Raw genomic sequence first — 57,671 nt, 5'->3', positions numbered from 1 at the left:
GTCCGCAATGGAAGTATCATCCAAAACCACTGCGTCAAACAGGTATCCAGGCTCAAAGCTTCCTGCATTTCCCCAAAAACTGCCTCCTCCCTTTGTGGCCAGATAGAATGCTTCCGACCAGGAAAGTCCCTTCATGGGGGCGTCCGGGTCTCCTTCACGCTCTTCCGCTCCCCATCTTACACGGGACGCCAGGATTGCGTGTTTGATTACCTGGAACATCTCAAGGCGCCCCACGCCTGCCATATCCGTGCCAAGTCCCACGGCAATGCCATTATTGAGATACTCCCGGATTGGAGCGGTATTGGCTGCAAACATATTACATTCCGGGCAATGGGCAACCATTACATTTCTCTCTGACATCAGCTTCATCTCCGCCTGGTTCGGGAACACGCAGTGGGCCATGACTGCCGGAACCTCTGACCCCAGAAGCCCATACCGGTCGTATGCCTCTCCATAACATTGAAGGCCCGGCTCCAGTTCGTTCACCCACTTGATTTCATCCAGCCCCTCAGACAGATGGGACTGGACCGGAACCTTGTACCGGGCCGCCAGACTGCCAAGTCCCTCTAAAAGACTGCCGGAGCAGGTAGGTACATACCTCGGAGTAATGATCGGCTTCACCGAGCCATATAATCCATGGCAATCCAACAGCCACTGCTCTGTCTCATGAATACTTTCCCGGGCAGTCTCAATCAGGCCATCCATGGAATTGCGGTCCATATTCACTTTTCCTACATATGCTGCAAACCCTTTTTGATACAGAAGGGACATAAGCAGTTCCGTGGCCGGCCTGTGGATGGTGGCAAACATCACCGCCCGCGTGGTAGTGGTCTTCATCAGGTCCCCTGTAAAACGGTCGTATGCCCTGTATGCATAGTCCAGATCCCTGTAGTGGCTTTCCTCAGGAAATGCATATATATCAAACCAGGTTCCCCATCCATCCGCGTCAATATTGCGTCCTAACCCCCGGAATCCATACTGCGGCGCATGGAGGTGCATGTCGCAGAGTCCCGGGATTATGACATGGCTGCCGTAATCCTTCACCGGAATATCCCTGTACTGCCCTGGAAGTTCCGGGAAAACCCCGGCTGACAGCCCATTTTCACATACAATGTATGCCTGTTCAAAGCAGATGAAACTTTCTTTTTCCTCTGTATATACAACCGTCCCTTTCAGGGCAAATGTCCGTTCATCCATCATGCCGCCCTGCCTTCCTTTTTATTCTTTCCTTCCCAGAAATAATAGGCCGGAAGTCCGGTGGCCACTACTACAAAAGCGCTGAACAGACTTTTATAAGGAGCCCACAGGAAGGTGGAAACCAGAAGGATGACATTTGCGCCCACGGAAAGAATTGTCATGAGCAGCCAGGATGGACATTTCCAGGATGGGTCATAGCCCGGTTTTTTATGCAGGCTGAACATGGTTGCAAATGAAAGGGCATTCTTACACAGGGCAACAAAGGAGAAGAACCCCATCAGCGCGCCGATATCAGCTGCAAACACAAGTATGATGGAAACCGCGCAGGAATACATGATGGAGTTAGCCGGTGTCTCCCATTTTGGATGGATTTCTGCAAATTTCCGGAAGAACAGGCCGTCCTTGGCCATGGCGTACTCAATCCTTGGCTGGCACATGATGGTTCCGTGCAATGATGCTATGATAACCACGATTGCAATAAACGCGGTAATGACCCCGGCGGCTGAGCCGATAACCGGTATCTGCGCGGCTGCCTCTGCCACAGGTGCGGATGAGCTGAACAGCTGTTTCATCGGAAGAAGCCCGGTGACAGCAGCAGCCAGACTGGTATAGATGGCAATGATCACAAACACAGTGATGATCAGTGCCTTTGGTATGGTCTTCTCAGGATCCTTCACCTCACCTGCCATGGAACACGCGGTTGCCATTCCCGCATAGGACCAGGTGGTAGCGGAAACGCCTGCCAGCAGGGCCTTGAATCCGGTTGCCGCACCTTCAACGGCCGGCGCACTGATCATGGTCTTATTCATGGAAAACAGGCCCACCCCAATAAGAAGTGCAAAGAGGAGCATTTTGAAGCTGGTCATAAATGTAAGGAACCTTCCTCCCACTTCCACGGAACGCATATTGATGGCCATAAATACCACAATCAGTGCGGTTGCCAGCAGCTTAATACCGATGCCGGCAATGCCCGGAATGAAAAATGCAATATAATCCGCCAGCGCCAGTGCCATGATGGAATAGGAGGGCGGGTCCCCTCCCCAGAACGTAGTCCATCCACACAGGAATGCCAGCGGCCTGCTCCCTGCTTCCCTGAACCAAACATAAAATCCCCCGTCATCCGGACAGGCAGCCGTGATTTCAGCAGCCACCATGTTCTGAGGTATCATGATGATGCCTCCTATAATGAATGCCAGGATTGTTATGGCTGCGCAGCCAGATGCGGCAGCTACCTCACCAACCGAAGAAAATATACCTGATCCGATTACCGTGCCGACTCCCAGGGAAACCACTGCCCCTAACCCAAGCTTCCTCTTCAGTTCCCCCGGTTGTCCATTCCCCTGTTCCTTCCCCTTATCCATAAAAGGACCTCCTTGTCATGTGCTTTTATTTTGACTGAATCCAGGGATGCGCGCTTCCTGTTTCTGAATCTAATTAAACACCATGACATAGACATACTGTCAACATGAAATTTCAAGTCTTTTTATTAAAAATCTAAAGTTGACTGTAAAAGTCCTCATTTGTACTCTGCCAAAAAACAATACTCCCCCAGCAGATCCCCCTCTCCGTAGGATTCAATCACTGAGTAGGTCAGGACATTTTCATCCAATTCCCTGATTATCCCAAGGCCGCATGACCGGAATTCATCCTTAAGCGCCTTCAGTATGAACCTGTCTTTATAAGAATCAGGAAACATGCGTCTGTTATTGGCCAGTGTCCTGCTGCCTTTTTTTATATAAGTAAAAATACCTGCGGCGCGGGTTCCTTTATGGACAAATGGCAGCATGGCACGCTCAAGGGATGGCAGGTTAAAGCCCTGGACAACCTCCGTATGGAAATAATCCAGCACAATATCCACCACTCCTTTCCTTAAAGGATAGGACAGGGTGCTGTCCACAAGATAAAGGATTTTGTGGTTTTTGTCCATGGCTTCTATCATGTCCTTAATATCCCGTATCACTGACAGATCCGAATCCGCGATGATATATAATGCATCCGGATCCAGGTATAGGATTCCCGTGCTCAGGAAGCAGATTGTGTTTACAAAATTTTCCAATACTACTTTATTTTTCAGGGGCTGGTCCTGAATCTGTTTCAGGATCCAGTAAAAATTCTTCTGCAGCTGGCTGACCCCATCCGGTTTCAGACGCCCGTAGGTTTCCCTGTTCCTGTCTATTGGTACAATCCTCAGTCCGTCTTCCTGTTCCCCGCCAATGTAAATGCCGCCGCATATCCCGGCATGATAACCGCAGCTGCATGATACATGGGCGCTTTCCAGCTCCAGTTCCGCAATCCTGGCATCTTCATATGTAAACGTCCCACCACACCGCGGGCAGCAGAGCAGGGACAGCATTTCCAGGGGGATTCCCCTTTTTCTATGCCCCATCCCCTGTTCCAGCTCATCGAACTGCTGTTTCAGCGCATGGCACGCCTGGGCAATGCGCTGTTCCTCCTGGCAGATGCGCCTGTGCACCTGCCTGAGAAGAGTCAGTTTACGATGTTTTTTCTCCTGCAGCTCCATACCGTCATCCCGTTCCCATGCAAGCCACTCCCCAACCTCCTGCAGAAGGAATCCATCTCCTTTAAGTTCCAGGATTTCCTTAAGCTCCAGGCTGGATGCCTGGTCAAAATACAGCTGTCCGTCCTTTTTACCGGGATGCAGAAGGCCCAGCTGGATATAATAACGCACGGTCCTCACTGAAATCCGGTTCTCCCTGGCAAATTCATGAATTTTCATGCCCATACCTCCATAGGTTCAGGGTTCCGGGGCTGAAGATGTCTCCAACTCCCCTATCCGCCGCTCAATCCGCAGTCTTCTGGTTTCCCAAACCTTCCTCTCATCCTCCAGCTCCCCAAGACGGTTCTGTACGTACCGCTGCAACAGCCGGCTGTCCTCTGGGCTTGCAAAATTAGACAGCCGGCGCAGGGATAATATCTGGTGTATTTCTTTTAATGAAAATCCGGCTGATTTTGACTTTTCAATCAGCCGCATATCGGCTTCGCAATCCTCATTAAAATAATATTGCCGGTTCCTTACTTCGGGAACCAGAAGGCCCAGCTCTGCATAGTACCGTACCGTGTGCTGCGGCAATTGGAACTTACGCGAAAATTCTCCTATTTTCATATAATCCTTCCCCCATTAAGAAAAACCGATGACCTCTTAAAGATCACCGGTTCCGCTTCCCTTCTATGTATAATCATCGTATCAACATACAATCATCATACCAAAGCGCTTTCCTGGCTGCGAAGCTTGACCACCGCGGACAGGTCTGTCTTTTTATGTTCCTTCTCTCCCTGGTCCAGGCAATTCTTGGCCTGTTCCTTTACCGTCTCACACTTCTGATAAAAATATTTGATGATATCTTTCCTGGTAATGATTCCTATAAAACACTTCTGATCGTCCAGAACCGGTACAAAGTTCTGGTTCAGGGCCTTTCCGATCAGATCCTCCATATCTGCGTCCGCCTTGACCGGACGGTTGTCACACCGGCGGCGGATTGCGGTCACTGGTATCCGCTCTGCCCCTTTCAAATCCAGATTGAACTGGTTCTTAATCCCCCATAACAGGTCCCCCTCGGTCAGCGTGCCCACATAACGTCCTGTCCTGCTGACAATTGGTACGGCGGAATACTTATGGTGTTCCATCTTCTCCAAAGCCTGTCTTAACGTATCATCTTCACTTATATACGCCACGTCACTTTTAGGAGTCAGGAAAAATAATATATTCATATTTTCACTCCTTCTTCCTGTATTCTCTTTCCAGTATAATGGGTGCCTCTGAACCGAATATGAACAAATTATTATAAAACTCTGAAATTTCTTAAGAAGCACCAAAACTATATCTGGTATTTTTGGCATATTATGTGAAGGGCAAGTGATACAAAGCTAAAACCTTGATTTCTCATAATTATATGGAATGCTTGTCCCCACCACCACATCCTCGATTTTTTCAAGTATAAGCCAGTCATCCATATTCCCCTGGTGGTCAAAGGCAAGAGGAGTGATTTCCCCTGCATCTTTTAACTCAACCAGGCATAGACATTTCTTGTGCCATCGTGTTTTCTGTTTCTCAGTCAGGTTCAATTTGGGCTGATTCTCCTCAAGGATTTCCGTGATTTCCTCTTCAGATAATTTTACATGGTTCTGTACAGCCTTCACTACCGCGGACGCCGTAATCCAGGAACTTCCCTTCTCAATGAAATAAAGGCGTTCCCCCTCAAAAACCCGGCTGTGGGGTATTTTCCTTCCCGCTGCCCCGCGCACAATCATTGTCTTTGTACCGGACAATATCTTATCCAATACCCTTTCACCCTTCTTGCCTGCATTATCACAATAAACCAAATGTACCATTTTCATTTCCTCCTGTCACCGGTATCCATATCTGACTCAGGTAATCCTCACCATACGGATTCCCGTCACTGTACCATTCCAGTTCCGGGCATGGCGCGTGGCGGAAGGGATATCTTACCAGCCATTCCCCGTTAAGGTATTTCCAGCCCTCCTGGATTGCCTGGGGCACCGGGCCCCTGCAGTCAAAAACAGCCCATGTCTGTTCCGGCAGTTCCAGTCCGGTCAGTCCCGGGGGAAGGATTTTGTCTGATATGACCATAATCGAATATTCCATTTCATCCATGTCCCCACCGCAAAGGCTGAACAGGCCGAACATCCCCTTTTGCGCGCCCGTGTCCAGGGAACGCAGGACCGGATAGGTACCGTCCTTTTGGCATTCACTCCAGAACCCGGGTATCTTTTCATAATGTTCCCCATCCGCACAGGAAACCCGTATGGTTTTCCCAATGAGCCGGAACCCGGCCTTCCTCTGGACCTGCCATGAAAACTGCCGTCTCTGCGCAATCTGCAATTTAGGCATCACGCGCAGCTTCACCTCATTTTCCCGTGCTTCCTTTGGGGGGATGCCATGAAACTGCTGGAATGCTTTTGTAAATGACGTGGGCGAGTTATATCCGTACTTATAGCTTATATCCACGATTTTCATGTCGGTGCTTTTCAGATCGTATCCTGCCAGCGTAAGTTTCCGGAAGCGGATATATTCAGCAAACCCCATCCCATTCATATAAGAAAATACTTTTTGAAAAAAGTCAAAGGAACAGCCTGCTATCCTTGATATCTCTTCCCTGTCAACCGGCTCTTCCCTGGCCTGCAGATTGTGTTCCACATGGTCTATGATGAGCTGCAGTTTTTTATTCCATTCCATGGCCTGCCCTCCTTTCGTTTGGACGATAGATATTTTACCATGTATCCCGGCTTCTTTCATCTCATTTTAAGTACCGGATGGATAGCATGGAACGGAAAAATAAAAACCGGCTGGTTTCCCTGCCGGTTTCCTGCTCACACATTGTCCGCTTTACTGCATATAATCCAGTGGGTCCACTGTCTTATCCTGATGCTTCATCTCAAAGAATACATTGACGCCTTCCACGGAATAATACTTGGTAGGCTCTGACACATAGCCAAGGGTCTGTCCCTCTTTCAGGTACTCTCCCTGGGCCACGCATACTTCCTTAAGCTGTCCGCAGGTTGCGGTGTACTCATTGCCCAGGTCCATGACAACATAGTTGCCGATTTCCTCATTGCTTCCCACTTCCAGGATCCTTGCATTGGCTGGCGCTGCCACCGGCGTGCTCACATCTGACTGGATAACGATTCCAGGGTTGCATTTGTACTGGTCAAGGGTGGGGAAATAAATGGTCTGGTCCATGCTGTAATCCAGAAGCACATTGCCTCTTACCGGCCACTGCATCCTGCTGGCGTCTGAAAAGTTAAGCACCAGCGCGTCTGCCGCATCCTTGCCGGCGCCTGCTTCTGCTGCCAGGTCATTGCCCTGGTTCTCGTTCTTTGCCACAGCTGCCTTGGTAGGAGCCGGGGTAACCTTCTGTGAATCCTTGACTGCATCGGATGCGCCTGCCACCTGGGCGGTTTCCGGCGTGGTTTCCTGGGCAATCATTTCTGGCTGGGGCATTTCAAGGTATGGATTTGTCTCAGTACCTTTTCCTCTTTGTACGGTAATGACACCTGCTGCGGCTACAATAGTCAGCAGGCCTAACACTAGCATGACAAGAAATAACTTATCCTTGAGCATCTGGTTTACTTTCTCTTTCACGTTTATCACCTCGGTACTATTCTTACCAAACCAGGGCGACTTATTCAGAAATGTAAGTAATATTTTTATAAAAATAACTCAGGATATCTTCTGCCTTCCAGCCGGCCTTTGCCTTCTCATTGGCAGCTGCCTGGCTTAAGCCGTAACCATGTCCGATGCCCTTTGCCACCGCCCGGATCTGGTCCTCATAGCTTTCCATTGTAAAGCAGGCGGACTGGAGTCCCAGGGCATACTGCACCTCTTCGCCGGAATAGCCGGCATTTCCAATCTGTATCTGGTCCACATAGCCCGCCGTGTCCCTGGACACAATCTGTATGGAATCCGGGATCTGTGACGCGTCCACTGAGCGGGCGCCTGTTTCCCCTTCCGGAATCCCGTTGATACGGGACACGAATTCATCTTTGGAAAATGTGGCAATCTGCATGTATCCCTCCGCTTCCACATCCCCCGGACAATCCACGTTTTCCAGGTAAGGGTGGGTAAAATCCCCCTTCCTCGTCATGCCTGCCGTGGCCCGGCAGAACATGGGGTCAATGCAGCGGTTCTCGTAGGTCATCACAATGCCGGAAGTGGCCTTTACCGCATCTTCCAGTTTCCTGTAATACTCAGGGAAACGGCTGGTGCCCCACAGGCTTTTTAACTGGTCCGCCTCCACATAGTCCATGTCCAGGGCCGACTCCGCTATCTCATCCATTTCCCCGGCCGCCTCCATCTGGCGGCAGATGTAGGTGCGCGCAATGATTGCCTGGGCCTTTAACGCCTCCGGCTCATAATCAACCGGCATCTGCCTGGCAATGACCCCGGGAAGATACTCCTCTATGTCCATATAATAAGAACCGCTGCTCCGGTCCAGCAGGATCCTGCGTTTTCCCGATACTTCCTTTTGCTGTTCATAGTGCAGCTCCTCCCCCCGGATGGTGCCTGTCCATGCAAGTGTGCCCACATAGGGGACCATTAGCCCGGTCAGGGCTGCCCATAGGATGCGTCTGTTCATGCACTCCCTCCCTCCTTTCCCTGAATGCGGCTGAAAAATCCCTCTGTCATCAATATATGTCCGGGACGGGCGCCCTATGTGCCGCCTTTTGGCGCATAAAAAAATATCGCCGCACCGGGCCGGGCCGGCGGGCGATATTTAGGATATTATATGATTTCCTGGGCGCCATGGGGCCGGGTCACTTCAAATCATAAATCCTGGTATATTTTTCCTTCAGATACCGCACATAATATTCCGGGTTAAAGTCCTCCCCTGTCACATCCTTTAATATCTGGCGGCTGGTCTTTAATTTTCCATACTGGTGGATATTTTCCTTCAGGTACTCACGGATGGCGTCAATGCCGCCGTCCGCCAGAAGTCCCTCAAAGTCCATGGTCTTCTTCATATGATAATACAGCTGTGCCCCAAAGGCGCTGCCCAGGGCATAGGACGGGAAATACCCGAAGGACCCCTGGGACCAGTGGATGTCCTGGAGCACGCCCTCTGCCGGGTTCTCAGGGCGTATGCCCAGATATTCCTCATATTTATCCGCCCAGATACCGGGCAGCTTCTCCACATCCAGGTCCTCCTCAATGAGCATTTTCTCAATCTCATACCGGATCAGCACATGAAGGCTGTAGCTCAGTTCATCCGCCTCGGTGCGGATAAGGCCCGGGGTTACTTTGTTGATGGCCTCCACGAACCGGTCCAGGTCCACCTGCCCCAGCTGGCTGGGGAACATTTCCTGCACCTTTTTATAGATGGGCACCCAGAATGCACGGTTGCGGCCAATGATATTCTCAAAGAACCGGGACTGTGACTCATGCATTCCCATGCTGGCCCCCTGTCCGGCCGGGGTAAGGGTTAAATCATCCCGGATTCCCAGCTCATAGATGCCGTGCCCGGCTTCATGGATGACGGAAAACAGGGAACTGTTCACGCAGTCCGTGTAGTGGGTGGTGATACGCACATCCTTATTGTGCAGGTTAGTTGTAAAGGGATGGGCGCTGACCGCCATGACACCGCGGTCAAAATCAAAGCCCACATACCCTGCCAGGAAACGTCCCAGTTCCTCCTGCTTTTCCTCAGGATAATCCCCTTTCAGGAAACCGTCCTCAATCTTTTTGCCTTCCTCCATTACCTTCTTGAGGAATGGCACCAGTTCCTTTTTCAGGACTCCGAAGAATTCATCCAGGTTCTCCATGGAGAATCCCTTCTCATAATCATCCAGCATGACATCATAGAGCTTTTTCCCATCCTTGGCCCGGTAGCCCGCAAACTTTTTCTGGAACCCGATGACCTTTTCAAGGGTTGGGGCAAATGCCTCAAAGTCCTGGTCTTTCTTAGCCTTGGCCCACACGCTGGTGGCCCTGGCGGTCAGGCGGGCAAATTCCTGATACTCCTCCTGGGGGATGCACATGGTCTGCTCCAGCTCCTCTGTCAGTTCCCTCACATTGGCTGCCTCTGCCTCTGACAGTCCGCCCTGCTCACGGCACTCCTTTAAAAGCTTCCTTATCCCATCGCAGGTCACTGCCTCAAAATATTCGCCTGACAGCACACCGATGACCTGGCTTGTCAGTTCCCCTGCCTCCTTTGGGGCAAGCGTCTCGTTGTCCCACTCAAATAAGGTCATGGCTGTCTTGATGGCCATGGCTTTGTCCATGTATGGTTTTAATTCTTCGTACGGCTTTGACATTTTCTCTCCTTCCTGCCCGACTGTCCATGATACAGAAACAGTAACAGGTCCTGGAAACGTGGCTGAAACGCGCTCCCATCCATATGATTCCCTGTCATTATACATCAATATACATGCGCACCGCAAATTTTATCTGTAAAAAAATACCGCTATGATTCTTACTTTTTTTCATATCAACGCATTAAAGTGCTTGCGCCATTGCTTTCAATATAGTACTATATATTCTATAGAATATAAAATAAACCGGAGACCCATCCATGATAGAAGATTTAAAAGCAGTCGGCAAGACCCCGCTCAGTGAAAAAGTATACAGCACCCTGGTGGAATCCATTGTAAAAGGCACCCTTCCACCTGGAACCAAGCTCCAGGAACAGCACGTGGCCAAACAGCTGGCTGTCAGCGCCACGCCGGTACGTGAGGCATTCCGGCGCATGGAGCGGGATGGTTTCATTGAAAGCATCCCCTACTGCGGCGTCGTGGTGAAGGAGCTGGACTATGAGGAAATCATGGATGCCTATGCATGCCGGGCCAACCTGGAGCTTATGGCGGTCCGGGAAGCCGTACATAAGATTACGGACCAGCAGTTAGACCTTCTGGTCCATCTGTCCCACAGCGCTGCCAGCGAAGATGATTTCATGAAGACCTCGGAAAACAGCAGCCGTTTCCACCAGACCATCTACCAGGCAGCGGGCAACAAGGTCCTGATCCATCTGATGGATTCCCTCAGCACCGTCATCCTGCGGGATATGAAGTATTCGGCCATGGATCCCAAGCGCGAACAGGAGATACTGTCCGAACACAAGCGCATCGTCCAGGCATTCCTTGACTGCGATGAGGAAAAGGCGGTCAGGGCCATGTCCGTCCATCTGGACAACGGGCTTGCCTATATGAAAAAGAGAAGGTAACCCTTCTTTTTTTGCCCCGATATATTCTATAGAATATTTAATATTGAATATCTGTCCTGAAATCAACATCAGGCAGGAACATATATAATACCATTGGAATGGAGGTAACAGAATGAAGAAAATACTGATGGCCCGAGGGGCCGACAAGGTGGTATCCACCTGTGTCAAAGTAAAACCGGGCGAGAAGGTGCTGATCATCACGGAAGCTTCCCGCCTGTCCATTGCGGAGGCCATTGCCGCAGCCGTATACCGGGTCCAGGCAGAGCCTATCCTGCAGGTCATGGTCCCCCGTGACACGGACGGACAGGAGCCGCCGGCTCCCATTGCAGCTGCCATGAAGGCCAGCGACGCGTTTATTTCCGTGGTGGGCAGGTCCATCACCCACACCCACGCGGTAAAGGACGCCATTGCAGCCGGTTCCCGCGGCGTGGTGCTGACCCAGTTCACCGAGGACATGATGATACACGGAGGAATTGAAGCTGATTTCGAAGCAGCCAAAACAGAATGCAAAGCCGTGGCAGCCGCGCTGGCAGGCTCAGAGGAAATCCATCTGACCACCGCCATGGGAACCGACCTTTACTACAGTGCCGCAGGAAGGCGCGGCAACGCCCTTTACTGCATGGTGGACAAGGGTGAGTTCTCAACCATACCCACGGTGGAGGCCAATGTCTCGCCTCTGGAAGGCACTGCCAACGGCGTCATCGTGGCGGACGGAAGCATTCCATACATAGGAATCGGCGTCCTGGACGAGCCGGTGCGCTGCATCGTTGAAAACGGAATGATTGTCTCCATCGAAGGCGGCCGCCAGGCCAGGATGTTAAAGGCGGACCTGGACAGCAAACAGGACCCCAATGTCTATAATGTGGCTGAGATGGGCCTTGGGCTGAACCCAAACTGCCGCTTCATGGGCTTCATGCTGGAGGATGAAGGCGTCTACGGCACCGCCCACATCGGCATCGGCACCAGCATCACACTGGGCGGCACGGTCAAGGCTGCCTGCCACTATGACCTGATCATGAAGGACGCAACCGTAACTGCTGACGGAAAAACCATTTTAAAAGACGGAAAAGTCGTACTGTAAGGAGGATATGATATATGACAAAAGAAAAAACCAGGAATAAGTCCCTGTTCAACCGTTTCTTGGACGTAGTGGAACGGGCAGGCAACAAGCTCCCCCATCCAATCGTTCTGTTCGGCCTCTTCGCCCTGGGCGTGGTGGTCATCTCCGGGCTGCTTCACGCCATGGGCGTTTCCGCGGAAGGCGAATTAATCAACAGCAAAACCGGGGAAGTGGAACACACCATCGTCACGATCAAAAGCCTGTTCAACACCAGCGGCATTGTCTACATGATGACCAATGCGGTTAAGAACTTCACCGGCTTCGCGCCGCTGGGCACCGTGCTGGTGGCCATGCTGGGCGTGGGCGTGGCGGAACAGAGCGGCTGGATATCCTCCCTGTTGCGAAAGACCGTGGAAATCACACCGGCAGCCCTTATCACACCGGTGGTGGTATTCTTAGGATGTATGTCCAATGTGGCGGGGGACGCGGGCTATGTGGTGCTGATTCCCATCGGCGCCCTGATGTTCATGGCTTACGGCCGTCACCCCATGGCCGGGCTGGCAGCCGCCTTTGCAGGTGTTTCCGGCGGATTCTCGGCCAACCTGCTGGTAGGCACCCTGGATCCCCTGCTCTCAGGAATCACCAATGAGGCCATCCGTATCGTGGACGCCAATTACACGGTACAGCCCACAGGCAACTGGTTCTTCATGTGCGCCTCCACCTTTGTCATCACCATACTTGGCACCATCATAACAGATAAAATCGTGGAACCACGCCTAGGGAAATTTGAAGGCGGGACAGATACCGCCGGTTTCACCTCCAGCTCCATGTCACAGGAAGAGAGCAAGGCCCTCAAGACAGCCAACATCGTCCTGGTGGTCATGGTCGTCGGAATGATTGCGCTGCTCATCCCCCAGTCCTCCTTCCTGCGCAACCCCGAGACAGGAAGCCTGGTGGACGGCTCTCCCTTCATGGACAGCATCATCATACTGATCGCGCTCTACTTTTTCGTTCCCGCCGTTGTTTACGGCAGGAAGGCCGGGACCTTTAAGGACCACCGGGACGTATGCGGCTCCATGAGCAAGAGCATGGCTTCCATGAGCACCTATATCTCACTGGTATTCGTGTCATCCCAGTTCATCAACTATTTTAAATACACCAACATCGGCACCATCATCGCACTGAAGGGCGCCAACTTCTTCGGCGCATCGGGAATCGGGCCAATACCGCTGATCATCCTGTTTGTCATCTTCTCCGCATTTGCCAACCTGTTCATGGGTTCTGCCTCTGCGAAGTGGACCATCCTGGCGCCAGTGTTCATTCCCATGTTCATGCTCCTTGGCTTCTCACCGGAGCTGACCCAGGTGGCGTACCGTATCGGCGATTCATGTACCAACGTCATCACCCCGCTTATGTCCCAGTTCGCAACCATCATCATTTTCGCAAAACGCTACGATGACAATGCGGGAATCGGAACCCTGGTGGCAACCATGCTTCCATACAGCCTGATCTTCCTCATCGGATGGACCATCCTCCTGGCATTATGGATGGCCTTCGGCCTTCCGCTCGGCCCCGGCGTTTCACTGATGCTGTAGGAAAGAGGAATACATATGGTCAACCGGAATCGATTACTGGAAACATTCATGGAATATGTCAGGATTGACAGTGAATCAGGAGATGAAAGGGAAATGTGCCTGATGGTGGAACAGGACCTGAAGGCCCTGGGCGCGGACGTGATACGGCAGGGAAATGCACAGGACACCCATTCCAATGGCTGGAACCTGCTGTGCACCCTGAAGGGCAGTCCCGGCCATCCTCCCCTTATCCTCTCAGCGCACCTGGATACCGTATCTCCCGGAAAGGGAATCGAACCAGTCCTTGGACAGGACGGCGTCCTGCGCAGCAAAGGCCCCACCATCCTTGGCGGGGACGACAAATGCGGGGTAGTGGCCATGGTGGAACTGGCCCGGTCCTTAAAGGACCATCCGGTTCCCCACCGCACGGTCCAGCTTATCTTCACGGTGGGGGAGGAAAGCGGACAGTACGGGGCAAAGGCCCTGGAAAAAGACCGTTCCCTCCTGGAAACGGGTAATGCCCTGGTGCTGGACTCCAGCGGTCCCCCAGGGCGCATGGTCATCTCCGCCCCAGGCCACGCCGTAATCCGGGCCGTCATCACAGGCAAGGCTTCCCATGCAGGCAACCGCCCCCTGGAAGGAATCAGCGCCATCACCACGGCTGTCCGGGCCGTGGCTGCCATGAAGCTGGGGAAGGTGGATGAGGAGACCACTGCCAACATCGGAACACTCAGCGCCGTGGGAGCCACCAATGTGGTAAACCCCCGCACGGAATTCATTGCCGAGGCCAGAAGCCGGAACAAGGAAAAGCTCAAGGCCCAGACAGACCATATGACGGACTGCCTGAAGGCTGCCTGCCATGAATCCGGCGCGGCGCTGGATTATGAAATTGAACATTTATATGAAGGGTTCGATATCCCGGAGGACCATCCCTTCTTATTGGAGCTGTCAGGGATATTCCGCTCCATGGGCATTTCCCCCTTCACCGCCTCCTCCGGCGGGGGCAGTGATGCCAACGCACTGAACGCCATGGGAATCATGGCCGTGAACCTGGGCGTGGGGATGACCAGGGGGCATTCAACGGAGGAGGAGCTGGCAGAGACAGACCTGTATGATACGGCGCGGTTTCTGTGGGAGGCAGCCATATTTCACGGGCACGACTCTTGCCGGGGCTGAGCCACATTTCCCAGACACTCCCGCGCCCGGGCTGAGCCACATTCCCAGGCAAGCCCCGCCCTGCCAGTCCGGCCATCACGCGGCGCTGTAAGCCGCAATCCCGATAAAGAACACCACGGTCATCAGCGTACCCACGGAGAGGGTGGTGGATATATAGGCCCCATCCTCCCCCGTGTCCGCAAACAGCGGTATGATAAAGGGCGCGGGCAGGGCGTACATCAGCAGCATTGCCATGAAAAGCTCCTTATCAAAGGGAGTTACCGTGAATATGACGGCGCTGCCCGCTGCCAATACCGCTGCCAGCACTGTCAGGCGGAGCAAGACCGTCTTCACCACCGGGGCCATCAGCTCCCGTCTAAGTTCCAGCTCATATCCCACCACAATCAGGATCACGCCCGCGGTGGGCGCCGTGATGAAGTCAATGAGACTTGTCACGATTCCTCCCATCTGCGAGCCAAGGATCATTCTTCCAGCTCCCGACACCCCCAGTATGATACCTGCCGCCATGCCCAGGCACGCCTTATTGGACACAAGGCTGGCAACCACGTCCCGGGCCCCTGTCTTCTGCCCGTCCGTAATCTTAAGGGCCGACAGGTACACCGTGTACGCAAACACGGTCTGGCCGATATCAACCGTCGCAAACACGGAGGTTGCGCCGCTGCCCCCAATCAGGGCAAAGAGCGCGTATCCCAGCATCCCGCCCTCTGCCGAACTGAGCAGGAAGGGCATGAAACGGTCATATGGCTTCACAAACCGCCTGGTCAGGAAACCAAATCCCAAGGCAATGCCAAATCCCGCATAGACCACCGCAAACACAAGCAGCACCCTCATACTGTAGGAGGCTGTCAGAAATGCGTTGAAAAGCACCACCGGCAGGGTGATGTTCCCAATCAGGCCCTTCAGTCCGGCCAGCCCCTTGTCGTCAATATACTGTTTTTTCCTGCACAGGCATCCCAGGCCAATCATGGCAATCACGGGCGCCACCATCTGGGCTATTTTTAAAGCCAGTTCCATTTTCCATCCCCCATTTTCCTAAAATCCTGAAACAAAAGGCAGGCCAACAACGCAGCCTGCCTTTTTTAACCAGTTGATCCGAATCCTTTTCATGTCTCAGGGCATCTTCCAACCGCGCCCCAGCCATCCTTTAGTGGATTGCATCCTCAAAGAATTCATATGCTTCCTTATCCGTAAATCCTTCATGCACAATCTTGCCGATGGCTGCCGCCATCTCCAGGGAATGGGTGCTCTGGAAGATGTTCCTTCCCATATCCACACCGCGCGCCCCTCCGCTGATTGCGTTGTAGGCCAGGGTCAGGGCTTCCTTCTCCGGAAGCTTCTTGCCGCCTGCCACTACAATGGGTACCGGGCAGGCCGCCACTATCTCTTCAAAGTTCTCACAGTAATAGGTCTTGATGATATTGGCGCCCATCTCTGCAACAATACGGGTAGCCAGCTTAAAGAACCGGTCCGTGCGCTCCATCTGTTTGCCAACAGCCACAACGCCCATGGTCGGGATGCTGTATCTCATTCCCAGGTTGATTGCCTTAGAAAGGTTCTCAATGCTGGACAGCTGTCCGTCCGCGCCGATAAAGGTCTGGATGGCCATACAGTCTGCATTCATGCGGATTGCGTCTTCGATGTCAACAGCCAGGATCTCATGGGATAAATCATCGTTGAGCATGGAGGAACCGGAAGTGGAACGCAGGGCAATGCCCTTGCCGCAGTCCGGTGACACGCAGGAACGCAGTGCCCCCCTGGTGCCCATCAGCACATCCACGTAAGGAACCAGCTTGGGAATCACCAGATCCAGACGCTCCAGGCCCGCGGTCGATCCCATGAAATATCCATGGTCAAATGCAAACATTACCGTATTGCCGCTTTTGGGGTTAAAAATGTTGGACAGATGTTTCTTCATGCCCCAGTCCAGATGATTGGCCCCCTTCACATAGAATCCTTCATTATTGGCAAAAGGAACGTTCACGTGATAATCCTTTGCAACCTTTACGCCTTCCAAATCAGCCATAATCAAAAATCTCCTTCCAAGTCTTTTCTTACAGTTTAATCAATTTTGTCCTATTTTTCAACTTAGAAGTTATAATCGTTCATGTTGTCTGCGTTGAATACGGTACGCTCAGGCAGCAACACAACGCCGTTGTTGACTTCTGCTGTGGATGCGCCTTCAACCAGGCAGTCATTTGGCATAACTTCTACTTCACCGATGCTGGGGATATCAATCTTGTCGCCTACATGTACTTCGTTGCCTGCTGCAAGGTAAGCTGCAAGGTAGCATCCCATTGCGCCCTGTACGCCGCAGTCCCAAAGGCCCCACTGCTCAATTACGCCAGCTGCGCAGTAATCCTTGATGGACATTGGGGAAGCAAAACCGGTAATTGTAACGTCATCCTTTGTAAGGCCCTTGTTCTGGGCAGCTTTACACTGTCCGGGAAGCGCGGTGGAGTCGTTACAGATGATCAGGTCAATATCAGAGTGTGCTTCCAGGATGGATGCGCCGATGGAAACAGCCTTCTCTGCATCCTGCTCTGAGTAATAGTTATCAGGAGCTACATTTTCCCAGTTGGGGAAGTTTTCCTTGATGTAGGCTTCGCCTGCAACCTGCCAGGAGTTCTGGTCAGCAACCGTTGCCTGTGAATAATGCCAGCAGTACTTAATTGTATCAGCCTTTACGTCCTTGCCGCGGTTGGTTAAGGAATCAGCGCCCATGTCAACCAGCATCTTTCCTAACAGGTCCGGTGTTCCCTGGCTTACCATCAGGGTACGGGCCGTATCGGAAACGTCTGAATCCCATGTAACAACGGTTACGCCTGCATCCTTTGCCTCTGTCAGGGCTGAATCCAGTCCGGTGGCATCCACGGAAGATACACAGATTGCATCCACGCCGCTGGCAATTGCGTTGTTGATTACATTTACCTGGTCTGCAACCGCCGCGTTGGCGCTGCCCTGGTAATCAACGGTAAAGCCCCACTCCTTGGAGTATTCCTGGGCGCCGTTATTAGCGGACTCGAAGAATGCATTGCCGGTCAGCTTGGGGATGAATGCAACGGTCAGGCCGGATACGTCCGCGCCTGCTGCCGGAGCCTCAGCTGCAGTCTCTTCCTTTTTCTCTTCCGCCTTTGTCTCAGCTGCCTCTGCCTTTGTCTCAGCCGCTGTTGTGGGCGCTGCCGTTGTAGGGGTGCTTCCACCGCCGCCGCAGCCTGCCAGTGAAACGGTCATTGCTCCTGCGAGAACCACTGATAACAATTTTTTCTTCATAATCTTGTTCCTCCTTAATAAATTATTATAGTTTTTTTGCATGTTCGTATTTACAGGGAAATCCTGTTCCCATAATACCTTTTTATTTTTTCTTTTTATGGACCAGCGCGATGATCTTCTGGTTATTCACCAGGGATCGTCCGATGACCACCACAAGCAGGATCAGGCCCACCGGGATATCCAGATACTGCTGGCTTACCTTAAAGCAGAGGGGAAGCCCGAACCTTAAGACGCCGATGACCACCGCTGCCAGGGCTGTTCCAAGGACACTTCCCTTGCCGCCCGTGCTCAGGGTTCCTCCCAGCACCACCGCCGTGATGATGGGCATGGTCAGGGTTGCGCCGATGTCGCTCTTGGCAGTTCCCAGATAGGAGGTCAGAACAATGCCTGCAACCGCCGCGCTCATGGCGGACAGCACATAGGTGCTGAGGATGACCAGCCTGCTGTTGATGCCTGAATACTCGGCCGCATTCTGGTTCACGCCGATGAGGAAGATCTGCCGTCCATACTTGGTCCTATGAAGCAATATGTAAGCAATGACGGCCAGGGCCAGGAAAATGAGCACCTGGTTGGGTATGACGCCGAACAGCTTAAACTTGGTAATCCTTATAAAGCTGTCAGGAAACCCGTTAATGCCTTTGTAGCTTTCCGTGGCCGACAGGTTGGATACCAGCAGCGCAAGGCCGGAGAACAGGAAGCTGCCACCCAGCGTTACCACCATGGGCTGGACCCCGCAGTAGGCCACGAAGTATCCGGAAAGGGCGCCGCACAGCGCTGCCACCACGATTCCAAGAAGGGCTGCCGCCCAGATGTTAAGTCCCCAGTCCTGCCAGGACACGCCCAGGACAATGGAGGTCAGGCCCACAATGGAACCGGCCTGTATATCGATTCCTCCTGTAATCATTACAAAGGTAACGAACAGGGAAATGATACAGATGGAAATCATATCATTGATGCTCCCGAACAACACCCGGGGCATCAGGAACTTGCTGTTAGCTGTTGCGAATATGATGAACTCAAGGACCAGGATACAGAGCAGGACGGTCTCCCAGCTTTTAAATGCCTTTTTCATGACTGAACCCCTCCTTTTTTATCAGCATCCGCCGCTGTCCTTGCTGACAGTATGTGGTGCCGGTTCTTCAGGATGGCCCTGTTCTGCGTTACGGTATTGATGACCACGATGGTAATCAGCAGGATGCCTGTAATGGTATTGTCGTAATCAGAGGAGAAGCCCAGGAATACAAGAATCCTGCTGATACTGGACATGATGATGGCGCCGATGGACGCGCCAATCAGGCTTCCCTGTCCTCCTGTCAGTGCAATGCCTCCCAGGACACAGGCCGCGATTGCCTTCATCTCATAGCTGTTGCCCGCGGTGGGCGTTATGAAGCCGATCCGGGAGGTGTAAATCATGCCTGCCGCGGCAGCAAATATACCGCTCAGTATGTAAGCCATGATTTTGGTCTGGGTTGCGGGTATGCCTACAAGGGTGGCGCCTGCCGCGTTGTCCCCCACGGCAATGAAGTATTTGCCCTTCTTGGTCTGTGTCAGTATCAGATGGCCTGCAACCACAATCAGGATGGTCACCGCGTAAAAGGTGGTGAGCTGCCCGGCTATCAGGGTATTGGACATCCTTGTATACTCGGCGGGAAGGTTCTCCACCCACGCCCCCTTTGTATACACATAAATCAGTCCGCGCACCACACCGTTGACGCCAAGGGTAAATATAAGGGATGGGATCTGAAGCACGGAAACCCCAAATCCATTGACAAACCCTATCACTGCCCCGATGGCCAGCGCTGCCAGTATGGCTACCAGCCAGTTGGATCCGTCCCTCAGCAGGGTTGCCCCCACTGCGGCGGACATGCCCAGGGTGGCGCCCACCGATACATCAATCTCACCCGTAAGGATGACAAAGGCGCTGCCCACTGCCAGCAATGTAAACACCACGCTGTCGTTAAAGCAGTTTAAGATGGATGTGGGCTGCCAGAAAGCCGGGTTTACACATCCCACAATGAATATCAATGCTGCCAGAAATAGAAAACTGCTCATTTCATGGGATTTGATTATCTTTTTCATTTGATTCATGTCTCTCCACCTGCTTTCATTCTTCTGCCACACCAAAGGATGCTGCCATCAGGCTGGCCTGGCTGATTTCCGCCTTGGACAGTTCTCCCTTGATACGCCCGGAAAATACCACCACTGCCCGGTCGGAAAGCTCCACGATTTCTTCCATATCAGAAGATATCAGCATGATTGCCACGCCCTGGGCCTTCAGTTTATGAATAATGGAATACACATCGCCCCTGGCCGCGGCGTCAATGCCACGGGTAGGCTCATCCAGGATGACCAGCTTGGGGTTGGTGGAAAGTGACCTTCCGATAACGATTTTCTGCTGGTTTCCTCCGGAAAGGCTTCCGGCCGTCTGGTCCTGGCCCGTTACCTTGATACGGAAATCATCGATGTAGCGCTGGGCAACTTCCCTTTCCGCTTTCCGGTCCAGGAAAAACCCGCCCATCTTCTTATCCATTAATAAGGAAGACGTTGTGTTGGCTGCCACGTCGCTGATGCCGAACAGGCCGTTCAGCCGCCTGTCCTCAGGCACGTAATTGATGCCTGCCTTCAGCACCTCTGCCGTGGAAAGACCGGTTACATCCTTACCGTCCAGGATTGCCTTTCCTTTTAAGACCTTATCCCTTCCGAATATGGTGGTGGCCAGCTCCGTACGTCCGGCGCCCACCACTCCGGCCACTCCCAGTACCTCGCCGGGGTATACCTTCAGGTTCACGTCCTCGAATCCGTATCCGGAATAATGCTGCAGTTCAAACACCGGCTTCAGGCCTTCGTAGTGAATGGACCCAGCCGTGTCCTTGCCGTCCTTTAATTCAGATTCATCCATATTGGGAGGAAGGAGTCCCTTTACCAGCATCTCCCTGGAAAAATCAGCAACGCGTCCTTTTAATGTAATGATACCGTCCCTCATGATTGCCACATGGGTGGCTATCTGGAACACCTCCGCCAGACGGTGGGTTATGTAGATGATCCCAATGCCCTTCTGCTTTAAATCCTCCACTATCTTAAAAAGGCTTTCCACTTCGTCAAATGTCAGGGCGCTGGTAGGTTCATCCAGAATCAATACCCTTGCGTTCCTTAAAAGCCCCCTCAGCAGCTCAACCAGCTGCTGCTCTGCAATGGAAAGGCTCATGGCCTTCCTGGTCAGGTCCAGGTGCCAGCCAATGTCATCCATGATCTGGATCAGCCGCTTCCTTAAGGGACCTGTCTTTTCCTTGAAACCGATCAGCACGTTCTCCTCAACCGTCATGTTGGGAAAAAGCATGGGTTCCTGGGGTACCATGTAGACCCCTTTTGCAAGTATGACCGAAGGTTTGAAGGTACTTATCTTCCCGCCTGCAATCACAAGCTCCCCTTCGTCAGGCTGGTAGATACCCATGATGATCTTCATCAGGGTGCTTTTTCCAGCACCGTTCCCACCTATCAAAGCCAGCACCTCGCCCTTACCAACATCCAGGTCAATTCCTTTTAAAACTGCGTTTAAGCCAAATGTCTTAAAGACGCCGCGGGCAGAAAGCAGCATGTCTTTTGAATCACATGTTCCTGCTTGACTCATGTTTACCCTCCTTAGCGCATCTGTATTTATCGTTTTTGATATTTTTGTTTGTTGATAAAACATTTGTAACACTTGTAAGTATACGGGAATGACATAAGTTTGTCAAGGGGTTTTCAGCATTTTAACATGATTTACGCGAATCCGCCCGGACCATTTTTAGTGGTTTGTACCTTTTACTTTTCTGTTTTGCCTTATTTTTTCACGAATTAGTGCGCATTTATTAAGGTTCATTCCCCTATTTCATGTGTATTTCCCCCAATTTTGCATATTGACATTAATGTTGCCCTTTGATATACTAATGTCAAAGTAAACATTTTATTTGAATCAAAACATTTGTTTCACTTCTTTTCTATTGTTTGGCTTCATATGTTTTGCTTCATAATATAAATCATGTTACAAATCGTGATACAGGAGGTGTTAGGGCCGGTATGGATTATGAAGATTCCTTAATCGTTAAAACAGCCTGGTACTATTATATAGAAAACATGACCCAGCAGAAGATTTCCGAGAAGCTGGGGATATCCCGCATGAAGGTCATCAAGCTGCTGGAAAAGGCCAGACAGACAGGGGTGATTCAGTTTAAGATTTCTCCTGAGCGGAGCCAGCAGCTGATGCTCGAACAGAAACTCACCACCCAGTGGAACTTAAAGGATGTCTTCGTGGTACCCACCCCGCCGAACGGCTCCAACCTTAACGAGACCATTGCCCAGGCAGCCGCCATGTATATCGGCGACAGGCTGACGGAGAACATGTTCATCAACATGGGATACGGGGACACCCCCAGCAGGGTGCTGAACCATCTGGCCACCATAGCCGAATCCCCCATCTCCGTGGTTTCCCTCACAGGCGGGGTCAGCTATTACCTGCCCAATATCCGTTCCAACATCTTCAATGCCAAGCTTTACCTGTACCCCGCCCCCCTTCTTGTATCCTCCAAGGAGATGTGCAAGGCCATGCGTGACGAGCCGCCCATCCAGGAGATTGCAAGGATGGTCCGCCTGGCCACCATGACCGTGGTGGGAATCGGGGCCATGAACGAGGATGCAACCATTATCTCCAACGGTATCTTGAATCCCAATGACTTCCTGTACCTTTCCATGCAGGGAGCGGTCGGCGATATACTGACCCACTTTTTTGACAAGGATGGCAGCCCTATCCACAGCGACATCGAGGAACGGCTGTTCAGCACCTCGTTGAATACATTGAAGAGCCTGAATAATGTAATCGGCATATCCGGCGGTCCCCAGAAGGTGGATGCCATACGCGCCGCCCTCAGAGGCAGTTATCTGGATGTTTTAATCACGGATGAGGACACTGCGATGCAGCTGATTGATTTAGATTAAAGGAGAAATCAAAAAGGAGGAGTTACATATGTCAAAGAAATACTTTCTTGCTGTTGATGCCGGTACAGGCAGCGTCCGGGCGGTCCTGTTCGATCTGGACGGCAACCAGGCCGCATGTGTGCAACAGGAATGGGAGCACAAGGAAGACCCCAGATATCCGGGCAGCATGGATTTTGACTGGACATACAACTGGGAACTGACCTGCGGATGCATCCGGGGCGTACTGAAGGAATCAGGAATCGCGCCGGAAGAGATTGCAGCCGTCTCCACCACCTGTATGAGGGAGGGGATTGTACTCTACGACGGATCAGGCAGGGAAATCTGGGCCTGTGCCAACGTGGATGCCAGAAGCGATGATGAAGTGGGCCGCCTGCGCCAGGCCTATCCCGGCCAGGAAAAGGAACTGTATCTGGAGTCCGGACAGACCTATGCCCTGGACGCCCTGCCACGTCTTCTGTGGGTCAAGGACAAGATGCCGGAAGTATACGAAAAGCTGGCCTATGTGGGCATGTTTAATGACTGGCTCATCTATAAGATGACCGGGGTCCTGGCCGTGGAACCCAGCAACGGTTCCACCACCGGCCTGTTCAGCCTCAAGAAGAGGGACTGGGATCCTACCATTGCAGAGCGCTGCGGACTGCGCACCGACATTTTCCCCGAGGTACGCGAGTGCGGCTCCACCGCCGGGACCGTGACAGCCCAGTGTGAGGCCCAGACAGGACTGGCCCAGGGCACGCCCGTGATTGTGGGCGGCGGCGACGCCCAGTTAGGCTGCATCGGCGTAGGGGTGGTGAAGCCAAACCAGGCAGCTGTCTTTGGCGGCAGCTTCTGGCAGTATGAGTACAACACAGGGGACGGCCAGACCGACCAGGACTGCCGTGTCCGCGTCAACTGCCACGCCGTACCGGGCGTATGGCAGTACGAGGCCCTTGCATTTAAACCCGGCCTTGTGATGCGATGGTTCCGGGACGGCTTCTGCCAGGCCGAGAAGGAGCTGGCAAAGCTTGAGGGTACGGACCCTTACGATGTGATGAACCGGTATGCCAAGGATATACCGGCCGGATGCTACGGCATGATGTGTACATTTTCCGATGTCATGAACTTCATCAGCTGGAAGCATGCTTCGCCCACCTTTACCAACTTTGAACTGGACCCGGTGCGATTCTCTAAGTACACGTTCTACCGCGCCATCCTTGAGAACACAGCCCTGGTCACCAGGGGCCATCTGGACCTGGTCCGGGAGGCCACTGGCAACCAGCCTGAGGAAATCATTTTCGCAGGAGGCGCTTCCAAAAGCCCGCTGTGGTGCCAGATACTGTCCGATGTGCTGGGACTTCCCGTGAAGGTCCCGGTTGTCAAAGAGGCAACAGCCCTGGGCGCCGCCATCCTGGCAGGCTATGGGGTAGGGATATACGACGACATGTCAGAGGCAGCCGGGAAGCTGGTGAAATGGGACACCACCTATGTCCCTGATATGGAGAACCATAAGATTTACTGTGAAATGTATGAACAATGGCGCAAGGTTTACAAGGCTCAGCTGGATATCTGCAACCAGGATCTGACCAAGAGCATGTGGGCTGCCCCAGGATTATAGAATAGGAGGACATATTAAGATGTTTATTGTAAATGAGAGTGAGAAAGAATACCGCTTCGGCAATAGCGGCCCCAAATACCTGATGAAAGGCCCGAGGATGAATTTTGCAGTGGTGCAGTTCCAGCCAGGGGAGGATTTTAAGGCGCATTACCACAATATCATGGAGGAGAACTTCTTTGTCCTGGAAGGAGAAATCGACATTGTGGTCGACGGGACCGTGCATCATTTAAAACAAGGGGATCTGATTCATATAGAACCTTCTGAAATCCACTACTGCGTCAACTCTTATGATAAGACAGTGAAGATGATATCCACATTGGCTCCTTATCAGGAAGTGGATAAGGTGGAGATTGAGGATTATACTTATTGATGGGATACCGTTTGGGGAAGGGTCCGGCTGTGGATATGGCCGGGCCCTTTTTTCATTCCTTTATTGAAAGACTATAGATAATCTGGTAGAATAGTTATCAGGAAAGCACTCATGACAGGAGTGGCAACCTCCTAGACTTGTAAAACCGGTTCGCCGGAATACATAAGAAAGGAGGTAGCGCCTATGACAGCATATGAGATTATTTCAATCTTCATAGGGATATTGGCTTTGTTAATATCCTTTGGTAGTCTGATCGTAGCGATTATCGCCTTTCTCGACAAGAGAAAAAAGCGTAAATAAAATGCCCACCCTGTCTGGTCCACAGGGTGGGCGGTGTCCGTAAGGACATTTAGAATCCCCATCTAGGAGCATCCACTTTTGGAGTGGGTGCTTTCTTTTACACTTCTATTATAGTCAATCCTCATCTTGATTTCAAGTGATTCTTAGAAATTCCTTCTTAATTTTCACCTCCTGTATACACGATACGCTGATTGGACATGCCAAAATACACAGTCTAAATACCGATACCCTTTTTATATAGAAGAAAATCCTTTGTTTTCAAGCCATTTCAAGTGATAAATATGATTCTGCTTTTCTTGTTGTATAGGCTGCACAGGCTCTTAAAAAATCAATGTTCTTTCTATCCGGGCTTACTAATAATAAAAATTCCTGCTCTTTCATTCACCTGCCTGACTGCCTGCCAAAAGCCGAAAGCCTTGATTTTCTTTATTTTTAGTAAATGTCCTTATTGCGCCCTCGCTGAAGCGGGTGTTCCGGCCTTGGCTGCCCTGAAATGCTCACCTGTAAAATCATCTTTTGCAGTTTCCAAATCTTCCTTTGCAACTATAAGACGATGCATGGCAAGGTCCCTAGGATTTCCACTATTAGGTAGCATACAATTCGACCCCCTCATTTTTTACATTCTTATAAAAAGGGTCCGCCGGAAGCCAGTATTGGAAATGATTTATATTTTTAACAATCGGCATAATCAGAATGTCATGGTCCAGATTAAAATCAAAGGTTATGTCAGAAACCATACGCCCTTTTTGTTTTATGGTATCCTCCGATGAATCCACAAGAATCATAATATCTATATCTGAGGATTCGGTATAATCTCCCCTTGCATAGGAACCATATAAAATAACAGCCTTTAATTCACGCCCATATATCTCATGTATTCTATTCACGTACTGAAAAAGTACATCTTGGGTCTGATTTTGCAAAATACCACTTCCTCTCTGTTTTACGTTTTGGCATATATCAGCTGTATCTCTTTTCATTATATCCGATTGATGAATGCCTTACAACATTTTCCGGAATCTAAACCAGAAAAAATCAGCTAAGAAGGATTTTCTGCAGATATTATTTGAACATTTCTGAATTACAGGGGTTACTTCATCTCTTTGGAGTCAAATCGGAGTCAAAAGGGCGCCCTGCCCTCGCAGAACGCCCTTAATTACGTCACTATTCACTTAAAAATACTTCTTGCTTCCCCAAAGATTACTCTTCTTCAAATCCAGATACTCATTATATGCTTTTTCCAGTATCTGCTTCTCATTCGAAAACTTCAGCAGATGGTATGCTTCATAGAACTTATAATATCCGGAATCCAGAAAGTACTCTTCCCGCTGTGGTTTGCTGTAATAGCTGTCGGCCATCATCAGATACCAGTGTACGTCCTTTTCCACCACGTCCTGTGGGGTGTTGAATGAATATTGGCTCTTGCCGATATACTTGATAATGGATGCACTGACACCGGTCTCCTCCTTTACCTCGCGGAGCGCCGTTTCCTTATACTCTTCGCCAGCTTCTACTGTTCCCTTAGGCAATACCCATCCTTCATACTTATTCTTATAGTTCTTGTAAAGGACGAGAATCTTCCCTCGAAATATAACCACACCGCCGCAGCTCGTTGCCTCAATCATTGCAATTCCTCCTGGTGTTGGTGTGAACCTGGCCGTGCTGTCGCCATACCCGAAAGTACGGCGGCACTGACCATAACTGGTCTTAGTATACAACTTTTGGAAAGGATATGCAAGGTTTATCTGTGTTTTGGGGCTGGGAGGTAACTGGTAATTCATTTGGTAATTCATCATGTTCACACTTTTAGTAATTTATTTTAATCCGCCAAGGCAGAATAAACCAAAACAGATTGCCGGCACAGCCTTCCATCCGAAAAAAAGGATACCCCCGCATATTACACAAGGTATCCTTTCTGCCAATCTCCTATCTATCCCGCCTGTCCTATCCAGATATCATTCCAGGCCACGCGGGCTTTTCCAAATCCCCACAGGTCTTTCCAAATTCCCGCAGGCTTTCCAGACCGATGCAGGCCTCTCCAAGCCTTCTCAGGCTATTCCAGACCCACGCAGGTTTTTCAGATTCCCGCAGACTTTCCCAGGCCCACGCAGGCCTTTCCCAGCCTCTCACAGGCTTTTCCACCCACGCAGGCTTCCTCAATACTGCCTCAACCCCCTGATACTGAGTTCAGCGCTCTCAAGCACATCAATCTTACTGTTATCCTGTTCTACAACGACCCATGAAAGCCCCAGCGCCTTTGCGCAGGAGAGAATCCGCAGGTTATTCATGTTCCCGGTGCCGATGGCGCAGAATGTAGGCGCTTCCTCCCCATCATCCGAAACCGTGCCGCCAAGGCTCTCATAATCCTTGACGTGGATCATTTCAAGCCGGGATTTCTTCCCTTCCATGTAATCCACGGGATCCACCCCTGCGAAATAGGCCCAGAACGTATCCAGCTCCAACCCCACCGAATCATCCGCAGATAAAATGGAGTCCAGGACATAGCCGTTCCCGCCTGCATCCTCCTTGAATTCAAAATCATGGTTGTGGTACAGCAGGCGCACGCCGTATTTCCTGCCGAGGGCAATCAGATCCGGAATCATGTCCTTTATCTTCTGATAGCCTTCCCCGGTACGAAGCCCGGGCGCCAGCCAGGGAATCGTCAGGCAGGGGATTCCGGCCTCCTTGGCATAGATGAATTCCCCCTCTGCATTCGCTTCCCACCGTTCCAGCTGGACATGGGAGTTGCACGCTTCAAGGTTGCAGCCGGCAAGCAGTTCCCTCATCTCGCCTGCAGTTATCCCCTGATAGCTGCAGAATTCCACACCGTCATATCCCATGGCTGCAATATTTTTAATTGTATCAATCAGTCCTTCTTTGGTTTTACATAAAGACTGGGCAGAGTATAACTGATATCCCATTTTCATGAGCCGGTTCCCCCTAAATCAATCGTAGTCGTTTGCAACCTGAAGGCTGTTTTCCGTGTACTGCATTATCTCAATTTCATTCCCTTCGGGATCCTGGACATAGAAGCCGTAGGAATTACACTGGCCAATGGTTCCCTCCTCGGCAAATGGCTTGGTAAAGGGTTCTTCCATCCACTCAGGACCGTGCCAGAGCGTAAGGCCCTTGTCCTCCAGTTCCTTTGCCGCCTGGAAAATATCCTCTACCAGCAGGCATACATGGTGGAATTCCTGGTTTTTGGTGTCGTTCCTGCCGATATAGGGCACGTTAAACAGCTCGATGAATTCCTTCGGGGCGATTTTCATATAGCTGATCCACTCATCCCCCGGCTTTGCTTCTAACGGATATCCCTTCTCCAGGTAGCCGTCGATGATGTCCTGCTCAAAATTGATGGTGAACAGCTTCTCAAGCCCCATTACCTCCTCATAAAACTTTACCATTTTAGGGTAATCATTGCAGCAGAATGTGCAGTGGCTCAATCGATTGATATATTTTCCCATTTTCTTTTCCTCCCGTTTTATAATTCCTTGTCATTTACAATCTGCAGGCTGTCAGGTGTGAATTCCATTAATTCCCACTCCCCGCCCTCAGGGTCAAACACGAACATACAGTGGCTCTTGCAGAGTCCCACGGAATCATCCGGCGTACGTCCCACCGGAAGGCCTTTTCCTTCCTCCAGGTCCTTTACCGCTGCAAAACGGTCATTCACCTCAAAGCATACATGATAGTGGGAGCGCTCACAGCGCTTCTTTGTGCCGTCGTAATAGTCCAGACGGTCAGACGGGATTTCCGGGATTATCTCTATGTACTGTCCCGGCGCCACACGGAAATAGGAAATCCATGTCTCCCCGTGTTCATTAATTAAATCAAATGCCTTCCTGAATCCCATTGTCTCCGTAAAAAATTCTTCCAGCTTTTCCAGATTGTTCTCCCTGCAGCGAAGCGCCACATGACCAAGTCCCTTGTATTTGATTGCCATAATCTCTCTCCTTTTCTTTTATGCCCACCACATTTGTGCAGGTTCTTCTTCTATAATTATATCCTGTAAGAATTGAACTGCCTTTTCCAAGCCTTCCTTTACCGACATAAGGCTGTCCTCATGTTCAATGGATACCACCCCGTCATATCCCGTCATCCGGAGCGCGGATATGATATCCTTCCAGGTCTGGCTGTCATGTCCGTAACCAACGGTCCTGAAAAGCCAGCTCCTGTTAATCTCGTCCCCATATGGTTTCGTGTCCAGGACTCCTGTCCTGGCCGTATTCCCCTTGTCAATCCGGCAGTCCTTGGCATGCACGTAATGGATGGCATCGCCCAGTTCCCGGATGGCGGATACCGCATCCATCCCCTGCCAGAACAGATGGCTGGGGTCAAAGTTGGCCCCTATCACATCGTCGGTGGCCTCCCTCAGGCGCAGCATGGTTTCCGTATTGTAAACGCAGAAGCCGGGATGCATTTCAATGGCAACCTTTACCCCTGCGCGCTTTGCAATGGCCGCCGCTTCCTTCCAGTAAGGTACCAGCTTTTCATTCCACTGGTAGTCCAGCACTTTCATGAAATCCTCCGGCCAGGGGCAGGTAACCCAGTTAGGGTAGTGGGACCCGTCCGAATCGCCCGGGCAGCCGGAAAATGTCACGATGGTGTCCACCCCCAGCTCCTGTGCCAGGGCCACGGTATCAACAAATGCCTTATGGTCCGCTGCCGCTATCTTCTTATCCGGATGAATGGGATTGCCATGACAGGATAAAGCAGATATCACCATGTCGTTCTCTTCCAGAAGCTGTTTTAATTCCTTGATTTTATCCGGGTTTCCCAGAAATACATCCGGATTGCAGTGCGCGCTGTTCGTCACCCTGCTGGTTCCCAGTTCCACCGCCTTCACGCCCAGGCCGTGCAGATAAGGAAGCACGTCCTTTAATGGCTGGGATGCAAATGGTACTGTTAATGTTCCGATTTTCATACTAAAACTCCTCTCTCACGGAGCCTCCGCTGCAGAAGGCTGCTCCGAATACTCCTATTACCGTCTTGGGCAGATAACGGTGAGGACAGGGCCTGATATCTGCCCGAGGCCATATCAGGCGGTCCGCCCGTGATTTACAGCGTTACCCAGCCGCCGTTTTTTGCGCTTTCCATGCAGGCGTCCACCAGCTTCATGATCTGCACCCCGTCTGCAAAGGTTGCATAGGTCTGTTCGGTCTGGGAGAATGTCCCCCGTTCAATTGAAGTATAGAACTCCCGGATTCCATTTCTCAGCGCATCGCTCCATGCAACCGGATGTCCGCCCGGAAGGGTGGCATACCTTACCGCGTCCCCGGAAAGCGCTGCCGGTGATGACCGGATGATCTGCACTCCGTTTTCCCTGGTGCCGATGGACAGTACATCCGGGCTTTGCTGCTGCCATTCCATGGAACACCGTTCCCCGGAAACTTCCAGACGCAGGTCATTGAGATGACCGCCGCTTACCTGGGACAGGTTCAGGTTCCCCAGCGTCCCATCCTCAAACCTTACCAGGATGAACGCCGCGTCCTCTGACGTGACAGGGACCAGTTCATACCCATCTTCCTCCACGCTGGCAAATGTCTCTACCTGCCTGTCAGGCTTCTTCCTAAAGGGGTGCACGGTCATAAGCTCCGCCCGCACCGCCGTGATTTTCTTACCCAAGGCATACTGGGCCGTGTCGAACCAATGGCTTCCGATATCGGCCACGGTCCTGGAGTTTCCGCCCATGTCAGACGTAAGCCTCCAGTTATAATCCGTATCAAGCATCATCCAGTCCTGGGTATACTGTCCTGTCACATGGAAGATACGTCCAACGGAACCATTGTTCACCCGTTCCTTCATCTCCTGGACAATGGCATTGTTCCTGTAATTAAAGTTCACGCCTGCGGCCACATGGTTCTTTTCGGCAACCGCCACAAGCTCCTGGCCCTGTTCCACCGTGATTGCCAGGGGTTTCTCACAGTATATGTGGATTCCCTTCTCCATCACATATTTATTAATTTCGTAGTGCAGGCCGTTGGGCGTGCAGTTATGTACCACATCCGGATGGATTTCGTCTATCATCTGTCTGTAATCCGTGTAAATGCGCCCTACCCCTAATTCCGCCGCCTTTGCTTTAAGCGCTTCCTCATTGGAGTCCACCAGGGCCGCCACTTCATTGCCCGGTATCCTGCGGACCGCCTCCACATGCTGCTGTCCGGTGAATCCGGTTGCAATTACCGCTACTTTCCGTTTATCCATATTGATTTCCTTTCCCTATTACTTAGGAATTTACGCAATGCCGTACTAATTACGCCATCTTCGCCTTACTCATCCTGTCTGCCAGTTTTGTGGACATCACATCAAGGATAATTGCAAGAAGGATCATCACGCCTTTTGCTACCAGCTGCCAGTTTGAATCCACTCCCAGCAGGTTCAGGCCGTTGTTGATGACGCCTACAATCATACATCCGAAGATAGTCCCCACCACGTTGGCGCTTCCGCCTGAAAGAGGGGTTCCGCCGATGACAACAGCGGCAATGGCGTCCAATTCCGTGTTCTGTCCTGCCGCTACCTGGGCAGAGGCGGAACGTGCCGTCAGCACAGTGGCTGCAATGGCGATATATACCCCCATTACGGCGTACACGCCCCAGCGCACCCTTGCGATATTAATGCCGGAAAGCCTTGCCGCCTCCGGGTTTCCTCCCATTGCCAGCGCATAGCGGCCGAACTTAGTCTTATTCAGGATGAATACCATGATGAATACCATTCCCAGCATGATATATACCGGAATGGGGATTCCCAGCCAGTAGCCCTGTCCGATTACAATGAACTCCTGAGGCAGGTTGGAAACCGGAACCATTTTCGTCACCAGATAGGTGGCGCCTTTGAATGCGGACATGGTCGCCAGGGTCACGATGAACGGAGGCAGGTCAAATGCAGTGATGATTGTGGCACTGATCGTGCCGCAGGCAACGCCTGCCACGCAGGCCCCCAGCACAGCCACCGGAATCGGAACGCCCGCCACCAGGAATTTTCCAAGGATTACGCCTACCAGACCTACCATACAGCCAACCGCCAGGTCGATGTGGCCGGAGCTTAAAAGCAGCGTATAGCCGGCTGATAAAATAACGCTGTATGCCACCTGACGGATCAGGTTCCTCAAGTTGCCTCCGCTGGTGAAGATTCCGTTTGTGCCAATTGCCATCAATATAAACAGGATGATCAGAATGACCAGCGCCTTATTATCCATTACGAATTTCCCGATGGGGGTATCCAGCAAAGTGTCTTTTTTCTTTGTCTTATCCATTTTTCCAATCCTTTCTCCGTATATAATTAAGCCTGGGATGCTCCGAATGCATGGGTTATCAGGCTTTCCTGGGTCGCCTCCGCCCGGTCGCATTCACAGACCACCCGTCCGTGGCGGATTACCAGGATCCGGTCGCTCATCCCCAGGATTTCCGGAAGCTCCGAGGAAATCATGATGATGGCCATGCCTTTTCCTGCCAGCGTGCTGAGAAGCTTATGGATTTCCGACTTGGAACCCACATCGATGCCCCTGGTAGGCTCATCCACGATCAGTACCTTAGGCTCTGTCAACAGCCATCTGCCAATCAGGACCTTCTGCTGGTTGCCGCCGGAGAGCTGGCTGATCAGCTGTTTTTCAGAGGAACATTTGACCGCCATCATATCCCGGTTTTCCTCAAACACTTCCCGTTCCTTTTTGCTGTCAATCACACCCATTTTATTGCAAAGCCTGCCCAGCACCGCAATGGTGGTGTTAGCCTTGACGGAAAGGGCATATATGGATCCCGACCGCATACGGTCTTCCGTCAGCATGGCCAGGCCGTTGTCCAGGGCGTCCTTTGGATTCCTTATACGCACCTGTCTTCCGTCTATAAAGACCTCGCCGGAATCCTTTGGGTCGCTGCCGAACACGGCGCGCATGATTTCTGACCGCCCGGCTCCCACCAGACCGCTGATTCCCAGGATTTCCCCCCTGCGGACAGAGAAATTAATGTCCTTAAACACACCGATACGGTTAAAGTTCTTCACTTCCAGGACAACATCGCCAATCTCTGCCGTCTGCTTCGGGAACAGGTTGGTGATATCGCGTCCCGCAATCATATTGACCAGTTCAGGCTGCGTGATGTCCGTACAGTCCCTGGTAGCTATGTACTGACCGTCCCGGTATACGGATACACGGTCGCATATGTCGAATATTTCTTCCAGTTTATGGGATATGAAAATAATGGATACGCCCTTTCTGGATAAATCCGCTACAATCCGGTAAAGCGTCTTAACCTCGTCATCCGCCAAAGCCGAAGTGGGTTCATCCATGATAATCACATCTGCGCCATAGGAGGTTGCACGGATCAGCTCTACCATCTGCATCTGCGCCACCGACAGATTCTTCACCAGGGCCTTGATATCCAGCTTGATATCCAGTTGTTTCAACAGTTCTTCCGTCTTTTCATACCTGGCCTTTTTGTGGATCATGCCCGCCTTCATGAACTGGTTTTCCCGGCCCAGCCAGATATTCTCCGTTACATCCATGGTGGGGATCAGGCTTATCTCCTGGTGAATCATTGCAATTCCGGAATGCAGCGCATCCAGGGGACTGGTAAAATTCACCTTTTTCCCTTTATAAGTCACCGTGCCCTCCTCCGGGGTGTAGATTCCCAGGAGAACCTTCATAAGAGTAGACTTTCCGGCTCCATTTTCGCCAATGACCGCATGCACCTCCCCTTTCCGAAGCTCCAGGTCCACTTTATCCAGTGCCCTGACGCCGGGAAACAGCTTGGTGATTCCTTCCATTTTTAAAATTATCTCTTGACTCATATATCTACCTCATCTCAAGCGCCGATTATCAGTAAAGAAAGGGCGGGCTGTAACCGCCCTCTTGACATCCTTAATTCATATTCATGTATTCGTCAATGTTTTCGCTGGTCAGTACCACCAGGCCGTCCTCGCCTGCCGTGGCAAAAGAATCCGTAAATGTACCGTCAATCGCGCCTATGCAGATATCCAGGCGTACGCCCTCAATCTTTTCCTGGTCCGCCAGGACAGTCATTGTCTGGTTGCCAAGCTTAATCTGTTCACGTCCGATTTTTGTCCCGTCAACGCCCATTGTAAGGAAACCGCTCTTGCCCTGTGCGATAAGCGCATTGCACACCCCAAGGGTCATATCATCGGATGCAGTGGAAACAGCGTTCATCTCCGGATATCTCATGAGCCAGTCTTCCGTGATGTTAGTGGCCTTGTCCGTGCTCCAGTCCGCGTACTGGGAATCCAGGACCTTCACACGGTCTGGCATTTCCTCTGCCAGCTCCAGCACATCCTGATTCCTCTTAAGCTGCTCTGTCTGGGATGCAATTCCATAAATCAGGCCGAAGTTAAGGACCGTATCCGGGTTCTCATCCAGATAATTAAGGATGAACTTCTTTTTCATCTCCTTAATGGAATCCTCATCCATGCCGCGGAAGGAAATATCCACGCTTTCATCTTCCGTGCCGCGCTCTCCCATGGTTATGATGCCGGCTGCCTTTGCTGCCTGGAATGCCGGGATTGCGCCGCTGGTGTCAACTTCACTTATAATAAGGATGTCCGGGTTCTGTACAATCAGAGATTCCACATCGGCAAGCTGCTTATCCTGGCTGGCCTGCGCGTCGGTGGTAATGATCTCAATGGCAACATCGGGATGTTCCGCCATATAGGCGTCCGCCTCAGCCTGAAACGCAATCATGCTCCGTTTATTATTTTCATCCAGGTTTGAAAATGATTTTGCTATCTTATAAACCTTCTTCCCATCATCCGCAGCCTGTTCCCCGCTGGCAGTGCTGCTCTTGCCTGTTGTACCGGCAACCGCGTTTCCTTTGTCTCCTCCGCACCCTGCAAGGGATACCACCATTGCTGCTGTCAATAACATTGCTGCTGCTTTCTTCATTACTAAATCCTCCTCATAATTATATAAGTTTTATAACAGCCTTGCCGCCAACCATGTGATTGCGGTTTGTTTCATTCGTTTCATCGCTGTTTCTGAAATAATCATAATCCTTTCAGGAAAACTTGTCAACGCTTTTGTACTTTTTTGTGATTATGCATAATTTAACATTTTTTTATTGTGCAATATGCACATTTTATTCCCGCTGAAAATATTTTTCACTGAAATATATTGATTTTTTTCAGAAAACCGATTATAGTTGAACTAGAAACATAAATAATATTGTTTTTTTCTGAAAATCATTTGGAATTGGAGCAGTGCCATGAATACGAATTTAGATATGAATAAGAAAGTCAAAGTATCAGAAATAGCTGCTGTGGCAGGGGTTTCGCCTGCTACGGTATCACGGGTGATTAATCAGAGGGAAATCGTCAAGGGGGAGACTTATGAAAAAGTCATCCAGGCCATGAAACAGCTGGGATGCAGCATCAACGAATCCCCCATCCCCCAGCCCGCCTCCACAGGCCTTATCCTCATTAATATCCCTTCCCTTAACAACCCCTTTTACGGCGCCATCATAAAGGGGGCGCGTGCGTCGATTTCACGCCATGGTTATTCCATGTTGATTAATGAAGGCCATATTAACCCAGGCACCATTGACCTGCTTGTGAAAACACTCAAGCAGAACAAGGTAATCGGCCTGATTACCATGAACTGTATTGAAACGTCATTGATTAAGAAATTGTCGGATACCACCTGCGTGGTACAGTGCTGCGAATACAATGAGGATACTGACCTTCCATATGTCAGCATAAACGATATCGCTTCCGCCAAGATGGCGGTGGAACATCTGCTGGCCCAGGGAAAGAAGCGGATAGCCTTCATCAACGGCCCCTTCCGGTATAAATACGCCAAGCACCGTCTGCAGGGATATATGCAGGCGTTGGAAGAAGCCGGGGTCCCGGTGGACCAGGAATATATCGTACAGCTGCCTGAGATAGACTCCGACCTGGCCACCTCCGCCGCCCTGCAGTTACTTAACCTGAGCGAACCCCCGGATGCATTTTTCACCGTATCCGATGTTTACGGTGCGGCGGTCCTGCGCGCCTGTTACCTCTCCAAGCGCAGGGTGCCGGAACAGGTGGCCGTGGTGGGCTTTGATAATCTGGAAATATCAAAAAGCCTGGTCCCCGCCCTGAGCACGGTCAACCAGCCCAAGTCGCAGCTGGGATTCATGGCCGCTGAAACACTTTTTGAGAAAATCACCAATCCCGCCATACCCAACAAAAAAATATTGCTGGATACCGAACTCATTGTACGCGAGTCCTCATCCCTGTAAAACAAACGAAAGGATTACTTATATTATGGAACACATGCTCCGCGAACCAGCGAAAGATTCAAATGAAATCACAAGGGAATATTTTGATGAAATACTTGTAGAAATGCGCCACATCGATGCGGTTACCCCCGATACCACCTTAAACCTCTATGGGAAGACATTTTCCACCCCCATAATGATGGCCGCGCTCTCCCATCTGAAAGGCATGGACGGCAAAGGGGACGGGATGGTTGAAATGGCCCAGGGCGCCAGGATGGCAGGAACCGTCAACTGGGCCGGGATGGGGACGGAGGAACAGTTTTCCGCCATTGCCGCCACCGGCGCCCCCACCATCCGGATCATCAAGCCTTACGAGGACGAATCCCTTGTGTTAAGGAAAATAGCGCAGGCCGAAGAGCTGGGCGCCCTGGCGGTGGGGATGGACCTTGACCATGCATTTAACGCCAGGGGCAGGGCTGACAATGTCCTTGGACACCCCATGCGGCCCAGGACCTTAAAGGAGATTGAAAGTTACTGCCGCAGGACAAAGCTTCCCTTTATCCTCAAAGGGATACTCAGCGCGGCGGACGCAGGAAAATGCCTGGAGGCAGGAGCCGGGGGGATTGTAGTCTCCCACCACCACGGAATCATCCCCACAGCGGCTGCACCCCTTATGGTCCTTCCTGAGATTGCAGACGTAATCAACAAGAGGATCCCCATCTTTGTTGACTGCGGCATCATGAATGGAGCCGACGCCTTCAAGGCCCTGGCCCTTGGCGCCACAGCCGTCAGCGTGGGCCGACCTGTGATGAAGGCCATATCAAAAAGCGGCGCCCAGGGCGCCGCTGATACCATCGCTGAAATTACTGCGGAACTGGCCGGGATGATGGCCAGGACCTGTTCCCCTGATGTGGGGCATATTGACCCGTCCCTGCTTTGGAGGCGGGGAGGCGGGAAGCTTACTTCCCTTTAATCCGCCCCATTCATCCCCATGAACACCTTCTCAGCCGTAATGGGCAGTTCCCTGACCCTCACGCCCACTGCATTATACACCGCATTGGCAATGGCAGGTGACGGCGTATTGATTACGATTTCCCCAATGGACTTAGCTCCGTAAGGGCCGGTAGGTTCATAGCTGCACTCAAATTCCACCTGCACGTTTCCCACGTCCTGGCGGCTGGGCACCTTGTACTGCATGAAGGAATTCTCGTACACCCGGCCTGTATCGGAATACGTCACATCCTCGTACAGGGCCATGCCGATTCCCTGGGCCAGGCCGCCCTCGGTCTGCACCCTTGCCAGATTGATGTTAAGGGGCGTGCCGCAGTCCACTGCTGCAACAAACCGCAGCAATTCCACATTTCCTGTCTCTGTATCCACTTCCACCTCCGCGGCTCCCGCCATGAAGGGAGGAGGTGATACAGGCGAGGAATGGGACTCCGTTGCCTGAAGCGCATCCTCGTTGCTGCACATGACACGGTTGCCGATGTCCTTAATGGTAATCTCTTTCCTGCTCCCATCTTCCTCGCAGGTAAGCCGGTACACCCGCTTGCCGTCAAATTCCAGCTCATCCTCACTGCACTCCAGATATTTGGCAGCCTTATGCAGAATTTTCTTCTTTAAAGTCTCACACGTCTTTACCACCGCCATACCGGTCAGGTACGCCGTACTGGAAGCATACGAACCGGAATCATATGGTGAGATATCCGTATCCGTCCCGTATACCACAATATCATCCAGCTCACAGCCAAGGCATTCTGCCGCAACCTGCGCCAGGGTTGTATCGCAGCCCGTCCCCATATCCGAAGCGCCGATCATCAGGCTGTAAAACCCGTCATCATTCACTTTCATGCAGACGCTGGCCACATCCACGCCTGAGATAGCGGATCCCTGCATGGCCATTGCAAGGCCAACACCCCGCACCTTTGAACCGCTTACCTGCTTCCTGGGGTATTTTTCATCCCAGCCGATCATTTCCTTTACCCTTGCCACGCAGCGGTCCAGGGCGCAGCTGTTCGCCGGCTCGCCGTAATAGGCAGGCATGATGTCGCCTTCCTTTACCATGTTAAGCTCCCGCATTTTCACCGGGTCCATCCCTATCTCAGCCGCCAGTTCACTGATAGCGGATTCCACGGCGAAAATACCCTGGGTAGCCCCATATCCCCTGTATGCCCCAGCTGACATGCGGTTGGTATAGACCACGTCATATCCGAACCGGAACGCCTTTGGGGTGCGGTACAGCGGGATGGACTTGTGTCCGGAAAGCCCCACGGTCGTAGGGCCATGTTCGCCGTAAGCTCCCGTATTGGACAATGTATACACGTCCATGGCCTGCAGGATCCCACTGCCGTCACACCCAATCTTCACCCGCACCTCCATCTCATGGCGGGGAGAAGAGGCAATCTGGGATTCATAACGGCTGTATATGATCTTTGCCGGCTTTCCTGTCTTCATTGTGACAATAGCCGGATAAACCTCTGCCACCACGGTCTGCTTGGCGCCAAAGCCGCCCCCGATCCTGGGCTTGATGACCCTGATCCTGGACTTAGGCACATCCAGCGCATGGGCAAGTATCCTCCTTGTGTGGAACGGAACCTGGGTGGACGCCACGATGTTCAGCCTTCCATATACATCCATGTAGGTGTAGGCGCGGAATGTCTCCATCATGGCCTGCTGGTTGGCCTTGGTGTGATAAACCCGCTCAATCACATGGCTGCATACGGCAAAAGCCGCGTCCAGGTCCCCATGGGCCTCGGTTCCGGAAGCACACAGGTTGCGGAGGTTGTCCGCGCCCACGCTGCAAAGGCTCTGCCAGCTTTCCTCCGGGTGCACCAGGATATGGCCGTCCTTGGCATCGTGCATATCAAGCACCGGCTCCAGCACCTGGTATTTAACACGTATCAGGCGCATGGCATGGTCCACTGCCGCCTCATCCACGCCAGCCACAATGGCAACCGCGTCCCCCACGAACCGGAGACGCTGGTCCAGGATCAGCCTGTCATAAGGGCTTGGCTCAGGATATGTCTGCCCCGCCATGGTAAACCGCTTCTGCGGCACGTCTTTATATGTAAGGATGCACTCAATGCCAGGGGTTTTAGCCGCCACCGCACAATCTATCTCTGTAATCAGTGCATGGGCGTAAGGGCTTCTGAGCACCTTCACGATCAGGCAGTCCTTCAACGCCAGGTCATCCGTATATACGGGTTTTCCGGTTACCAGCGCCTTGGCGTCCTTTTTCACAACCGGAGCGCCGACAATGCGGAAATTCCTCTTCTGATTATGCTCCATCACCGTGCACCTCCTTCCTTGTCCGCGGCCGGGGATGTGTCCGCAGCTGCGGATGTGTCCGCGGCTGTGGATGTGTCCGCGGCTACGGATGTTTCCACGCCTTCAGGCACGTCTGCCCCCAAGGTATCCTTCCTGCCCAGATATTTCTTCACAGCCCGCAGCTGGGACATATATCCGCTGCAGCGGCACAGATTGCCTGACAGGTATTCCTTAATGTCCTCCTCGTCCGGATGGTCCAGCTCACGCTCCATGGCCAGCACATTCATGATGAATCCAGGACTGCAGAATCCGCACTGTTCCCCGCCCTCCGCGGCCAGGAACATGCCGAACTCTTCCGCTTCTTTCTGAAGGCCTTCCAGCGTTGTCACATGACGCCCGTCCACGCGCACGGCCAGGGTGGAACATGAAAGCACGGGCTTTCCGTCCAGCCACACCGTGCACAGTCCGCAATTTGCCGTCTCACAGCCGCGCTTAACGCTGTAGCATCCCAGTTCCCTAAGAAGGTCCAAAAGGATAACATCCGGCTCCACATCGGCCTGCACGTTCTTTCCATTTAATCGAAACTGTATATTCATCCTCTGTTCACACTCCTTCCCGTGAGACGTTCCATCAGGCGGCGGGTATAGACGGCTGTCAGCTGACGGCGGTATCCGCTGCTCCCCCTGGTGTTGGTTCCATAGGAAAATGAATCAGCCGCTTCACGTGCCATCTCTGCCAGGCTGTCAAATCCATCATCGGTAATCTTCACCACCTGGGCCCTGGATGGCCTGGCCCCCACCGACACATACCAGACATTGCCCCCGCGGGACACGCAGCATGCAATCACCGGAAAATCCGTCTTCGTATTCCTCTGGGTGGCATAGGCGGCCTTGCGCCCGTCCTTCTTTATTATAATGCGTACCAGGATGTCCCTGTCATCCCGGCGCACAGGTCTTTTTGCAAATTCAGCCAAAGGCATGATGCCTCCATGGTAGAGTTCCACATAGGTATCCAGGGCCATCATGCAGGTCAGGATGTCAGAGAAACCGAAGCGGGCGAATATACTTCCTCCCACGGTTGCACAGTTACGCATCTGCACACCCACGATATGGCGGGTACATTCCTTGAAAATGCCGCCAAAGTACTGGTTCAGCCCCTGGTGGATCTCCAACTGGCGAAGGGTGCACATACACCCAATCCTGAATTCATCCCCCGTCTCCTCAATCTTGTCCAGCCCCAGGCCCGACAGGTCCACAATGGTACGTTTTGTGACGCCGGTCATCTTCAGCCAGACATTGCCGCCCACCACCAGGCTGCTGCGCTTCTGGCACAGTTCATAGGCTTCCGCCAGACTGTCCACTTTTACATAATCTTCCGCTCGAAACACGCATGTTCTCCTTTCTTATCATGTGCACCTGGACAGCCGTAGGATGGATGCCTGGGTGCGGTATTTTCCAGTTAAGTTAAAACGTCGTAAGTTGAATCCGTTTAAAGCCGGACTCCTTTGGTATCATTCACGTAATATTAATGCACTGTAGGGCGTGTTTGAAAATTGCTTTCCGTCAGCTGTGCGTCCCACTTTGCGGGACGTGCGGATGGCGGGAATGAATTTTCAAACATGCCCTAATGTCACAATCCTCTAAAATCAAAACAAACAGGGAGATTATAGCATGAAATCCCCCTGTTTTCTACAAATAGCGTTATTCTTTTGCAAGATATACCCTTGGTGAAATTGAATACCTTGAAACCATGTCCTTAATCCCGGCGCTCAATCCCATCACCTTTCCCGAGGTTCCATATTTCGTGTATGTCATGCTATATACCACATGCTTCATATCACCTGTTCATATAAATATCAAACAGCTGTCTGGCAATCGGCGCGGCAACCCTGCCGCCGCTGCCCCCTTCTTCCACCAGGACCGTAACCACCAGCCTTGGGGACTCCGCCGGTGCAAACCCGGTAAACCATGCATGGGTTTCCTTTCCAGTTTCAAATTCAGCCGAGCCTGTCTTGGCCGCCACCGTATATGTATCGGTGCGGACGGCTGACCCGGTTCCCTCTGTCACCACCGCGCGCATCAATTCAGTCAGTCCCGCCGCCTCCCCGGCCGTCATCAGGCTGCCGTAGGACGCAGGCATGAATTTCTTAATCTCCTCGCCGCCAGCCGTCTCAACCGAGTCCAGGAAATACGGCTTCATCAAGGTTCCGCCATTGGCAATGGCCGCTGTTATCATGGCATTGTGCATGGGCGTAATCTGCGTGGTTCCCTGTCCAATGGATGTCTGGAGTATTTCCCAGGTGTCTGCACCCGGTTCCATATTAAAGGAACCCTGCTTATAGGGCAGGCCCGCTATGGGGAGCGGGGAGTTAAACAGCAGGTCTTTGGCCGTATTCCTGAACCCGCCCAGGTTCAGTCCCAGTCCCAGACTGGAAAATGCCCCATTGCAGGAATTGGCAAAGGCCAGGGTGAAATCCTGATGCCCATGGGCCGTGCTGTGATAGCATTTTATCCTGTAATCCCCGTTTTCGTATACGCCGCTGCAATCAAACTGGTAATCCCGGTAATCTCCCGGATGTTCCCTCATATATTCCAGGGCAGTCACGATCTTGAAGGTGGATCCCGGCGGATAGAGGCCCTGGGTGGCCCGGTTTAACAGCTGGCCTTCCCCATTGTCCTCACCGGTCAGCCGGTCCCAGTCCTGAAGCAGGGTATTGGGGTCATAGCCAGGCTTGGACACCATGGCCAGCACCTTTCCAGTGTCCGGCTCCATGGCAATGACCACGCCTTTCCGGTCCCCCAGGGCGGCATACGCCGCCTGTTGGAGTTCTGCATCCAGGGTGGTATAGACATTATCCCCCGGGTTCTTCCGCCCTGACAGCTCATTGCCCACCTGTTCCAACAGGTTCACATGGGAGGTCAGCAGGTAGAAATTGGCCAATGCCTCGATTCCCGTCTTGCCCTTGGCGGAATATCCCACCGCGTGGTCAAACACACTGCCGTAATAATAGACCCGCGTCTCATTGCCTTCTACATCCACCTGTGTCTCAGCCAGGACCGTTCCGTCCCCCGCCATGATTTTTCCTCTTACAATCCGGTCGGAAAAACTGTCCAGACGCGCATTATAGGAATTGTTGATTACATCCTCGCTTCTCACCTGAAGGAAATATCCCATGTACACAGCCAGCCCCAGGAACAGGGCCACGATCAGGTACGTAATACCCAGGATGCCGTTATTGGCCTTTGGATTCGGAGCCGCTTTCTTTGACGTGTTCTTTTTATCAGACACCATCCAGTTCCTCCTCGTCATTTCTCTTTAATATATACAGCCCCTGTATGATTCCAAAAAGGATGAATGTGCTGAGTATGGAGCTTCCCCCATAACTCACAAAGGGCAGTGTCACGCCGGTGGATGGTATGAACTTGGTCACGCCCCCCACGGTCAGGAACACCTGGCTGATATACTCAATGCCAAGGCCAAATGCAATAAGCTTATAGAACACAGCCTGCATACTGGCCGCAATCATCATGAACTGGATAAAACACCCCAGACAGATAAGAAGGACACAGATGGCAAAAATCCCGCCCATTTCCTCTGAGACTGCGGAGAAGATGAAATCCTTCTCCACCACGGGAATCTTGCCCGGCATACCCTGGCAAAGCCCCATCCCGAACCATCCTCCGGTTCCGATTGCAAACAGGGACTGGGTAATCTGATATCCCTTGTTGTCAATGTCAGCCCAGGGATTACTCCAGGCCGAAACCCTGCGGCGCACATGGTCAAACAGCTGGTAAGCCCCCACTGCGGCCCCTGTCCCTAAAAGCGTTCCCATACCCAGGTAAAACCAGTTGCTGGTAGCCACAAAAAGCATGAGCAGATACGTGATAAAGAAAATCAAAGCCCCGCCCAGATCCTTGGAAAGCACCATGATCAGCACATGGACAGCCGCCACTGCCGTTGCAGCCACCACGGTCCGGAAGTCCGTGGACTGATAGAACATGGACGCCGTGAAAAATACGAAGGTAAGCTTGACAAACTCAGAGGGCTGTATGGAAATCCCGCCTACGGTCAGGGACAGCTGTGCGCCGAAGCTTTCATTTCCGGCAGCATACACGATGAAGAGGACCAGAATCCCCAGTCCCGCGTACAGCCACTGAAGCTTATAAAGCTGCCACACCCGTTCCATGATATAAGGTATGACCCAGGCCAGGCACGCGGAAACCACCACGATGATGTACTGGCGGACCGCCTTATCCAGCCCCTTGTCCAGGGACAGTCTGGTAAGCATGATGAACCCGACGCACAACAGCATACATGTATTGTTGACCAGAAGCCTGGATACATTTCTGTACAGGAAGCGGTAAAGGTAGATATAACATAGGAAAAATACCACCTGGGCCGCATAAAATGCAATCAGCATCAGCTTTACGCCCTCGTTCCCTGTCTTCAGGTACATGACCACATAAGCCAGGAAGTGGATGGCGAACATGGCCCGGTTCTGTCCTCCGCACACCCGCTGCTTCCGGCCCACATCCTTCAGGGAAAAGTACCGGAAGTTGGCATAGGTATAGACTGCCATCAGCAGGATCATCAGGTATTTTGAAACTTCAACAATAAGATTGGTCATAGACGTCACTCCACTCCGCGCTTAAAATGGCCTCTGGTAAAATCCTTAAAGGGCGGTTCTTTCATCTCCCCGCGCAGAAAGGATGAGGAAAATGCTTCCAGCACCTTCCCTGTCTGCTGCGCATCCTCCACCGTGAACTGCAGGCGGATGCGCGCCAGTCCCATACGCCGGATTAAATCCTCACTGCCAAGCAGGGATACGGGGGAGGGATTATAAATTGTATTGTAGCAGAACCGGCAGTGGTTCTTCACCGGCAGCATGGCCCCGGTCCGGTCCTTCAGCATCAGCAGTCCCCGTTTATGGGTACACGACTTTACAGTCCTTGTGATGCACTGCGCCGATACCATCATAGGTGCGTGTCCATATACCACCAGTTCTCCCGGAATGTCCGCCTTGCTGCAGGCCAGGACCACCGGCCCCATCTCCCGGCTGTTAAGCTCCCACGGCATGGTCACTGCCAATGGATTCTTTGACGCCAATTCCTCAAGCGTCCCGCTGTTCCAGGCATAGACGGATGCGTCCGTGATGAACGGCAGGGAAATCCGGTTATCCTCCAGCCATTGGATTTCCTCCAGCGCACGGACCAACACTCCGTCAAAACCGGCATTTTCAAGGAGAGACTGGCTGTCTTTGAAAAACTTAAGGGCGTGGTCCCGGAAAATGTGGGGAAGGGCCAGGTAACAGGTCTTGCCTGCGGCGTGGCATCGGTCCGCTATATCTTTCCATGAAGACGGCGCGAAGCCATCCGCATCCAGATATACGGCGGATACGTCCTTTTGTCTCAGCACCGGCTCCAGCTGGCAGGGTTCCTCCACGGAGACGGTGAGGGTGAAGGGGACGGCAGGATGCCGGGATGCTGGGGCGGCTGATGGCTGGGCCGACTGGACGGTGGCCGATGATTGGGCTGTCTGGGCGGCGGCCGATGGCTGGGCTGTCTGGGCGGCGGCCGATGGCTGGGCTGTCTGGGCGGCGGCCGATGGCTGGGCTGTCTGGGCAGCGGCCGATGGCTGGGCTGTCTGGGCGGCGGCCGATGGCTGGGCTGTCTGGATAGCGCCCATATCATCCGGCATCACGGGCTGGGCCTTGTCCCCTCCGTCTTCCAACACCCGCCCCACCCTATATGGCTTGAGCATAGCGGATTCCAGGGCTTCCAGCCCGGACCTGCGCAGCTCGTTGAGCGCCTGTACAGGCAGGAACATTTCTTCCTTTAACTCTGCACTCAGATTTTCAAAGATAAATGGTGTGTTGCCTGTTTTATTCAGCTGTTTTAATACTTTTTCCTCTGTCATGGGCTGTTTCTGCGCTGCTTGTGGCGCCTGTCCTTTCACAGTTACCTCTGCCCCGCTGCAACTCAGGGTCATGACGGACGGCTTTCCTGTTTCCAGGATTACATGGCCTCTGACAGGTTCCTTTAATTCTGCCTCCACATAGGTGCGGTCCAGATAATCAAACAGCTTCTGGTTTCCTTCCCTGAATTCAGGCTTTTCCTTCAGGGCCACCATATCCCGTCCATTGTGCTCCTCATAGTATCCCGAAGTAAATCCTCCACGGTCAAACAGATCCAGAAGCATTTTCCGGTCATCCGGCCCTACATGCCAGCCTTCCCTTCCTTGGGTAAGATAGCGGTCCACATATTTGCGGTAAATGCTCACAACTCCTGCCGTGTATCTGGGACTCTTCATCCTGCCCTCAATCTTCAGGGAGTATACGCCTGCTTCTAAGATGTCCGGCAGGATGTCAAGGGTACAGAGGTCCTTCAGGCTCAGGACGTATTTCTCATTCTCGCGGTTAATGGCAGGGGACTTTCCCTGACCGGCCTGTCCTTCGTATACACGGTAAGGAAGACGGCAGGGCTGGGCACAGCGTCCGCGGTTCCCGCTCCTTCCGCCGATAAGGCTGCTCATAAGGCACTGGCCTGAATAACAGTAGCACAGGGCGCCATGGACAAAGCTTTCGATTTCCACATCCACTTCTTGGTGGACACGGCGTATCTCATCCAGGGACATTTCCCTGGACGTCACCACACGGCTGCAGCCATAGTCCTTTAACATCCTGGCCCCGTATACGCTGGTAATGGTCATCTGGGTGCTGGCATGCAGTTCAAGTCCTGGGAAATTCTCCTTCATGATCCTTAAAGCCCCCAGGTCCTGCACAATCACACCGTCCAGTCCCTGCTCGTAGTAGGGCGTCATATATTCCACCAGTTCCTTCAGCTCGGATTCCTTGAACAGGGTATTGACCGTCATGTACAGCCTGCGGCCATGCAGATGCACATAGTCAATGGCCTCCAAAAGCCCCTTTTCATCCGGATTATCCGCATAGGCCCTGGCCCCGAATCTGGTGCCGCCCATGTATACAGCATCCGCCCCGGCAGCCACTGCTGCCTTCATGCTGGCCCAGGAACCTGCCGGTGCCAGTATCTCTGCCTGTCTTTTCTCCATCTTGTCCCAACCTTTCCTGAAAGAAAAGATGCCTCACGCATCATCATGAGACATCCCCCTTGTATCTGTTACAGCATCGCTCAAATGAATCATCTGCCGCCCTCTTGCGGCGCAGTATCATCTTACCTGCGTCCGCCTCTGTGTGAATTAGCTTTCTTAGCTGCCTGCAGGGCCTTTTTGGCTAACTCTTCATCTGAAATGCCTGTGGTATGTAATGTGACCGCCGCTTCCTTCCTGGCTGTTTCTGCGGGTGATGCGGTCTGTGTAACGGGTGTGGCTGCCTGTAACGGCTGGCTGCCTGTTGCCGTGTTTCCTTCTGATAGACTTACCGTGGTGGTGGTTTCCGTGGCTTGGACGGCTTCCCTTGCCTGGATGGCTTCCGTGGATTGGATGCTTTCCCTTGCCTGGATGGTTTCCGTGGATTGGATGCTTTCCCTTGCCTGGATGGTTTCTGTGGATTGGATGCTTTCCCTTGCCTGGATGGCTTCTGTGGATTGGATGCTTTCCCTTGCCTGGATGGTTCCCCTGTCCTGGATGGTTTCTGTAGCCTGGATGGTTTCACTGACCTGGATATTTTCCCTGGCCTGAATCGTTTCACTGACCTGAATGTTTAATTCCTTGGCCGTTCCTTCCGGATGGACGGAAAGCCCCTCCCTAACAGGTTCTGCAGCCTGGGCAATCCGCGCTTCCCTGACGGCTTGGGCTTCCATGGCGGTTTCTACTGTTTGAGCCGTCTCTGCCTCCCTGGCGGTTTCCGCAGCCCTGGCAGCTTCTGCCTCCCTAGCGGTTTCCACTGCTTTGGCAGCTTCCGCCTCCCTGGCGGTTTCCGCAGCCTTCGCAGCCTCGGCCTCCCTGGCTATCTCAGATTCCCTGGCAACAGCCGCTTCCCTGGCTTCCTTTAATTCTTCTTCCATCTGGGCTGTCACTTTAGTAAGACGGTCCAGCTCCCTTTGGCGCTCCTCTAAATCCTTTAATACTGCCTCCAGCTTCATCTGGGTACTTACTAATTCATGTTTTAAGCTGTAGGTTTCTTTTTCCATGTCGTTTTTCTGACGCTCCATGCCTTCTGCCCACTCCAGCGCCTTGAAGTAGTCATCTGCTATGTTTAACTCGGTCATGACGGTCTGGTAGTCTGCACTCTGCTTCGTGAAGCCGGGCAGCTTGCGCATCTGCGCACTTTTGTCGTTGACATAGCTGGCCGCTTTCTGGAGATAGGCTTCGTCCTCACTTCCGCCTAAGGTGTATATTTTTCCATCTATTAATACTTGGGTGTAATTTTTTGAGTCCATTTTGTTCTCCTGTTTTCTAGGGATGTTGGATGGAGCTTGACCGGGCCGCCGGGGATTCCCAATTGCCGGGTTGTGGCTGGCTGGTGGGATGGCTGGACCGTTAGTCCGCAGTGCCCGCTCGATTCCGCTGCGCTCCATCTCGCTCACGGGCTTCGCCCTATGGAAAAAGACAAATGGAAAATTCCTTATGTGCAAGCACAACGAAATTTTCCATCCGCCTTTTTCCGCACTGCTCATTGCCTGCGTGGATATTATACCACATCCCCCCCAAAGCCTCAACCCTGTGTGTACGGGGTTTTTCTACATTTCCTGACTGGGTGGGGTCAGGTTTGGTTTCCTTCTTTTGTGCATCCCAGGTGGCGGTAGGCTGATTCGGTGGCGGTGCGGCCCCGGGGGGTGCGGTTGATCAGGCCGTTCATCAGGAGGTATGGCTCGTATACTTCTTCCAGGGTCCCAGAGTCTTCGCCCAGGGCCGCTGCAAGGGTGTCCAGGCCCACGGGGCCTCCGGAGAATTTTTCTATTATCATGAGAAGGATGTTCCTGTCGTTCTGGTCCAGGCCCAGCTTGTCTACATCCATGATATCCAGAGCAAAGTCTGTTACTTCCCTGGTGATGACCCCGTCGTATTTGACCTGGGCAAAGTCCCGGACACGCTTTAACAGACGGTTGGCAAGCCTGGGGGTTCCTCTGGAACGTCTTGCCAGTTCCAGCGCGCCCGCCTCCTCAATCTCCACGCCCAGCACGCGGGCCGAGTGGAGGATGATGGTGGTAAGCTCCCTTGGCGTATAAAATTCCAGCCTCTGGACCACGCCGAAACGGTCCCTTAGGGGCGCAGTGAGAAGCCCGGCCCTGGTGGTTGCCCCTACCAGGGTAAAATGCGGCAGGTCCAGACGGATGGACCTGGCGGTGGAATCCTTTCCCAGCATGATGTCTATGGCAAAATCCTCCATGGCCGGGTACAGCACTTCCTCTACCTGGCGGTTCAGACGGTGGATTTCATCTACGAACAGCACATCCCCTTCCTGGAGATTGTTAAGGATGGCAGCCATCTCTCCCGGCTTCTCAATGGCCGGGCCGCTGGTCACCTTCATGCTGCTTCCCATCTCGTTGGCTATGATTCCGGCCAGCGTGGTCTTGCCCAGTCCGGGCGGCCCGTAAAACAGCACGTGATCCAGGGCCTCATTCCGGTTCCTGGCAGCTTCTATATATACTTTCAGGGTGGATTTAAGCTTTTCCTGCCCCACATAGTCCTTAAGGCACTGAGGACGCAGCGTTGTCTCTATACGCTCATCTTCCGCCGTTACATCTGTCGTTATAATCCTGCGTTCCATATACACCTCAACCCATCTTATATCAGTCTTCCGCCCCTGGCTTCAGGGCGTGCTTAAAAATTGCATCCGCCAGCCATGCATCCCACTTTCCCCCAAGGGATACCTCTGGCAGATTCCTTAGGGGCGTGTTTGAAAATCCATTCCCGCCCAAAACCACATCTACAGGAAGGACAGATGCTTTAGGGACGCCTTAAGCACGTCCTCGGATGTCATGCCCTCCGCCACTTCCACCTGTTTCACGGCCCTGGATGCTTCGGTGTTGGTATATCCCAGTGCCACCAGTGCCTGGACCGCTTCCTTGGCAGCCTCGGCAAGGCCCGCCATGGATGCGGCCGCCGGACCCACGCCGCTGTCCCCGGAGAGGGCCATGTTGCCTAATACATCGTCCATGGATATCTTATCCTTCAGATCCAGGATCAGCCGCTGCGCCGTCTTGTTGCCGATTCCGGGCGCCTTGGCCAACGCCTTCACGTCCTCGCTCACAATGGCCAGCCGTAAATCATCCGGCCTGAGCACGGACAGGATTCCGAGGGCTCCCTTTGGCCCGATTCCATTGACCCCGATTAACTGCCTGAACATGTCCCGGTCCTGGCTGTGAAGGAAGCCGTATAATGTCATTGCGTCCTCCCTTACCTGGAAGTAAGTGTAAATCGTCACTTCCTCCCCCAGCCGGGGCAGCTCCGGCTGCAGGGATGCGGGAACCCGGATTGCCAGCCCCACATTGCCTGCTTCCACTATGATACTATCCTCATCAATGCCCATAAGAGGCCCTTTTACATACGAAATCATAATCTGTTCCCATTCTTTCCGCAAAGCGCTGCCCGCCGGAGACCACTGCGTCATTAACAGTCCGCCGCTTCCTTTTCCTCCGCGGCGCCCGGCCGTGCGCTCCTTAATCATTACCTGCCATTCATCATAACATACAGGTTATCCCAATGCAAGCAGGTCGAACAAATATTCTGTTTCAGACTCTTGCGCCAACGCCCGATATAGGCTAAACTAACAAATGTACAGACTCATACTGCTGCGATAAAAGGAATAGAAGGAGTGACTTTATATGATTACCATCAAACATCCCGTTGACCTTCCCGATACATATCCCCTGGAGCGCATCGGCGCCCTGAAGGAACTTTTGTTTTTCGATATAGAGACTACCGGGTTTTCCGGGGACACATCCCAGCTCTACCTCATCGGCTGCACCTACCATGACGGCTTTGGCTGGAAATTAATCCAGTGGTTTGCCGATACAAGGGAATCGGAGGCCCAGCTCCTGGAAAGCTTCTTTACCTTCATGAAGCGGTTCCGGATCCTGGTACATTTTAACGGGGACGGCTTTGACATCCCTTATCTGCTGAAATGCTGCCGCCGTCTGGGGCTTAATTATAATTTCGATTCCATCATCAGCCTGGATATCTACAAAAAAATAAAGCCCTACCGCAAATTGCTGGGCCTTGAAAACATGAAGCAGAAATCCATTGAACAGTTCCTGGGCGTGTCCAGGGAAGATAAGTGCTCGGGCGGGGAACTAATCCAGGTTTACAGGGACTATCTCATGAGCCATGAATCATTTTTATACGACCTGCTGATCCTGCACAATGAGGATGACTTAAAGGGCATGCCTTCCATCCTTCCCATATTGAATTACGCGGACATGCTGGAGTCCCCCTTCAGGCTGACATCCCAGGAGGTCTGCGGTTCCTGGCCCTTCCTTAACCTGACCTGGCAGAACCCCTATTCCATCCCGGTCCCCCTGGAATATGACAGCGCCCCGGTGAGCATGGAGCTACACCGGGACACCCTGACCTGTAACATTTCCCTGTATCAGGGAGAACTTAAATTTTTCTATCCGAATTATAAGGATTACTATTATCTGCCCATGGAAGATACCGCCATCCACAAAAGCGTGGGCGAATACGTGGACAAGGATGCCCGTAAGAAAGCCACTGCCCGCACCTGTTATACGAAGAAATGCGGCCTGTTCCTGCCTCAGTTCGGCCCGCTTTGGTCCCCTGCCCTGAAAGAGGATTATAAGGGCCTCTTAGATTATGTGGAGTACAGTCCCGACCTGCTGGCCGGGCCTGAGACAGCGGATTCCTATGCACGGCAGATACTGGATTACGTGAGCAGGAAGAGGGATTAGGGCAAGACAAGTACGGCACTGCGCAAATAACAGTGAATAGCGCGTCTGAAGACATGCCTCAGTTCCCATCCCCTCTCCAGCCATCCTCCGCCCGGTACACGCCTATCTGCTGGTTTAGGATTCCTGACATTTCCTCCGCTGGGACCTCCTTCATATCCACGATGGCGTCATTCCCATCCCGCTCCACCAGAAGACCGATGGTATTGTCCAGTCCGGCCATTGCGCCATTTACATAAATGCCGCACCCCGATGTATCACGGATTGCCTCCACCAGCTTCCCGTCAAAGGACAGGTATCCTGTCCGGGTATCATAGGACAGGCCGTAAGGGCCATACTCCTTAACGTATCCTCTCAGGGAAGCCATGCTGCGCTCCGCCTCCGTGGCCTGTTTCAGGAACCCGGTTGTCTCTGTCTCCCGGAAGCCAGCCAGCTTCCCGCTTTCATCCCGCACCGCTTCAAGACACAGGCTGCCTGCAAGATCATCCATCCTGTTATAGGTGCCGTCCGCATATTCATCCAGGAAATATCCCACTCCCCAGCTGTTATAGAATATGCGGTCCAGTTCCGGACTGTAAATCATTCCCAACGCTTCGTATTCCTTAAACTGCGGTGCCTCAGCCAGTATCCTGGCCGGACTTTTGCCCTCTGCGTCCAAGGCCCCGGAGGAAGCCTCCCCTGTAAGTCCTCCTGTATCCGCAGGTATATTGCCTGTGGAGGCAAACACGGTCATTGACATGGCAAGCACCAATATACTGCACACAATCCCGAATCTGGTCCGTTTATCATTCTTCATAAGTATCATTATCCTTTCTTTAACTGAACTTTTCCCAAAACCGTTGTATAATAATGAAACCTTATGATTCTTCTCCGAATACCGAAGCAGCGTCATGGCATAGGCCGCACGGCCTTTTTTATCCATTCCCAGCACCGCTTCCTGGTCGCACGCCAGTTCCATGTCCCGGTTAAAACAGTGCCACATCACCCAGACAAGCGGGTTAAACCAGTGTATGCATGCAGCCGTCAGCGCCACGATTTTCCACAGATTGTCATACCTTCTGATATGTACATACTCATGGCGCAGGATATGGTCCAGGGACCGGACATCCTCCATGTCCATGCTCTTTGGGAATATAATCCTGGACTTCCATATACCATAGGTGACCGGGCTGGCTATCCTGTCATAAACCATGAACCTCACGCTGCGGCGTTGAGGATGCGCTCCCTTCCACCAGCCCAGGTATCCCTGGTCCGGCAGGGGTAAGGCTTCGTCCAGCTTCCTGGCCTGTCCTATATAAGACCATGTAAAGAAAATCAGAAGCCCAAGGCAGACATCCAGCCAGGCCAGGAATACAATCCGCCTTAATAGCACGGAATCCCCCGTCCCCTGCTGGGCCGGACCGGCGGCTGTCCCGTCATGGGACGGTTCCTGGACAAAGAATATCCGGCCCTCATCCGCCCAGGCAGACTCAATCCCCATGGATGGCAGCTGCACCGGCAGTTCAAACGGCAGCAGCAGCCTGGCCAGGACGACAAACCACATAAGGTACAGGAACCGTGCTGAGAACAGCCTTCTACCCGCCCGGCGCAGGAATGCAATTGCCAGGATCAGGATTCCGGCCGAACCGCTCATCTGTAATAATCTCATGCTTCCTCCTGTCCCGCCTGCCTTAACATCTGCCTAAGTTCCTCCAGCTCCTCCTTTGACAAGGACTGCCCTGACAGGAATGCAGCAAAAAATTTAGATTTGGAGCCGTCGAACATGCGGTCAATCAGCTCCTCTGTCTCCGCTGCCTGTATCTCTTCCCTCCTCACCACGGCCCTGCACAGGAAATTAGGTTCGCAGCGTTCAATGGCGCCTTTCTCAATGCACTTCTTAATGACCGTGTACGTGGTGTTGCGGTTCCAGCCAGTCTCCTCCTTCAGGAGCTTTGCCAGCTGTCCGGCCGTGCAGTCCCCATGGTTCCACAGCATTTCCATTACTTTCAGTTCAGAGTCGAATAGTTTCAGTTTCATATAAACTCCTTTCAGTGACTATTGCAATAGTTATCACACTTTTAGACTATCACAGTAGTCACGATATGTCAATGACTATTTCAATAGTTACAATAATTTAATAGGCATGATAATTTAATAGACACGATAATTTAACAGGCATGACAATTTAACAGGCATGACAATTTAACAGGCACAATAATTTAACAGGCACAAAAAAGGGACCCCCTTAAAGGAATCCCTCTAACTTTCCATCAATATCATACATCCCCCGCCATCACTTCCTCGGCAGGGCCGCCCTGTAATTCTCCCTCACCGTATTCCCCGAATAAGCCGCATACATCTGGGCGGTAGTGGAATCCGAATGTCCAAGCATGGCCTGGACCGCATGGACATCAGCTCCCCCGCGGATCAGATGGGCTGCAAAAGAATGGCGGAGCGTATGGGGCGTGATGTCCGCCTGTATACCGGCCTTCTCCCCATAATATTTGATTATCTTCCAGAAGCCCTGCCTGCTCATGGCCTTGCCGCTGCAATTGGTGAACAGCCATGGGGATTCCTTGCCCTTTAACAGTTCCCGGCGCCCCCGCTCCAGGTACACGGACATGGCCTGGCTGGCGGTCTTGCCAAAAGGCACCATCCGCTCCTTCAGACCGTCCCGGCAGGTGATATAGCCAATCTGCATATTCAGGTCCGACAGTTCAAGCCCAATCAGCTCGGACACCCGGATACCGGTTGCATACAGAAGCTCCATCATGGCCTTATCCCTGATTTCCTTGGGCGATGATGTCCCTGGCTGGTCAAGCAGCGAATTAACCTCATTGACACTCAAAATAACAGGCGCTTTCTTCTCAATCTTAGGCGCCTTCAGAAGTTCGGACGGGTCCCTGCGGATCATCCCCTCCCTGAACAGATAACTGAAAAATGCCTTGATGGAAGCAAGTTCCCTTGAAATCGTAGTTGTGGCCTTGCCCTCCTTTTCCAAATAAAGGATATAGGAGTTCAAACTGGTCCTGGTCACCTTTTCAACCTCTGTAATCCCCTTCTCCGCCAGGAAAGCAGCCAGCTGGTTCAGGTCCCTCTGATAGGAAATCTCTGTATTTTTTGAAGTTTGCCTCACATCCCTAAGGTAGCTGACAAAACTCTTTATCTCGGACGTCATCTCTTTCTATTACCCCTACCCGTTTCTACCAAAAATCACGGGAAACCCGTGTGCTGACTATCATTATATCCACATTTTCTTATAAAATCAAACACATTTTTCCCACTTTTACCCCCATTTCACGCTACTTAACATAAAACATACAACATGTTGGAAGGGGGCATTTTGGCTTGTCAATATCTTGTAAAAACAGCGGAAAAATTTTTATGTCCCAAAGCCTTAAAATCCTTTATTTTTCAGCTCTTCCACCAGTTTTACGTAAAATTCCACCACATCAAAGCCCCGGTAATCCTCCCGTTTTAAATCAATCATATCCCCATGGGAAATCCCCCGGTGCTTCCTGTTGGTGACAATCCCCCTGAAATCCCCCCACATGGCTGACTCCGGCGTCACCAGACCGTCGTTGGCCCCGTCCACTGCGCGGATCAGCAGGTAAGGAAGCCACAGCAGCGGGTCGCTCAGGCAGTCCTTCATCAGGGAGGTGTAACTCCGATAATAGACTCCGGGCACATCCGGCACGGTTTCATTGAACCAGCGGCTGGAATCCGTACTGAACTGATGGGTAGCAGTATAAAAGTCAGGATGGGAATCCCCAAAACGGCCAAACCCGCGGTCAAAGCATCCGGCAATGAACCGGTACAGTCCTTCCGGCAAGCGGCAGGCGTAATCCACGAACCTGCATCCCCGGTGGGGCGTATTGATGGTTGTGAGGGAGGCCACCATGGGCGCCGCCCCCAGCATGGATATGGCGTAGCGGGAATCCAGCCCGCCCTTGGAGTGGGCGATGATATTCACCTTCCCGCACCCTGTTTCCTCCACGATTCCTTCAATCTTCTTACGGATGTCCCCTGCATTGTAAACCACTGTGGCAAATGCCTCCTGGTTCCCATAGTACACCGATGCCCCGTATCTTGTAAGCTCCCTTGGGATCCTGCCCCAGTAATTAAAATACCTTAAATCCCTGAATCCAACGCCGTGGACCAGAAGAAGGGGGTACCTGGTCCTGCACATGTCCGACTCCGCCCGCACATTGCGGACCGACTGCTTATAGCATTCAAAGTCATACTCCTCATGGACCAGCCTCATGGCATGAAGAAGGACCAGCAGGTTCACCACCGGGATCCACATGGCCAGCACCATGATCACACGGGTCCTGAGCCTCAGGCGTCCGGAAGTAAGGAATATACGCAGGATCCCGTTCCAGAGAAGGAGTAAGAGCATGACGGCGGAATAGATACCGCTGGCCCATAAAATCCTCTTATCAGCCAGACCATTCCCAAACCCGGGATAAAGCTTTAGAAGGATCGGGACCTGTGCAAAGAAGCCGTAGATGGCGGCATAACAGAGGCTCCGGCCGCCCTCCATGATTGTAATCCTCCAGGAGGCATAGGTATCCTTCCTCTTGGGCATGACCTGGAACACCATCCAGATAGCCCAGGTCATGACTAACACCATGACCAGTATAAGGTTTCTGGCAGCCTGCCCCAGGGCTTCAGCCGCCTTTAAATCCGGCCAGATTCCCATATACCAGCCATAGGCTGCCAGCGGGATGTTCACCGCAAACGGAATATAGAACGCCAGAAACAGCCGTTTCAGATATGTATGTCCTGGTTTCCTCTCCTTCATCCGTATTCCCTCCTGCATTTACTCTGAATGTATTTAAAAAAGCCCGGCCAGCAGCGGCGATATCCATATCTCCAGGAACGCCCCGGCCCCGGACATGGCTATCAGCAAAAGCCCCGGCAGGATATGAAGCTTCTTCTGCGCCTGGCCTGACCAGACAGAAAGCACGTACCATATCAGAAGATAGATAATGCCGTGGGGAAGCATGCTGCACAGGAATGCGGCTATCCCCAGGATTCCTTTCCTCATGGTCCACACCGAAAGCACCACGGCCAGGGACATGCCTGCATAGAATGTCAGGAACCCGAACAGCATCTGGCTGCACACGGTCAGCCCGGCCAGCCATCCGGCCCCCGCCTCAAAGGCCCGCTGCTTCCACACAGCCAGGAAATCCTTCACGGCATACCGTCCCCCGGCCCCCACTGTCCCCGCTGTCCCTGCCGCCCCAAGGACGCAGCCCTGTACCACGGGGCCGCCGAACGCCAGTGCCGCCGCCGTCCCCGCCAGCACGCCCAGCACGAAGCAGGACAGCAGCCAGTCCTGATATGTAAGCGTTGCAAGGCCCAGCCTTAACCGTCTCAATCCCACAGCCGTCATCCTCCCCATGAATATCTCTAAACTACTGTATTCCGGGGAGGCGGCCATTATGCCAAGTCGTCCTTTTTATCCACGCTGCGGTACTTCCTTGCATAGGCCATAATGGCTGCAATTGTCTTACCGTCCGTGATTTTCCCTGTATAAACCATCTCTTCCAGGTCTGCAAGTTCACATGGCTCCACATTGATGACCTCATCCTCATCCAGGTTCTGGTGGGACGGTATCAGGTTGTGGGCAACGAAGATATCAATGGCCTCATCACAGAACGCCACGGTGGTGGTAAGGCTCATCAGGTATTCCAGGCTATCCGGGGATTCCACCCTGAATCCGGTCTCCTCCTCCAGTTCCCTGAATGCGCAAAGCACCTTGGGTTCATCCGGCGCATCCAGCTTACCGGCCGGGATTTCCAGCGTAAAACGGTTCAGTGCGTTGCGGTACTGGCGCACCATGAGGATTTTCCCGTCAGCCGCCACCGGCAGGACGGCAGCCGCCCCATCATGGTGGATAAAGTCCCACTTTGCCTCGTGTCCGTTGGCAAGGACCGTGTCCTCATATATCTTCAGGATATTCCCCTCATACTTAAGCTGTCTGTCCAGACGCACTACCGGCATCCCTTCATTCTCAACTTTGTTTTCCATTGTCATTTAATCCTTTCCTGATCCTATCATGATTTTATTCCTTATTTCAATCCACGCTCGGTATATTGTCGAAGTTCGACTGCATCCTACGTAGATGCGTGGTTGACCTCATGGCAGTGGGGGATACCGATTACTCTCCGCCCACCACTGCCG

53 protein-coding genes and 1 pseudogene (1 of these 54 running past the window's edge) are annotated in these 57,671 nt (G+C 52.4%); 11 read left to right on the top strand and 43 right to left on the bottom strand.

The features are described from left to right. The 10 genes from LK536_RS55370 to LK536_RS55325 all read right to left on the bottom strand — a co-directional run. Positions 1-1,200 carry the 5' portion of an amidohydrolase family protein gene (locus LK536_RS55370; protein ID WP_051400666.1) on the bottom strand. It extends 108 nt beyond the left edge of the window, so the window shows 1,200 of its 1,308 coding nt (coding positions 1-1,200); its start codon is at positions 1,198-1,200; its stop codon lies off the left edge, out of view. Then, positions 1,197-2,558: an amino acid permease gene (locus LK536_RS55365; RefSeq protein ID WP_227796641.1), complete on the bottom strand. Its 1,362-nt coding sequence runs from the start codon at positions 2,556-2,558 to the stop codon at positions 1,197-1,199. Before LK536_RS55365 ends, LK536_RS55370 begins: the two co-directional genes overlap by 4 nt. A gap of 155 nt (positions 2,559-2,713) precedes the next feature. Next, positions 2,714-3,934 (bottom strand): MerR family transcriptional regulator, encoded by a 1,221-nt coding sequence (locus LK536_RS55360; RefSeq protein WP_227796640.1) that lies wholly within the window; start codon positions 3,932-3,934, stop codon positions 2,714-2,716. Positions 3,935-3,952: 18 nt separating this feature from the next. Continuing rightward, positions 3,953-4,321 carry a MerR family transcriptional regulator gene (locus tag LK536_RS55355; RefSeq protein ID WP_025485923.1) on the bottom strand — a complete coding sequence of 123 codons (369 nt, stop codon included), beginning with the start codon at positions 4,319-4,321 and terminating at the stop codon, positions 3,953-3,955. Positions 4,322-4,416: 95 nt separating this feature from the next. Then, positions 4,417-4,926, bottom strand: a complete 510-nt coding sequence (locus tag LK536_RS55350) for a CBS domain-containing protein (protein WP_008719176.1) — start codon at positions 4,924-4,926, stop codon at positions 4,417-4,419. A gap of 156 nt (positions 4,927-5,082) precedes the next feature. Beyond that, positions 5,083-5,547 carry a hypothetical protein gene (locus LK536_RS55345; RefSeq protein WP_025485922.1) on the bottom strand — a complete coding sequence of 155 codons (465 nt, stop codon included), beginning with the start codon at positions 5,545-5,547 and terminating at the stop codon, positions 5,083-5,085. Beyond that, positions 5,525-6,412, bottom strand: a complete 888-nt coding sequence (locus tag LK536_RS55340) for an AraC family transcriptional regulator (RefSeq protein ID WP_227796639.1) — start codon at positions 6,410-6,412, stop codon at positions 5,525-5,527. Before LK536_RS55340 ends, LK536_RS55345 begins: the two co-directional genes overlap by 23 nt. Positions 6,413-6,562: 150 nt before the next feature. Then, positions 6,563-7,318: a M23 family metallopeptidase gene (locus tag LK536_RS55335; RefSeq protein ID WP_025485920.1), complete on the bottom strand. Its 756-nt coding sequence runs from the start codon at positions 7,316-7,318 to the stop codon at positions 6,563-6,565. A gap of 40 nt (positions 7,319-7,358) precedes the next feature. Beyond that, positions 7,359-8,312: a SpoIID/LytB domain-containing protein gene (locus LK536_RS55330; protein ID WP_227796638.1), complete on the bottom strand. Its 954-nt coding sequence runs from the start codon at positions 8,310-8,312 to the stop codon at positions 7,359-7,361. A gap of 178 nt (positions 8,313-8,490) precedes the next feature. Beyond that, positions 8,491-9,987, bottom strand: a complete 1,497-nt coding sequence (locus LK536_RS55325) for a gluzincin family metallopeptidase (protein WP_227796637.1) — start codon at positions 9,985-9,987, stop codon at positions 8,491-8,493. Positions 9,988-10,244: 257 nt separating this feature from the next. Between LK536_RS55325 and LK536_RS55320 the strand changes: the two genes are divergently transcribed. The 4 genes from LK536_RS55320 to LK536_RS55305 all read left to right on the top strand — a co-directional run bounded on the left by LK536_RS55320 (position 10,245) and on the right by LK536_RS55305 (position 14,702). After that, positions 10,245-10,892, top strand: coding sequence for a GntR family transcriptional regulator (locus LK536_RS55320; RefSeq protein WP_008719198.1), 648 nt, complete (start codon positions 10,245-10,247; stop codon positions 10,890-10,892). Between the two features lie 112 nt (positions 10,893-11,004). Further along, positions 11,005-11,973, top strand: a complete 969-nt coding sequence (locus tag LK536_RS55315) for an aminopeptidase (RefSeq protein WP_025485917.1) — start codon at positions 11,005-11,007, stop codon at positions 11,971-11,973. A gap of 14 nt (positions 11,974-11,987) precedes the next feature. Beyond that, the gene (locus LK536_RS55310) at positions 11,988-13,547 is read left to right on the top strand and encodes an AbgT family transporter (RefSeq protein ID WP_008719202.1); all 1,560 of its coding nucleotides are present in this window, start codon (positions 11,988-11,990) and stop codon (positions 13,545-13,547) included. A 15-nt stretch (positions 13,548-13,562) separates the two neighbouring features. After that, complete coding sequence (locus tag LK536_RS55305; RefSeq protein WP_227796636.1) at positions 13,563-14,702, top strand: M20/M25/M40 family metallo-hydrolase; 1,140 nt, start codon at positions 13,563-13,565, stop codon at positions 14,700-14,702. A 75-nt stretch (positions 14,703-14,777) separates the two neighbouring features. On the opposite strand, the gene LK536_RS55300 is transcribed toward LK536_RS55305, so the two are convergent. The 6 genes from LK536_RS55300 to LK536_RS55275 form a co-directional block, all read right to left on the bottom strand. Then, positions 14,778-15,716, bottom strand: coding sequence for an AEC family transporter (locus LK536_RS55300; protein ID WP_227796635.1), 939 nt, complete (start codon positions 15,714-15,716; stop codon positions 14,778-14,780). A 130-nt stretch (positions 15,717-15,846) separates the two neighbouring features. Then, on the bottom strand, positions 15,847-16,725 hold the full coding sequence (lsrF, locus tag LK536_RS55295) for a 3-hydroxy-5-phosphonooxypentane-2,4-dione thiolase (protein ID WP_227796634.1): 879 nt from the start codon (positions 16,723-16,725) through the stop codon (positions 15,847-15,849). 62 nt (positions 16,726-16,787) lie between these two features. Beyond that, entirely contained in the window at positions 16,788-17,972 is a 1,185-nt protein-coding gene (locus LK536_RS55290) for a substrate-binding domain-containing protein (RefSeq protein WP_025485914.1), read from the bottom strand. 82 nt (positions 17,973-18,054) lie between these two features. Next, positions 18,055-19,044 (bottom strand): ABC transporter permease, encoded by a 990-nt coding sequence (locus tag LK536_RS55285; RefSeq protein ID WP_227796633.1) that lies wholly within the window; start codon positions 19,042-19,044, stop codon positions 18,055-18,057. Then, positions 19,041-20,060 (bottom strand): ABC transporter permease, encoded by a 1,020-nt coding sequence (locus tag LK536_RS55280; RefSeq protein ID WP_227796632.1) that lies wholly within the window; start codon positions 20,058-20,060, stop codon positions 19,041-19,043. The genes LK536_RS55285 and LK536_RS55280 overlap by 4 nt, the downstream gene beginning before the upstream one ends. A gap of 16 nt (positions 20,061-20,076) precedes the next feature. Beyond that, on the bottom strand, positions 20,077-21,600 hold the full coding sequence (locus LK536_RS55275; RefSeq protein WP_227796631.1) for a sugar ABC transporter ATP-binding protein: 1,524 nt from the start codon (positions 21,598-21,600) through the stop codon (positions 20,077-20,079). A 428-nt stretch (positions 21,601-22,028) separates the two neighbouring features. On the opposite strand from LK536_RS55275, the gene LK536_RS55270 reads away from it, so the two are divergent. The 4 genes from LK536_RS55270 to LK536_RS55255 all read left to right on the top strand — a co-directional run bounded on the left by LK536_RS55270 (position 22,029) and on the right by LK536_RS55255 (position 25,207). Beyond that, positions 22,029-22,943, top strand: coding sequence for a sugar-binding transcriptional regulator (locus LK536_RS55270; RefSeq protein WP_025485912.1), 915 nt, complete (start codon positions 22,029-22,031; stop codon positions 22,941-22,943). A 28-nt stretch (positions 22,944-22,971) separates the two neighbouring features. Further along, positions 22,972-24,537, top strand: a complete 1,566-nt coding sequence (gene lsrK, locus LK536_RS55265) for an autoinducer-2 kinase (RefSeq protein WP_227796630.1) — start codon at positions 22,972-22,974, stop codon at positions 24,535-24,537. 19 nt (positions 24,538-24,556) lie between these two features. Next, positions 24,557-24,907: a cupin domain-containing protein gene (locus tag LK536_RS55260; RefSeq protein WP_008719223.1), complete on the top strand. Its 351-nt coding sequence runs from the start codon at positions 24,557-24,559 to the stop codon at positions 24,905-24,907. 183 nt (positions 24,908-25,090) lie between these two features. After that, a complete protein-coding gene (locus LK536_RS55255; RefSeq protein WP_420315240.1) occupies positions 25,091-25,207 on the top strand; it encodes a putative holin-like toxin in 117 nt (38 codons plus the stop codon). Positions 25,208-25,465: 258 nt separating this feature from the next. On the opposite strand, the gene LK536_RS55250 is transcribed toward LK536_RS55255, so the two are convergent. From LK536_RS55250 to LK536_RS55200, 11 genes are all read right to left on the bottom strand, one after another. Continuing rightward, entirely contained in the window at positions 25,466-25,588 is a 123-nt protein-coding gene (locus LK536_RS55250) for a hypothetical protein (protein WP_268886793.1), read from the bottom strand. A gap of 203 nt (positions 25,589-25,791) precedes the next feature. Beyond that, positions 25,792-26,187: a nucleotidyltransferase domain-containing protein gene (locus LK536_RS55245; protein ID WP_331472246.1), complete on the bottom strand. Its 396-nt coding sequence runs from the start codon at positions 26,185-26,187 to the stop codon at positions 25,792-25,794. 192 nt (positions 26,188-26,379) lie between these two features. Then, complete coding sequence (locus LK536_RS55240; RefSeq protein ID WP_002567924.1) at positions 26,380-26,832, bottom strand: NUDIX hydrolase; 453 nt, start codon at positions 26,830-26,832, stop codon at positions 26,380-26,382. A 531-nt stretch (positions 26,833-27,363) separates the two neighbouring features. Beyond that, a complete protein-coding gene (locus tag LK536_RS55235) occupies positions 27,364-28,134 on the bottom strand; it encodes a sugar phosphate isomerase/epimerase family protein (protein WP_227796629.1) in 771 nt (256 codons plus the stop codon). 18 nt (positions 28,135-28,152) lie between these two features. After that, complete coding sequence (locus tag LK536_RS55230) at positions 28,153-28,671, bottom strand: VOC family protein (protein WP_227796628.1); 519 nt, start codon at positions 28,669-28,671, stop codon at positions 28,153-28,155. Between the two features lie 17 nt (positions 28,672-28,688). Then, positions 28,689-29,150, bottom strand: coding sequence for a VOC family protein (locus LK536_RS55225; protein ID WP_008719245.1), 462 nt, complete (start codon positions 29,148-29,150; stop codon positions 28,689-28,691). A gap of 18 nt (positions 29,151-29,168) precedes the next feature. Beyond that, positions 29,169-30,131, bottom strand: coding sequence for a sugar phosphate isomerase/epimerase family protein (locus tag LK536_RS55220; RefSeq protein ID WP_025485896.1), 963 nt, complete (start codon positions 30,129-30,131; stop codon positions 29,169-29,171). A 134-nt stretch (positions 30,132-30,265) separates the two neighbouring features. Beyond that, positions 30,266-31,411 (bottom strand): Gfo/Idh/MocA family protein, encoded by a 1,146-nt coding sequence (locus LK536_RS55215; protein WP_227796627.1) that lies wholly within the window; start codon positions 31,409-31,411, stop codon positions 30,266-30,268. Positions 31,412-31,460: 49 nt separating this feature from the next. Next, positions 31,461-32,459, bottom strand: coding sequence for an ABC transporter permease (locus LK536_RS55210; RefSeq protein WP_008719250.1), 999 nt, complete (start codon positions 32,457-32,459; stop codon positions 31,461-31,463). A 26-nt stretch (positions 32,460-32,485) separates the two neighbouring features. After that, positions 32,486-33,991 (bottom strand): sugar ABC transporter ATP-binding protein, encoded by a 1,506-nt coding sequence (locus LK536_RS55205; protein ID WP_008719252.1) that lies wholly within the window; start codon positions 33,989-33,991, stop codon positions 32,486-32,488. A 70-nt stretch (positions 33,992-34,061) separates the two neighbouring features. Further along, on the bottom strand, positions 34,062-35,096 hold the full coding sequence (locus LK536_RS55200) for a sugar ABC transporter substrate-binding protein (protein WP_008719253.1): 1,035 nt from the start codon (positions 35,094-35,096) through the stop codon (positions 34,062-34,064). 319 nt (positions 35,097-35,415) lie between these two features. Between LK536_RS55200 and LK536_RS55195 the strand changes: the two genes are divergently transcribed. Beyond that, positions 35,416-36,432, top strand: a complete 1,017-nt coding sequence (locus LK536_RS55195) for a LacI family DNA-binding transcriptional regulator (protein ID WP_008719257.1) — start codon at positions 35,416-35,418, stop codon at positions 36,430-36,432. A 25-nt stretch (positions 36,433-36,457) separates the two neighbouring features. Then, entirely contained in the window at positions 36,458-37,384 is a 927-nt protein-coding gene (locus LK536_RS55190; protein ID WP_008719259.1) for an alpha-hydroxy acid oxidase, read from the top strand. Here the strand turns inward: LK536_RS55190 and LK536_RS55185 are convergent. From LK536_RS55185 to ruvA, 10 genes and pseudogenes are all read right to left on the bottom strand, one after another. Next, on the bottom strand, positions 37,381-39,699 hold the full coding sequence (locus tag LK536_RS55185; protein ID WP_227796626.1) for a xanthine dehydrogenase family protein molybdopterin-binding subunit: 2,319 nt from the start codon (positions 39,697-39,699) through the stop codon (positions 37,381-37,383). The two genes, LK536_RS55190 and LK536_RS55185, sit on opposite strands and share 4 nt — an antisense overlap. Before the next feature lie 131 nt (positions 39,700-39,830). Then, positions 39,831-40,274, bottom strand: a pseudogene (locus tag LK536_RS55180) ((2Fe-2S)-binding protein); the annotation flags it as partial. Next, positions 40,271-41,065, bottom strand: a complete 795-nt coding sequence (locus LK536_RS55175) for an FAD binding domain-containing protein (protein WP_008719264.1) — start codon at positions 41,063-41,065, stop codon at positions 40,271-40,273. The pseudogene LK536_RS55180 and the gene LK536_RS55175, both read right to left, overlap by 4 nt. 137 nt (positions 41,066-41,202) lie before the next feature. Next, on the bottom strand, positions 41,203-41,298 hold the full coding sequence (locus LK536_RS55170) for a DUF6783 domain-containing protein (protein ID WP_353511658.1): 96 nt from the start codon (positions 41,296-41,298) through the stop codon (positions 41,203-41,205). A gap of 216 nt (positions 41,299-41,514) precedes the next feature. Continuing rightward, entirely contained in the window at positions 41,515-42,969 is a 1,455-nt protein-coding gene (locus LK536_RS55165) for a peptidoglycan D,D-transpeptidase FtsI family protein (RefSeq protein WP_227796625.1), read from the bottom strand. Further along, the gene (locus LK536_RS55160) at positions 42,959-44,305 is read right to left on the bottom strand and encodes an FtsW/RodA/SpoVE family cell cycle protein (RefSeq protein WP_227796624.1); all 1,347 of its coding nucleotides are present in this window, start codon (positions 44,303-44,305) and stop codon (positions 42,959-42,961) included. Before LK536_RS55160 ends, LK536_RS55165 begins: the two co-directional genes overlap by 11 nt. Positions 44,306-44,310: 5 nt before the next feature. Further along, a complete protein-coding gene (locus tag LK536_RS55155; RefSeq protein ID WP_227796623.1) occupies positions 44,311-46,746 on the bottom strand; it encodes a U32 family peptidase in 2,436 nt (811 codons plus the stop codon). Positions 46,747-46,868: 122 nt separating this feature from the next. Then, positions 46,869-48,035 carry a cell division protein ZapA gene (zapA, locus tag LK536_RS55150; protein ID WP_331472244.1) on the bottom strand — a complete coding sequence of 389 codons (1,167 nt, stop codon included), beginning with the start codon at positions 48,033-48,035 and terminating at the stop codon, positions 46,869-46,871. 323 nt (positions 48,036-48,358) lie between these two features. Beyond that, positions 48,359-49,366, bottom strand: a complete 1,008-nt coding sequence (ruvB, locus tag LK536_RS55145; RefSeq protein ID WP_025485873.1) for a Holliday junction branch migration DNA helicase RuvB — start codon at positions 49,364-49,366, stop codon at positions 48,359-48,361. Between the two features lie 159 nt (positions 49,367-49,525). Beyond that, positions 49,526-50,155 (bottom strand): Holliday junction branch migration protein RuvA, encoded by a 630-nt coding sequence (ruvA, locus tag LK536_RS55140; protein WP_025485872.1) that lies wholly within the window; start codon positions 50,153-50,155, stop codon positions 49,526-49,528. 268 nt (positions 50,156-50,423) lie between these two features. Between ruvA and LK536_RS55135 the strand changes: the two genes are divergently transcribed. Continuing rightward, positions 50,424-51,506, top strand: coding sequence for a ribonuclease H-like domain-containing protein (locus LK536_RS55135; protein ID WP_227796622.1), 1,083 nt, complete (start codon positions 50,424-50,426; stop codon positions 51,504-51,506). 58 nt (positions 51,507-51,564) lie between these two features. Here LK536_RS55135 and LK536_RS55130 read toward each other — a convergent pair whose 3' ends face one another. From LK536_RS55130 to LK536_RS55105, 6 genes are all read right to left on the bottom strand, one after another. Continuing rightward, positions 51,565-53,151, bottom strand: coding sequence for a M56 family metallopeptidase (locus LK536_RS55130; protein WP_227796621.1), 1,587 nt, complete (start codon positions 53,149-53,151; stop codon positions 51,565-51,567). Then, positions 53,148-53,519, bottom strand: coding sequence for a BlaI/MecI/CopY family transcriptional regulator (locus LK536_RS55125; RefSeq protein WP_227796620.1), 372 nt, complete (start codon positions 53,517-53,519; stop codon positions 53,148-53,150). Before LK536_RS55125 ends, LK536_RS55130 begins: the two co-directional genes overlap by 4 nt. 256 nt (positions 53,520-53,775) lie before the next feature. Continuing rightward, positions 53,776-54,660, bottom strand: coding sequence for a site-specific tyrosine recombinase (locus LK536_RS55120; protein WP_025485870.1), 885 nt, complete (start codon positions 54,658-54,660; stop codon positions 53,776-53,778). 219 nt (positions 54,661-54,879) lie between these two features. Beyond that, positions 54,880-56,286 carry a lipase family alpha/beta hydrolase gene (locus tag LK536_RS55115; protein ID WP_227796619.1) on the bottom strand — a complete coding sequence of 469 codons (1,407 nt, stop codon included), beginning with the start codon at positions 56,284-56,286 and terminating at the stop codon, positions 54,880-54,882. A 33-nt stretch (positions 56,287-56,319) separates the two neighbouring features. Further along, complete coding sequence (locus LK536_RS55110) at positions 56,320-56,871, bottom strand: hypothetical protein (protein WP_227796618.1); 552 nt, start codon at positions 56,869-56,871, stop codon at positions 56,320-56,322. 56 nt (positions 56,872-56,927) lie between these two features. Beyond that, positions 56,928-57,518 carry an NUDIX domain-containing protein gene (locus LK536_RS55105; RefSeq protein ID WP_025485867.1) on the bottom strand — a complete coding sequence of 197 codons (591 nt, stop codon included), beginning with the start codon at positions 57,516-57,518 and terminating at the stop codon, positions 56,928-56,930. Between the last annotated feature and the right edge of the window lie 153 nt (positions 57,519-57,671).

The sequence above is a fragment of the Clostridium pacaense genome, assembly GCF_020709765.2.
In the GTDB taxonomy this organism is placed as follows: domain Bacteria; phylum Bacillota; class Clostridia; order Lachnospirales; family Lachnospiraceae; genus Enterocloster; species Enterocloster hominis.
This window is presented reverse-complemented; position numbering and strand designations above follow the sequence as displayed.

Coding starts and splice junctions, on each gene's coding strand:
- zapA (WP_331472244.1), bottom strand. CDS start 48,035: ATGGACTCAAAAAATTACACCCAAGTATTAATAGATGGAAAAATATAC.
- LK536_RS55270 (WP_025485912.1), top strand. CDS start 22,029: ATGGATTATGAAGATTCCTTAATCGTTAAAACAGCCTGGTACTATTAT.
- LK536_RS55280 (WP_227796632.1), bottom strand. CDS start 20,060: ATGAATCAAATGAAAAAGATAATCAAATCCCATGAAATGAGCAGTTTT.
- LK536_RS55170 (WP_353511658.1), bottom strand. CDS start 41,298: ATGTTTGAAAATTCATTCCCGCCATCCGCACGTCCCGCAAAGTGGGAC.
- LK536_RS55155 (WP_227796623.1), bottom strand. CDS start 46,746: ATGGAGAAAAGACAGGCAGAGATACTGGCACCGGCAGGTTCCTGGGCC.
- LK536_RS55360 (WP_227796640.1), bottom strand. CDS start 3,934: ATGAAAATTCATGAATTTGCCAGGGAGAACCGGATTTCAGTGAGGACC.
- LK536_RS55105 (WP_025485867.1), bottom strand. CDS start 57,518: ATGGAAAACAAAGTTGAGAATGAAGGGATGCCGGTAGTGCGTCTGGAC.
- LK536_RS55240 (WP_002567924.1), bottom strand. CDS start 26,832: ATGATTGAGGCAACGAGCTGCGGCGGTGTGGTTATATTTCGAGGGAAG.
- LK536_RS55305 (WP_227796636.1), top strand. CDS start 13,563: ATGGTCAACCGGAATCGATTACTGGAAACATTCATGGAATATGTCAGG.
- LK536_RS55325 (WP_227796637.1), bottom strand. CDS start 9,987: ATGTCAAAGCCGTACGAAGAATTAAAACCATACATGGACAAAGCCATG.
- LK536_RS55275 (WP_227796631.1), bottom strand. CDS start 21,600: ATGAGTCAAGCAGGAACATGTGATTCAAAAGACATGCTGCTTTCTGCC.
- LK536_RS55320 (WP_008719198.1), top strand. CDS start 10,245: ATGATAGAAGATTTAAAAGCAGTCGGCAAGACCCCGCTCAGTGAAAAA.
- LK536_RS55115 (WP_227796619.1), bottom strand. CDS start 56,286: ATGAAGGAGAGGAAACCAGGACATACATATCTGAAACGGCTGTTTCTG.
- LK536_RS55315 (WP_025485917.1), top strand. CDS start 11,005: ATGAAGAAAATACTGATGGCCCGAGGGGCCGACAAGGTGGTATCCACC.
- LK536_RS55185 (WP_227796626.1), bottom strand. CDS start 39,699: ATGGAGCATAATCAGAAGAGGAATTTCCGCATTGTCGGCGCTCCGGTT.
- LK536_RS55235 (WP_227796629.1), bottom strand. CDS start 28,134: ATGAAAATGGGATATCAGTTATACTCTGCCCAGTCTTTATGTAAAACC.
- lsrF (WP_227796634.1), bottom strand. CDS start 16,725: ATGGCTGATTTGGAAGGCGTAAAGGTTGCAAAGGATTATCACGTGAAC.
- LK536_RS55300 (WP_227796635.1), bottom strand. CDS start 15,716: ATGGAACTGGCTTTAAAAATAGCCCAGATGGTGGCGCCCGTGATTGCC.
- LK536_RS55165 (WP_227796625.1), bottom strand. CDS start 42,969: ATGGTGTCTGATAAAAAGAACACGTCAAAGAAAGCGGCTCCGAATCCA.
- LK536_RS55345 (WP_025485922.1), bottom strand. CDS start 5,547: ATGGTACATTTGGTTTATTGTGATAATGCAGGCAAGAAGGGTGAAAGG.
- LK536_RS55160 (WP_227796624.1), bottom strand. CDS start 44,305: ATGACCAATCTTATTGTTGAAGTTTCAAAATACCTGATGATCCTGCTG.
- lsrK (WP_227796630.1), top strand. CDS start 22,972: ATGTCAAAGAAATACTTTCTTGCTGTTGATGCCGGTACAGGCAGCGTC.
- LK536_RS55365 (WP_227796641.1), bottom strand. CDS start 2,558: ATGGATAAGGGGAAGGAACAGGGGAATGGACAACCGGGGGAACTGAAG.
- LK536_RS55200 (WP_008719253.1), bottom strand. CDS start 35,096: ATGAAGAAAGCAGCAGCAATGTTATTGACAGCAGCAATGGTGGTATCC.
- ruvA (WP_025485872.1), bottom strand. CDS start 50,155: ATGATTTCGTATGTAAAAGGGCCTCTTATGGGCATTGATGAGGATAGT.
- LK536_RS55225 (WP_008719245.1), bottom strand. CDS start 29,150: ATGGCAATCAAATACAAGGGACTTGGTCATGTGGCGCTTCGCTGCAGG.
- LK536_RS55130 (WP_227796621.1), bottom strand. CDS start 53,151: ATGAGATTATTACAGATGAGCGGTTCGGCCGGAATCCTGATCCTGGCA.
- LK536_RS55290 (WP_025485914.1), bottom strand. CDS start 17,972: ATGAAGAAAAAATTGTTATCAGTGGTTCTCGCAGGAGCAATGACCGTT.
- LK536_RS55310 (WP_008719202.1), top strand. CDS start 11,988: ATGACAAAAGAAAAAACCAGGAATAAGTCCCTGTTCAACCGTTTCTTG.
- LK536_RS55205 (WP_008719252.1), bottom strand. CDS start 33,991: ATGAGTCAAGAGATAATTTTAAAAATGGAAGGAATCACCAAGCTGTTT.
- LK536_RS55120 (WP_025485870.1), bottom strand. CDS start 54,660: ATGACGTCCGAGATAAAGAGTTTTGTCAGCTACCTTAGGGATGTGAGG.
- LK536_RS55195 (WP_008719257.1), top strand. CDS start 35,416: ATGAATACGAATTTAGATATGAATAAGAAAGTCAAAGTATCAGAAATA.
- LK536_RS55230 (WP_227796628.1), bottom strand. CDS start 28,671: ATGGGAAAATATATCAATCGATTGAGCCACTGCACATTCTGCTGCAAT.
- LK536_RS55350 (WP_008719176.1), bottom strand. CDS start 4,926: ATGAATATATTATTTTTCCTGACTCCTAAAAGTGACGTGGCGTATATA.
- LK536_RS55125 (WP_227796620.1), bottom strand. CDS start 53,519: ATGAAACTGAAACTATTCGACTCTGAACTGAAAGTAATGGAAATGCTG.
- LK536_RS55135 (WP_227796622.1), top strand. CDS start 50,424: ATGATTACCATCAAACATCCCGTTGACCTTCCCGATACATATCCCCTG.
- LK536_RS55250 (WP_268886793.1), bottom strand. CDS start 25,588: ATGAAAGAGCAGGAATTTTTATTATTAGTAAGCCCGGATAGAAAGAAC.
- LK536_RS55355 (WP_025485923.1), bottom strand. CDS start 4,321: ATGAAAATAGGAGAATTTTCGCGTAAGTTCCAATTGCCGCAGCACACG.
- LK536_RS55255 (WP_420315240.1), top strand. CDS start 25,091: ATGACAGCATATGAGATTATTTCAATCTTCATAGGGATATTGGCTTTG.
- LK536_RS55215 (WP_227796627.1), bottom strand. CDS start 31,411: ATGGATAAACGGAAAGTAGCGGTAATTGCAACCGGATTCACCGGACAG.
- LK536_RS55245 (WP_331472246.1), bottom strand. CDS start 26,187: ATGAAAAGAGATACAGCTGATATATGCCAAAACGTAAAACAGAGAGGA.
- LK536_RS55330 (WP_227796638.1), bottom strand. CDS start 8,312: ATGAACAGACGCATCCTATGGGCAGCCCTGACCGGGCTAATGGTCCCC.
- LK536_RS55285 (WP_227796633.1), bottom strand. CDS start 19,044: ATGAAAAAGGCATTTAAAAGCTGGGAGACCGTCCTGCTCTGTATCCTG.
- LK536_RS55220 (WP_025485896.1), bottom strand. CDS start 30,131: ATGAAAATCGGAACATTAACAGTACCATTTGCATCCCAGCCATTAAAG.
- LK536_RS55340 (WP_227796639.1), bottom strand. CDS start 6,412: ATGGAATGGAATAAAAAACTGCAGCTCATCATAGACCATGTGGAACAC.
- LK536_RS55210 (WP_008719250.1), bottom strand. CDS start 32,459: ATGGATAAGACAAAGAAAAAAGACACTTTGCTGGATACCCCCATCGGG.
- LK536_RS55190 (WP_008719259.1), top strand. CDS start 36,458: ATGGAACACATGCTCCGCGAACCAGCGAAAGATTCAAATGAAATCACA.
- ruvB (WP_025485873.1), bottom strand. CDS start 49,366: ATGGAACGCAGGATTATAACGACAGATGTAACGGCGGAAGATGAGCGT.
- LK536_RS55260 (WP_008719223.1), top strand. CDS start 24,557: ATGTTTATTGTAAATGAGAGTGAGAAAGAATACCGCTTCGGCAATAGC.